This is a genomic window from Pseudoalteromonas sp. DL2-H2.2, assembly GCF_021532535.1.
GTDB classification, from domain to species: domain Bacteria; phylum Pseudomonadota; class Gammaproteobacteria; order Enterobacterales; family Alteromonadaceae; genus Pseudoalteromonas; species Pseudoalteromonas rubra_A.
This window is the reverse complement of record NZ_JAKGBD010000004.1, coordinates 1-57671: the sequence shown is the minus strand read 5'-3', so window position 1 is coordinate 57671 and position 57671 is coordinate 1. Positions and strand designations below refer to the sequence as shown.

The window sequence follows — 57671 nt, the reverse complement described above, 5'->3', positions numbered from 1 at the left end:
AGCAGACTCTGGAGCGTCTGAACCGTGTACCGCGTTCTCGTCGATGCTGTCAGCGTAGTCAGCACGTAGCGTACCCGCTAGCGCTTCAGCTGGGTTAGTTGCACCCATGATTTCACGGTTTTTACGGATTGCATCTTCGCCTTCAAGAACCTGAACCATTACTGGACCAGAAGTCATGAACTCAACCAAAGCACCGAAGAAAGGACGCTCTTTGTGCTCTGCGTAGAAACCTTCCGCTTTCTCTTGAGAAAGGTGGATCATTTTAGCTGCAACGATCTTCAGACCAGCAGACTCGAAACGGTTGTAGATTGCACCGATGTGGTTTTTAGCGACCGCATCAGGCTTAACGATTGAAAAAGTACGCTCTAAAGCCATCTTTTTTGCTCCAAAATGAAATTAATGAATTTATACGGGCGCGAATTATACGCGTTTTAGATGTAAAAACCTACTATTTCTGTCCCGCGATGATTTTGTGTGAAACCAGGCCTTATGTGGCCGCAGGTTGGGCAATTTGTCAGGGACCCCGCAAAACCTGATCCAAGTCAAAAAACACCTCGGCGGCTTGCCCTATACTGCGCCGCTTTTTGATTTAACCCAATCGTCCGGTTCACTGCAATGCAGGGCACGCAGACGATTGATTTACCCCAACAGCTGACCCGTAATCAGTTCAATGTATGAGGTTTTTGAGATGTTTGTACCTGAGCTCCTTTCACCCGCCGGTAGTTTAAAGAATATGCGTTACGCTTTTGCGTACGGTGCCGATGCCGTGTACGCCGGCCAGCCGCGCTACAGCCTGCGCGTGCGCAACAATGAATTCGATCTGGCCAACCTCGAAATTGGCATTAACGAAGCCCACCAGCAAAATAAAAAGCTGTATGTGGTCTCTAACATCGCGCCGCACAACGGCAAGGTCAAAACTTACCTGCGCGATATTGAGCCAGTCATTGCCATGCAACCGGACGCGCTGATCATGTCCGACCCGGGCCTAATCATGCTGGTACGCGAAAAGTGGCCCGATATGCCCATTCACCTGTCCGTTCAGGCCAACGCCGTCAACTATGCGGCCGTGCAATTCTGGGCAAAGCAAGGTATAGAGCGGGTGATCCTGTCACGGGAGCTGTCACTGGAAGAAATTGCCGAGATCCGCACTTTGTGCCCGGATACTGAGCTGGAAGTATTTGTGCATGGTGCGCTGTGTATGGCCTACTCTGGGCGCTGTCTGCTCTCTGGCTACATCAATAAGCGCGACCCTAACCAGGGCACCTGCACCAATGCCTGCCGCTGGAGCTACGACGTTAAGCCGGGAGAAGAAAACGCCACAGGCGATGTGGTGCACAAAATTGACCCGCAACAGGTGATCCCGACGTTAGGTGACGGACAGCCGACCGATCAGGTGTTTATGCTTGAAGAGCAAGGTCGCCCAGGTGAGTATATGCCGGCCTTTGAAGATGAGCATGGCACTTATATTATGAACTCCAAAGACTTGCGTGCCGTGCAATACGTTGATCAGCTGACCAAGATGGGCGTGCACAGCCTGAAAATTGAAGGCCGGACTAAGTCTTTTTACTATGTTGCCAGAACCGCACAGGTCTATCGCCGTGCTATTGATGATGCCGTCGCCGGTAAGCCGTTCGACCCGTCACTGATGCGGACACTGGAAAACCTGGCACACCGGGGCTACACCGAGGGCTTCCTCAAGCGTCATGCCCATCAGGAGTACCAAAATTATGACTACGGTCATTCAGTGTCGGATCAACAGCAGTTTGTTGGGGAAATTTTGGGTCGCCACGACAATGGCCTGGTGGAAATTGACGTTAAAAACAAGTTCTGTACCGGCCACAGCCTGGAACTGATGACCCCACAGGGCAATATCAGCTTCAACCTTGAGCACATGGAAAACAAGAAAGGCGAGCAGATCAGCGATGCCAAGGGCTCGGGCCATATAGTGAAAATCCCACTGCCCGAAGACATTGACCTGAGCCATGCCATTTTGATGCGTAATCTGGGTGCACAAGAAAACACCCGCAATCCGTTTAAAAAAGCCTGAACTGGCCAAAGCGGAGCGTAAACCATGGCGTTACTGATCAACAGTAAATGTATTAACTGCGATATGTGCGACCCGGAATGCCCCAACCAGGCAATCTATATGGGTGAAAAAATCTATGAGATAGATCCGGATAAATGCACTGAGTGCGTCGGCCACTACGACCAGCCAACCTGCGTCAGTGTCTGCCCGATTGACTGTATTAAACCAGACCCCGCACACCGCGAGAGCCTGGATACGCTGGCTGAGAAGTTTCTCAAACTCACAGGCCAGAGCTAATCTCTGCTAAAAGCGCCCACGGGCGCTTTTTCTTTTTATTATTATTATTATCCGCATATCATCTAAGCAAAGTAAACTTCGACTCGATTCTCCAACGTATTATTCCCTTGTAAACCTGTCACAGTTCGATTGCAAAACCTTTGGGCTATGCCAGACTTGTTAAGGCGTCTAACTTTTAAACAGGGAGTCTCTATGCCTGGCTGCAAAACTTGTCGTTGTCACACCGATTACAAAATGGACATCACTATGGCCATGCAACCAATCGTGGACCTGCGCACCCGACAAGTCTATGCCTATGAAGCTTTGGTCCGAGGCACTCAGGGTCAGTCGGCCGGACAGGTACTCGCTCAGGTCACAGAAGACAGCAAGTATTATTTCGACCAGCTGTGTCGCACCACCGCCATTGAAATGATGGCCGGACTCAGCGATACCGCTAAGCTGTCGATTAACTTTTTACCCAACGCCATTTACGACCCGCAAACCTGCTTGCGCAAAACCCTCGAAGCCGCCGATAAATTCAACCTGGCAAAAGAGAGAATTATCTTTGAGGTCTCTGAGCAAGAGCACCTCACCGACCATGAAAAGCTCATCGATATTGCCAACACCTACAACAAAAACGGCTTTAAGGTTGCACTGGACGATTTTGGCGCCGGTTACGCTGGCATAGAAGTGCTGCATCGCTTCCAGCCCGACATCATTAAGCTCGATATTTCACTGATAAACGGCATTGCAGAGGATCCGGTCAAACAGGCCATTGTCGACGGTATTTGTCTGATGGCACGCCGACTGGACATAGACTTGGTCGTTGAAGGCGTTGAAACCCTGACGGATTACCGCTGCCTGCGTGATTTAGGCGTTTATTTAATGCAGGGCTATCTGTTTGCCAAACCTGTGATTGCAACTTTGCCCAACCCCAGCTTTCCCGCACAGCCAGCCGAGCACCCCGAGTAAGGACAACCACCATGAAAGCCAACAGTTTTGAGTCATTTTTTCATGATGCCTATATGCCCCACGGGCACTGTTATTTATGGCAACCCCATTTGCAGTGGGGCAATGTTATCTCGGATTTACTCATTGCCACCGCCTATTTTTCTATCCCCATTGCCATTATGATTTTTGCCAAAAAAAGACCAGACGTCGGTGGTCACTGGTTGTTTGTGCTATTTTCAAGTTTTATTCTGCTGTGCGGATTAACTCACCTGGTAGGCATTTACACCGTCTGGCAAGGCACCTATGGTATGCATGCCCTAGCCAAAATGGCTACAGCGCTGATCTCTATTACCACCGCAGTGTACATGTTCCGCCTGATCCCCAGCGCCATTGCCATTCCCACGCCAAATCAGTTTCAGGGGGTATCGCGTAAGCTCGACAAGGTCACGCAGGAAAAACATCAGCTGGATTCAAAACTGGCTGAGCACGAGTTAACCCACTTTATTCTCAACACCCTGCCTGCCAGTATCGTGGTCCTCGACGAAAGCTTTAAAATCACTCAGTGTAATCCGCACTTTCTTAAGACCTTAGATCTGTGTGACACACAGCCCAATGGTCAGCCCCTGAGCGAACTGATTGGAGTGGAATGTGGTGACCGGCGAGGTCAGTTACTCACCGCGCCTGATGGCGATGGGCCAACTGAGCTATTAAATTGTGCGGATAAAACTATGTATGAGGCCAAAACCCAGTCACAGCCCTTTTTACTGGCAACGGCCACCCCTCACTCAGCTTAACCTTACGGCCTGATAATCTTCTCTGTCAGGCCTGCCGTTAACCTCGCTGATTCTGTATTTAAGGCTCTGCGAGTATCCTTCATCTTGCCTACACTCCCCACTGTAGCTTACTGACAGCCCTGTTTTCACTTTGAATGAAACATAAATGTAAAAATTAACAGGCTCAGCAGAGCAGCGACTTACTTTCTTCCCTTGGCAGGGCCAAACACAGTCCAGCTGGTCATTACAGCACACTTTCTTCGTCTCGTCGGTAAAAATGGAATGTTCCAATAAGTCATACTGATCCGGTCAGTTCCAAAAATTGGAAATAAGTACTAAACATCTTGTAAAAAATATGTATATTTGAGTTAACGGAACAACAAAAGGACAGTCGATAAAATGATGTATTCAGACAACCAAACGCGTAGTGCTCTGTTTGTCCTGACAGACCAAAAGACCAATACGCTGAGTCAGGATTTCCTCATGTTTGTCAAAATGCTTGAGGCTTGCGGTAACAATATCAAGGTCGATACCCGCCTGCCCGCCACTGAGCAAAGGGCGCAGTACCAGCTGTTTCTGGTCGATGTGAGTCACCGTGAATGCCGAGACTTACTCAGCGCACAGCTCAGGGCGTTGGCACAACATCACAGTGTCTTGTTATTTAATGCTTGCCCGGATACCCTGGACGAACAAACCGCCCTGCTCGCCAATGTCAAAGGCGTGCTCTATCAGGGCGCTTCGCCAGAAAGCCAGTTCAAAGGCATTCAGCGTGTACTCGGCGGTGAACTCTGGTTTGGCAGAGGTGCCATTTCACTGGCATTCAGTGCCCTGATGCAGCGTCTGCCGCAGACTCTGCCGGGCCTGTCGGACGAACAGCGTGATATTACACTGGCCTCACTGACTAAACGCGAAAAGTCCGTGATCCGATTGCTGGCTGATGGTGCGAAAAACGACGATATTGCTGATTCTCTTAATATCAGCAGCCATACCGTCAAAACCCACATCTACAGCGCTTTTAAAAAGACCAACTCGCGCAACCGGATTGAGCTAGCCAACTGGGCCCAGCAGCATATCCCCTTTGGCGGGCTGGCCAATTAACCAGCCTGCTGTGGGGCGGATTTTGCCGCCCACACCCCTTTTTCGAGGCCCTGATGAACCAGTAACGTCAGGGCCTTTTCAATCGCCTGAGTCACACAAATATGCATGGGTTCATTTTCACTGTATCCGGCCTCCGCTTCGGCCAGACGTTTATAGCTGACATAGCGGAAAAACCCTGCCCGCATTTCTTTAGACAGCACTTTTTTACTGGTGGCGACCGATAACAACACCTGTCCGGTGCGCACATCAACTGCCCGCAGATAGATGCTGATGGTGTCTTCACGATACAACTCAGACGCACCAATGCCGAAATACTCCATTCCCATACCGCCTGTTTTAATGTTGGCATCATAGCTGATGATGCCACCTTCGAAGATCAGCTTAGCGTGCGTCAGCGGCGGCAGACTGCTTGATGCCTCCTTGTCCTGCATCGCAGCGCGGGTGATCTTGCGTTCGGTCAACAGGTTTTGCAGCCCCTCTCGCTCAATGGGAATAAACCAGTCGGTTTCATGCAGCGCCTGCATCAGAATGGAATTGGCCCCCTGGGTCACCGCCGTTGAAAACGAGCTGACATTTTCCTGAGGTTTATATTGTCCGGTTTGGTCGCGAAACGAATAGACAGAAACCGGAATTGGACCTCGTGGCGCGGGCAGTGCTTTTAACTCACTAAACACCTCAGTGGCGGCCAGCGGCTCGGCCTTCGCCATGGGAGGTGGCAAAACAGGGATACTGCTACAGGCACTCAGCAGTAGCATCATCAGGGTAAAACTCAAATACTTCATTAACCAAACCTCGGTACTTCCAGCGTCGTCATATCGCCCGTCAGTGTGTTGGTGATCTGCACCGTAATGGAATCGGGTGTGCTGGTGATCACCTGAATTTCGTAATCGCCGCTCATAAAGGTCGAGTCTTTATCAAAAATGCTGTCCTCGACTTCATCGCCAAACGCTGTGGACGTAATTTCCCGCACCATGCGATTCAGATAAGTTCGCTCCAGGGATTCCTGAAAGCGGTCGCCGTAGGATTTTTCAATCACCGGCGCACGATGTTTATTTTGTGCCTGGGCCTTATTTAAAAGCATATTGGCATTGAGGGGGTTGCCGCCAAAAGACGGATTAATGGGTTTGTAGACTAATTCCGTGGCATGCAGCGACAGACTGCATAGCACGCCAAAGCAGCATATTATTGTTGTTTTCATTGTTACCACCCGCTTGTTGCTAAATCTGGAGAGTGTTGCTGATGCTGTGCGCTGGCCATGGCATCCATAATGGCAAATAATGCCGCCTCAACGCGTGCCTTAAGGGGTCCACCGCGACGCCCCATGGCAGTGGCATACACCAGCTGGTTGTTCATAAATACCTGTAACCGGGTACCCGCACGTGGCAGGACGGTTTCTTTAATGGTGATATTCACTCCTGAGGTCGCCGGTACATCGCGCCACAGCTGTGAAAAGTCAAAATAAAACTGGTAGCCGAAGCGGCTAATGCTCTGGTCGATAACCAGCCCACCCAGCTCAACTTCTTCGTCGGCTCCGTGGCTGTGCGGTATCAAGCTAAAACACAGCATAATCAGAACAAAAATCGATAACTTCATAAGGGCTTATTTGGCCACAAAACCTGACGGTTTTGTGGCCGTGATCATTACTGCTGAGTCACAGTCGCGACGTTGTAGTCACCGACCTGAGTAATGTTGATGGTCTGGCCGCTACCATTTACGCCCCCTTCAACCAGGTTACCGAAGCCGTCCTGATTGATTTGGATGTTGTTATCGCTGCCACTGACAACGAATGCACCCGAGTCAACACCGGCCACAAAGTTTGCGCCGCCGGTTTGCTCAATGGCGATATCGTTACTATTGCCTTCCAGCATCAGGTCGATGGCATTGAGTTCACCATTTTGCACCAAATCCAGCTGGTTCAGTCCGCTGTCAACCACAGACGCCAGAGTGACCGACACCCCATTGCTGTCACCGGTTTGCGCCACATTCAGCATATTATTGTTGCTGGTCAGCGTGTTATCAGGATGCGATGACTGCAACACCACCTCGTTATTGTCGCCATTTTGGATCACACCCACTTCACTGCCATTGCTGTTAAACTTCGCAATGTGCAGCTGGTTGTTGTCACCCAATTGCAAGGTGCTGTATTCATTATCGTTGCCTGCAGCACCCAGATAAGCCTGATTGTCATTACCGCGCTGCTGTGCATCGAAGTCGTTGTCATTACCAACTACGTCGAACGTTGTCTGATTGTTGTCACCCAGCTGCGCCAGCGTGACATAGTTACTGTCGCCGCTGAACAGTGTGGAAGTCATGCGGTTATCATTGCCTTCCTGTTCCAGATCCACCCGGTTGCTCTCGCCCTGCAACTGAGCCAGCTCAATCTGGTTACCGTTACCCGCGCTTTGCTCTACCTGCAGCTCATTATCGTTACCAGCGAGCACATCAATGGTGAATTTGTTGTAGTTGCCTTCCTGAGACAGGCTCAGGTCATTATTATTGCCCTGCAAAAGCGCCAGGTTTAGCTCATTGTAAGTGCCGTTTTGATCGACCTCGATACTGTTCTGGTCGCCCTGTACACGGTCAATGTTCACTTCACCCCAGGTCCCTTGCTGAGTTGCCGTTACCTGGTTGTTGTTACCCTGCATGTCGGTGTTGTAGAACCAGTGGCCACCGCTGCTTTGCTCAACATGGATACGGTTACCATCACCATTAATGGTGTTTGTCACTTCGTTATTGATGCCAATGTAACCCGCACCGCGCTGAGTGATGTTTAGGCTGTTGTCGTTACCATTTAATTCAGTCAGTGCTCCATTAGCCTCACCATCCTGGCTGTATTCCTGCGTATTACCATCGCCCGCAGCCGTCACTTTGGCCAGGTTGCCCGTGCCCGCCTGAAATACGGTGGTCGTATTGCTATCGCCTTCAATCGACAGTTCGCTGACATTGGATTCACCTTGTTGCGAGCTGGTGAGCACATTGCCTGCGCCATTGTTAGAGCGCTGTGTTACCGTCAGCGTATTGCCTGTGTTGTCTATCTGGATCAGCTGTGCCAGTTCAGACGTTGAAGCCGATTTTGCTTCTGTGTCGGCAGCCTGTGCCACGCTGACACCAGATAATGCCAGTGCAATTGCACAGCAGGTCAGTGATTTCGAAAATTTCACCTGGTTCTCCTTAGAGTTATTTATCATTTTTACCATGTCCTTCAACTTGTACGCCTGTCTGCCTGATGGTTAAAACACACCGTCTTTATGGAGGTTGCCAGCTCCTGACCTGTGCGCTCGGGCAGACACAGTACAAATAAACCCGGGTTATCTTCACCGCTTCCCTCCAGATTGCCGTTATCCATTATTAGATACCCGCACCTAAAGAGCCGCATTCATACTCGCTTAGTCGTTACAGCCTGAGTCCATTGCCCAGCTCCTGGCTGCGCAGTGTTTGCACGTTTCATTGTATGGACTCACACCACCACTGTAGAGCGCCATGTCAGTCAGGGAAATGAGAAATAATTTGGAATCTATAAAACAAATAAAATTCAATCACTTAAATTGAAAACAGTTAATTTACCGATATTGATACAGTGCAAACTCACAAAATAGTATGAGTCACAGAACGGCCAACATCGGACCATCAAACTCACAAAAAAGAATGGAAATCACTTTCAAAATCCGAGTCAAATACCAAAAAAGTCGGGTTTTTACCCACAAAACGCGCTTTAAAATTGCGCCCTCAATTCAGGCTGTTTTAGCGTGAGCTCAGTTGCCAAACCGAGTTATCGACTGCCAGCCTCTGGCCTGGCGGTTTACACATCATGCCCACTAAGTCGAGCACATACCATGACGTCATGGTCAACAACTCAACTTACAATCTAGGACAAATGATGAAACTAAAATTTTCTGCCTTAACATTGGCATTACTGCCAGTTTTCAGCGGCGCAGCACAAGCTGCAGTACAAATCACAGCAACAGAAAAAACCAATGACAACAGCGTCATGGTAGTCTTCAAAAAGGATGCGTCCAGTGCCCTGCGCGCCCAGGCTCGTAACCTGGTTAAAGCACGTATTTCCGATAACAACGCCGATGAAGTCGATGATCGTTATAAGCACGTGTTGGCGGGCCGCCTTGCCAACTTCAAACTGGACGGGCTCAGCAGCAAAGAGGCCATTGCAAAACTGGCAAAACACCCTGCGGTAGAATATGTTGAGCCGGATTATCAGGTGAAGGCACTGGGTATTCCGGATGATGCGCGCTTCGGCGAACTGTGGGGTCTGCACAACACAGGACAAACCGGTGGTGTTGAGGATGCCGATATCGATGCGCCAGAAGCCTGGGATATCAGCATAGGTTCACGCGACGTAATTGTCGGTGTTATCGATACCGGGGTTGACTACTTACACCCGGATCTGGCGGCCAACATGTGGCAAAACCCAGGTGAGATCGCAGGAGATGGCATAGATAACGATAACAACGGCTACGTCGATGACGTATACGGTGTCAATGCCATCACAGGTTCCGGTGACCCAATGGATGACCAGGGCCATGGTACTCACGTATCTGGTACTATCGGCGCCACGGGTAACGACGCCACGGGTGTGGTGGGCGTAAACCACGAAGTCTCTATCGTCGGGTGTAAATTCCTGGATTCCTCAGGCAGCGGCTCCACTTCCGATGCGATTGAGTGTATCGATTACATGGTCTCACTCAAGCAGGCGGGCCATAATGTACGCGTTCTAAACAACAGCTGGGGCGGCGGTGGTTTCAGCCAAACGCTGGCAGATGCCATCACGGCCAGTGAAAATGCGGATATCCTGTTTGTGGCGGCAGCCGGTAACGGCGCAGTCGATAACGACAGCAACCCACACTACCCGTCTAGCTATGAGCATGACAGCGTATTCTCAATTGCCTCAACCACAGACAATGACACTATGTCCTCTTTCTCGCAATGGGGTCTGACTTCAGTTGATATGGGTGCGCCAGGTAGCGCCATTCTGTCAACAGTACCGGGCGGCGGTTACAGCAGCTTCTCAGGTACATCCATGGCGACACCACATGTTGCCGGTGTCGCAGCATTGGTGCTGTCTATCGATCCGACGCTCGATACGCTTTCACTGAAAAACCTGCTGATGCAAAGCGGTGACGCCAACGCGGCACTGGAAGGTAAAACCGTGGCAGGCACGCGTCTGAATGCACATCAGGCACTGCTTGATGCCGATCCGACACCGGGCTTCAGAATGGGCGTTACGCCAGGCACACAGGAAATCACAGCGGGTGAAACGGCCAGCTATGAATTCAACTTCACCTCTGTGGCTGACTGGCAAGGCGACATCGCGCTGACACTGGACAGCGCATTGCCAGGCGCAGTACTGTCACAAAACACCGCAACACCGGGTAGCACAGTCACCCTGACCGTCCCGACCACGGCAGATACTCAGTGGGGTAACTACAGCTTCACAGTCAACGGCACATCTGGCGACCTGGCTGAAAGCAAAGCTGTTAGCCTGTCTGTGCTACCTCAAGGTCTGAGCGACTTCAGCTATGACAACACAACGGCTGTGGACATTCCTGATAACGATGCCAATGGTATCAGCTCAGTGATCACGGTTGCTGATGACATCACCATTTTCGACAGCAACACGCTGGTGGACATCACCCACACGTATATTGGCGATCTGCTGGTCACGCTGACCTCTCCGGCGGGCACCTCAGTCACCCTGCACAACCGCAGCGGCGGCAGCACAGACAACCTGGTTGACACCTTCAATTCAGCGGCCTTCAATGGTGAAGCAGCACGTGGTGACTGGACACTGAGCGTGTCAGACAACGCGGGTGTGGATACAGGGACTCTGAATAACTGGACGCTGACACTAACAGGTCTGGGTGAAGTGTCTGCACAGCCTCCGGTTGCCGGTTTCAGCTTTGAAAAGAGTGGCCTGAGCGTAACCTTTACTGACAGCAGCACCGATGCCAACAACGACATCGTCAGCTGGCAGTGGGACTTCGGTGATGGCAACAGCAGCAGCGATGCGAACCCGACCCATGTCTACACCACATCGGGCACTTACTCTGCGACACTGACTGTCACTGACAGCGAAGGCAACAGCAACAGCACCACACAGGAAGTGACCGTCAGCTCTGATGACATCGCACTGGAAGTAGTACGTACTAACAAGTCACGTCTGGGCTTCTACCGGGTATCCCTGTCATGGTCTGGTAGCAGCGCTGAGCAAGTCGACATTTATCGCGATGGCGCCCTGCTGCGTACAGTCAATAACTCAGGTCAGTTCCGTGATTTCGGTCGCGACCCTGCTGTAACGGGCTTCACCTATAAGATCTGTCAGGCAAGTGATATCTGCTCAAACGAAGTGAGTGTGAGTTTCGAGTAACCTGGTTCGAGTAATCTCGTTCCAGTAACCTGGTTTGATTAAACAAATCAAGGTTTAGTCACAAAAAGGGCCGCATGTCACTGCGGCCCTTTTTATGTGTTATTGTCGGCAAGTTTGCTTGATGAGTTTGTTTTGTCTGGCCATCTCGGCCTCGTTGTTCTTGCTCTTGGCCACAGCCAAGTCCACCTGCGCATCATTGCATTTGTCTCTGAGCTCCTTGTCCATCAGGTAAACCTGATCCCGTTGTGCCTGAGCCAGACCTTCCACGCCACTGTATTCCTGACGCGCCTCCGGTGCCTTGTCTTGCTCATAAGGTTCAGATTGAGAGACTTTGCACCCAGCCAGCACCAATAAACTCAAACCAATGATTAAACCGTTCTTTTTCATATTATTACTTCCTGATATGACGAGGCCCCGATGGTATCATAAGGAATGGAAAAAGGAACAAATCAGCACTCCCATCACTTCCCTAAACTTCATAGAGCTCCAGCGGCAAATCATCCGGATCGGCAAAAAAGCAAAAACGCTTTTGGGTGTAAGGGTCGATGCGAATGGGCTCACAACTCACCCCTTTGGCTATCAGTGCATTGCGTGCCGCGTCAATATCAGTCACGGACAGTGCAAGGTGACGCAGGCCCTGAGCTTCCGGGTAACTGGGACGCGCAGGCGCTGCAGCAAAGTGAAACAGTTCAATCTGGGTGCCATCAGGCAGCATTAGATCCAGCTTATAGCTCTGGCGTCCGCTTTGATAATTCTCGGCAATGACAGTGCACCCGATCACGTCAATATAAAAGGCTTTGGCGCGTGCATAGTCAGAACAAATAATCGCAACATGGTGAACACGGGTAATATAGTTGGCAAGCATAGGGCGTTTCTGTGACAACAAAAGCCGTACTGTGCCGCATCCGACTGCACTTGTCCACCTGTCGCGTCGTGACGAACATCCTGACTAATCCTGCCTGAGCGCCTCAGCAGGCGCGTGTTTCAGCTGACGTGAAACGGGCAGTAACGTGGCCAGCAACACCAGTATCACAATCAGCCCAGGTATCCCCAGCAGTGCCAGGATATAGCTCTGAGAATCCACCACCACGGCATTCGCCAGCTGAGCGCTTAGCCACAACGCTACAAGCACGCCTGCGACTAACCCGACTGCCAACTGCACAAGCGCCTGTCTGATAAACAAACCCACGACGTGTTTATCCGGTACGCCAAGGGCCCGCCGGGTGGCAATCTCCTGGCTGCGCAATGCAATGCTGTTTGCAGACATGGCATAGATCCCACTGGCTGCTAAAAACAAGGCAACCAGTCCACCTGCAACAAACACCTGATTGAGTGATTCTATCAATAACAATGGCTGTTTGATTAAACTCTGATAGCTCTGGATTTGGTGCACGGTCGCATCCGCATCCAAGTCAATGATAGCCTGTTGCAACGCCGCCATCGCCTGTGCTTCGTCACCACTGTAGTGCACCACGATATTCATCCACCACGAACGCAGATCCATCAAACCATATCCGGTATACGGGGTGCTGGTCGAATCCAGAGTCGGTCCATGAATACTATCAGACACCACACCCACTATGGTGCGCCATTCACTGTGCCATCCTTCTCCATCGAGGGTACGAATACGCTGTCCCACAGCTCCCCCTTGTGGAAACAACTCACGTGCCATGGCCGCATTGATGATGACCGGCGAACCACTGCCACGCAGTTCACGACTGTCGATGGCTAAATCAGCCAGGTTAAAATCCCGCCCTTCAAGCAGCTGCATACCCACCGTGTGCCACGCCCCGCGACTGACGACTTCAAAATTCCACATCGGGTTGTCACTAAACACCACAGCCGCCTGACCCTGGATCTCAAAATGTGAAGTTCCTCCACCTGTACCGGGTAGGCTACTGAAATAAGCAACACTACGCACGTTAGGCAGCTGCTCCAGCTTGTCTTTTAATCCGTAGTAAAAATCGTTGCGTTTTTTTCGCGCCTGAGGCTCGCCGCCATTCCAGCGATAACTCCCCCACGCCAGACGCACGGATGCGGTCAAACGTTGCTCGGTTTGCACACCATAATCGGCCTGTTGCGCAGCCACACTGCTGCCCAGGAGCATAACGGCAATGACCAGTACGACGCAGGACAAAGCGATTTCAGACATCACCAATGCCTGATTCACTCGCCCAGCACGCTGGCTTAGGGCACCACGTGTACCATCACGGAGAATGCCATTAAAATCCCCCTGTAAAGCGCGCCACGCCGGTATAAAACCTGTGATGAGTATCATCAGTAATACCGCGCCCAGCAACATCCAGACTGAATCCAGCGACAAACTGAATGTCCACCAAAAAGGACGGGCCCCGCTCATTGCAAAGATCTCATTTAGCGCCTGATTGGTCAGCATCATCCCCCAGTGCGCCAGGCCCAGAGCCAGTATGCCACCGACACAACAAATCAAGGTGCTTTCCCACAGCATCTGCAAAATGAGCCGCCGCTGTGGCACACCCAGCGCAACCCGGATAGCCACATCGCGGATCTGCTCATTAACCCGGGCCAGCAACAGGTTGCCCACATTAATACAAGTCAGTAGCAAAATAAGTAATACCACCAGCATCATAGCTACTAGCACTGAGTAATGCTGATACAACACGTCGACGCTGAGTTTAAACGGCACCGCCTGCAGGTAGCCACCCGCGACATCAGCGCGCCAGGCAAATTCCTGCGGCAAGGCCTGAAGCTGACGCTGCAACAAAGTCGCCAGTTCATGTTGAAACTGTGTCAGAGTAACCCCAGGCTTGAGCCGGGCAACCGCCTGCAACCCTCCGCGGTTCGACGGATTGGCAGGCTCCAGCCGGGTCTGAGTCATAATTTGCCAAACCTGCGCCTGAGTTGGAAAAGCAAATTCGGGTGGCATGACGCCTATCACTTGCACTGGAATGGCCTCAACCTGAACCACCTGACCTATGATATCCTCGTTACCTGCAAAGATCCGCTGCCAGATATCGTAGCTCAATACTACCACTGACTGGGACTCATTTTGCTGATCAGACGGGCTAAAGCTGCGACCAAGCAGCGGCTGCACACCCGCGACTTCAAAGATGTCCCATTGCACATATGTCAGATGCACTTTATGTGAACTGGCTTCATTACCCTGCTGGCCCACCGTGCGCACTGCTGACTGATACAAACTCATACTCTGCAACAGCGTACTGTGCGACTGAATTCGATTCAGATGATAAGGGTCAACACGCTGACGAACACCATGGGCGGCTTTAAACTCACCGGCAATCGCAATGAGGGGCGTATCCTGGCCCAGAGTCAAAGGCTTAAACACCAGCTGCTGCATCAGGGTAAAAGTGTATAAAGTCAGTGCCAGTCCCACCGTCACAATGGCGGTGGTGGTCAGGGTAAACAGGGGCTTTTTTAGCAGCAAGCTGGCTGCGTATCGAATATCTATCCAGGCAGACATAAGGCATTCCTCTTAACAGATAGCAATCATACGGCGACAGCAGTGCGCAACGACGCCGGGCTGTCTGACACAATCACACCGTCTTTCATGGCAATGATGCGCTCAGTACGCTGTGCCGATGACATATCATGGGTCACCATACAAATGGTCGCACCTTGTTGATGGAGCGTATCGAGCAGCGACATCACTATCCGGGCATTGTTGGAATCCAGATTCCCCGTGGGCTCATCGGCCAGAATAATCGCCGGCTGACCGGCAATGGCGCGGGCAATGGCCACTCGTTGCTGCTGCCCGCCGGAAAGCTGAGCCGGAAAGTGACTGGCTCTGTGGGTCATCTCAACCTGCTCCAGTGCCGCCAATACCCGCTCGCGTTGTTGTGTCCGGCTCAGATCCGCACGATAGCTCAGCGGCAATGCCACGTTGTCGGCCACACTCAGCGCACTTATCAGGTTAAAAGACTGAAAAATAAAGCCGATTTCTTTATTGCGGATCCGGGAACGCTCATTTTTGTCAATCTGGCTGGTATCGTGTCCTGCCAGCCGGTAAGTGCCCCCGCTCGGGGTATCCAACAGGCCCAGCTGGGCCAGTAATGTCGATTTCCCGCAACCCGACGGGCCGGTAATGGCCAGGTATTCACCTTTTGCGATCTGTACATTGATGTTGTTCAGTGCCCAGGTTTCGACATCATCACTGACAAACACTTTGTTTAACTGCGCCAGTTCAACCAGGCGGCTGTTTTGCTGTTGTGCCGACATGATCTGTACTCCTTTATGGTTACTGTAATGAAGAAAAAGACTGCCTAAAACGTACTTCGCCGTGCTGCCAGTGTGAGGTATCGGAGAGGATCACCCGCTCGCCTTCAGCGGCACCGTGCTCAATCTCAATGTACTGACTGGACATATGACCAAATGTCAGCGGACGACGATGCGCCTGCTCGCCAGAACGAGCCAACAGGTAAAGGCTCGCCTGACTGAACCCGCTGGCCTTCACCGGGCGCTTTACATACAAGGCATCCTCAATCGTTGCGATTTCAATCACGCCATCGACACTCAGCGCCGGGCGCACCTCTTTCGGCAGCTCCCCACTGAGCACCACTTCCACCAGCACGGCACTGTCGCTGACCACAGGATCAATGCGCTGCACCGTGCCGCGGATCTGACTGGCGCGGGTATCCAGCGTCACCACCTGGCCGAGCTGGACGTCTTTGACCTGACTTTCAGGAATGCGTAACTCGGCAAAGAACTGATCATTTCTGGCCAGCATGGCCAGGTTGCTGCCAGCAGAAACTTGCTGCCCCGACTCCAAAGGCATGGCCTGTACTATGCTGTCCATTGTCGCAACCACGCTCAGGCCGTTAACCTGCTGTTCTAATCGCGCTACACGCTTGCGTAAGCTGTTCATCCTCGCGTTCCCCGCGCGCAATTGTGCGGCCAGATTTTCGCGGCGTTTTTGCAGCCTTTGCTGTTCAAGCGCAAAACGTTGCTGGTACTGAGCGACATTGATTTTGACCTCCTCAAAATCAATCTTGGAGACCGCCACAATCCCCTGCGCCAGCAACTTCTCCTGCGCCGCCAAAGTCAGCTGAGCACGCTCCAGACTGAGCTTTTCATCTACCACGGCAATTTCCTGGTCCAGCACAGTGGACTCCAGCGCGACCTGTTCGGCATGAATTTGTGCTTCTAATGCCTGTAGCTCCCAGCGTGCCTGGGCCAACGCTTCTTTCAGCTCCGGATTGCTCAGTTGCAGTAACACATCGCCCTGTTTTACCTCAGCGCCGGCTTTTTTAAACACTTGCTCTACCCGGCCGTCGACCGGCGTGGTGATCCAGCGGATCTGAGCCGGTACCAGTATGCCGCTGCCACGCACAGTGACTTTTAGCTCGCCCCGGCGCACCGTATCGATCAACAGGGGGGCTTTATCTACCAAATTGGACGCGCTAGTATGATGGTTAAAAAACACTGCCAGAGCGCCCACGACAACCAATCCCAGCGCACTCATAACTTTGGCTTTGCCGCTTAACAGGGGGCGTTTATTCGTTCTCACTATGTCCATGGTGGTTCCTCTAACAAGGCTATGTGCTCTACTTTAGAGTGCGGGAGGACGTGCAAACAGGCTGGCTATGTAAAAGAAAACAGCGCAGGTTTTACAAAAGTTTACGTGCACTTTGGCATCAAGCCCGCTAGCTTTAGGCGACACAGGCCAGCGCAAAACAGGGAATAATAACAACATGAAACCGACCCTATTGATCGTAGAAGATGAGCCGGCCATCTTACGTGGCCTCACCGATCTGTTTGTTTTTCATGGCTATGATGTGGACAGTGAAACGGATGGTGCGCAAGGCCTTAAACGCGCGCAACAGGGCGACTATGCCTGTATTTTATTAGACGTCATGTTGCCCTCACTGAACGGCTTTGCGGTCTGTGAAGCACTCAGACACACTTCACCGACTCAGCCCATTATGATGCTCACCGCCAAAAGTACCGAGCAGGACATTATCAATGGCCTGAGCCTGGGTGCCGATGATTATGTGGCCAAACCCTTTTCAACTTCAGAGCTGGTGTTGCGTGTTAACGCACTGGTACGGCGCTCGGGCTGGCACCAGCAAGAAAGTGAGCTGGTTTTAAGCAAAGACGTCTGTATAAACCCACAAACCCTGACTGGTACTTCTTACCAACAGGGCGTCAAATACACGCGTCGTGAGGTCAACTTACTGAGTTACCTGCTGCGTCAGAACAAGCCTGTCAGCCGTGATGAGCTATTACATCAGGTCTGGGGCTATAAAACGGTGGGAGACATAGATACGCGCACGGTCGACATTCATATTGCCAAGCTGCGCAAAAAAATAGAGCAAGACCCAAAGTCTCCGCGTCATCTGCTCACCCATCGTGGTGAAGGCTATCAACTGTATACCTGGTAACGGCGTCACAATGTGGGTTAAAGACAAACAACTTATGACCTATGCACAGCGCAAGCAGCAACTGCGCTGGCAGGCCTGTGCTTTCTTACTGTGTCTGTTACTGCCGCTCAGTGTGTTGTTCTACTTCGGCTTTGCGCAACTTAAACAGAATCAATTGAGCGCGTATCAGGAGCAGGCCCATAACCTGATATCACAAATCGACCGCCAGATGTTTAAACGCCGTTTGCTGACCAGTTCGCTGCCTGTCGAGGCATTTGATTATTATCAGGCAGTGTACAACCCGCTGACTGAAGAAACCCTGCAAATACCTTCTGTTTTGTCACATCGGGATCCGGTCAGACCCACAGCCACCCGACCTATTCAGGGACTGGTCGGCTATTTTCAGTTTGATGCGCAAGGCCAGTTTAACAGCCCTATCTGGCCAGAGCCCCTGTCTGCCAAAAACCTCACGACATCCACAACAGAGCAACAACAAAGCTCTGTGGAGCTGCAACAGCGTTACGAACGGGCAAAGTTCATTTATCAGACGCTGCTAAAGTCCCATGCGCTACAAACCAAACTGGCAACCGGGCTGAGCAAAGAAAACGGCCTCTATCAGCTGTGGTTTGATGTCCCCGGCTACTTTATTTTCTATCGCCTGCCCAAAGTCGGCGCGCAGCGTAAATTACAAGGGTATCTGGTCAGGCGAGCGCCCTATTTACTCAACCTGGTTAGCGAGTACCTGGGCCAAAGCCAGTTTGATCAGCCAATTGTGCTGACGCTGAAGGCAAACAGTTCAGCCAGCTCCAACAAAGTGCATAACACTATGACGGCACAACCAGAGCAAGTGCATTTTTTACTTTCCCGGTCGCAAGCATCGACACAGCAACTGGCAGAGGCCGACATTGCCCCTGAGCTACGCGCACAGCCCTTGTATAGCGCCCCCCTGCGCTGGCCATTTAACAACTATACCCTGCACTTTACCACCCATACGCTGCCCATGAGTCAAACTATGTTGTATAGCAGTGTGTTTGCCCTGTTGCTGATAGTGACGATTCTGGGGGCCTGCTACGGATTTTACCGCCTCAGTGTCAAACAACTTGCACTGGCAGAGCAAAGAATGAATTTTGTCTCTTCGGTCAGCCATGAGCTCAAAACACCGCTCACCGCCATTCGCATGTATGCCGAGATGCTGCGCACAGGTACTGTGGTTTGTGCCGATGCTCAGCAGGATTATTACAGTTTTATTCACAGCGAAAGTGAGCGCCTGAGCCGCCTGATTGACAATATCCTGTTGCTTACCCGGCTAAATCAGGACGATCACAATGACCTCTCTCAGGTCAAACCGGACTATGCCCCGCTGTCCATGCTGGCTGATATCATTCGCTCCAAAACGTCCACCTTATTGGAAAACCAGGGCTTTACCCTGAATATGGTGATTGAACCGCCGCTATCATCAGCGCATGAGGTGCTCGTTGACCAGGATGCCTTTGCCCAGGTGGTGATAAACATCGTTGAAAACACCATCAAGTTCTTTGCCGCAGAAGGCATTACCGACCCGGCTCGCAAACAGCTCGACATTACCTTTCGGCGCGCCGAGCAAAGCCACAACACACTAGAGCTGGAGATCCGTGATTACGGCCCGGGCGTGTCGCAGCAGCAATGCGACAAACTGTTTGAGCTGTTTTATCGCGGTGGCAGTGAGCTGACCCGAACGACGCAGGGCACGGGGATTGGCCTGGCCTTAGTTGCTCAGCTGATGAAAGCACAGCAGGGCCAGATATCAGCGCACCGAATGTCGCCGGGGCTGGCACTGAGATTACAGCTGCAAACCCAATGCACCTAGTGACCGCCAATCAACAGTAAAGCTTTCGACACATGCAATACGCCCCATTTCTCTCGATACAGAGCTGGCACCACGGACGAATCCATCAGACTGTACTACACTCAGTAAACAATAAATTAATCTATGATTTTCAATGACAATAACGACTGCGCGGGGTGCGGGCCAGGCACTGTTACTTTTGACGTGCGCCTTGGGTGCGACGACACAGGCGGCTGAAGATGCGGATTTATTCGAGCTGAGCCTGGACGAGCTGCTCAACGTCACCCTCAGTGGCTCGGCCGTGCGCGATCTGAACCTGGAAACCACCCCTGTCAGTGCCAATCCATTTAACCTGAGTGCGCTCAACCTGCCCTTCAGTATTGATGTTATTGAACGTAAAACCATGCGTGCGCGCGGCCTGACCACAGTCACCGGCGCGGTCGAGAACCTGGTGGGCGTGATATCGGGCGAGTCACCCGCCGAGCCTTCGAGCTTTGCCATGCGTGGCTATATTCGTGATTCCGTCTCTGTGGTGCGCGACGGCATCAAGCTTGGCCCGGCTTCGATGACGATGCGCCCGCACAATACCTTTAACCTGCAACAAATCGAGGTCATCAAAGGACCTGCCACGCTGCAATTTGGCCAGGGCACCGCATCCGGAGTGATTAACATGATCACCCGCAAGCCACAGCTGGACGCCCCCGTCAGTAGCGAAGCCTTTGTATCACAGTCACGCTTTGACACCCGCGAATGGGGCGTGGGGTTGAATATGCCGGTGTCCCCAAGCACTGCTGCCCGGGTGGATGTGAATAAAACCCAATCCGATGGCTGGGTTGCGCAAACTCAGTCTCATTCCCTCAATGCGACGGCGTCACTGCTGTGGCAACCCAGAGCGGACCTCAGCTGGCTGGTGAGTTTTGATTACCTGGAAGATGACCTCCCTGCTTACTGGGGCACCCCGTTGGTCCCGGTTGATGCTGCCAGGGATCCGAACAGCGACATCGTCACCAGCACCGATGATCGGGTGCTGGATCTGCAAACTCGCTATCTCAACTACAATGTTGCCGACAGCCGCTCTGACTCCGAGCATTTGTGGTCGCGCCTGAGTGTCAACTGGCAGCTCACAGAAGCGCTGTCGCTCAGCAATACCCTGTTCCATTTTAAAGCCGATCGCGCCTGGCAAAATGCAGAAAGCTATGTGTTTAACCCGGCCAGCGGACTGGTTGACCGGGACCGTTTTTTTGTTTTTCACGACCACACCTTTTATGGCAATAAGCTTGAAATGGTGTATCACCACAAAATCGCAGACATGCCCCACCAGCTAGCCTTTGGCGCGGAATTTAAAGCCACTGATTTTAGCCGGGAAAGGGGCTTTCCCGACGGAGACAGCGTCTCCTTATTTGCCCCCGTTGCCGGTCAGTTCGGCCCGTTAGATAAACACCTCAGTCCGACCGACATTCGCCAGTGGGGCATCTATCTGAACAATGCCTTGTCGGTCACCCCGGACTGGCGCCTGTTTGGCGGGCTGCGTCGCGACCACATCCGGCTGGACCGGGACAATTATGATGTATCGGGTAATTTTCTTACCGATGAGAGCTTTGCGCGCACCTTTACCCCACTTGCCTATCAACTTGGTACCAGCTATCAGTTCAGTGAGTCGCTCAGCACATATGCCCACTGGAGCACCGGACACGACCCGGTGGGGTCAAATATTTACCTGGTCAACGCCAATGAGAACTTTGATTTCACTGATATTCGTCAGTTCGAATTTGGCATCAAAACGATGCTGAGCGCATGGCAGAGCGAGCTGACCCTTGCCTGGTTTGATATCGCGCGGCGTAATATTTTGCTGCTCACCTCCCACGATACCGTGGGCAACTCAGGCACCCATGTGGCGCACGGGCTGGAGCTGGCCATCACCAGCCAGCCAACCGAGCATTTTCGTTTAGGGGGGAATATTGCCTATACCGATGCCAGCTACAGCTCCTTTGTCGATCCGGACTTTGGTGTCAACGCCAGCGGCCATACCCCACCGAATGTGCCCGAAATTGTGGCCAACGCCTGGTTTAGCTGGGATCAGATCATGGGCTTACCGCTGGAGATTGGCGGCGGTGTGCGTCATGTCAGTGACCGCTATGGTAACTTTCAAAATTCAGTGACCTTTGCGCGCTACGAAACGGTTACCCTGTTTGCCGCCTACCAGTTCGAACACGCCAGGCTCAATCTCAATGTGCGCAACCTGCTGAACGAAACCTATGCCCCCTGGGCAGACATTTTTTACCCGGCGCAGGCGGCCATTGCCGCGCCAAGAACCGTTGAGCTAAGCCTACATATTAACTATTAACAGGAACGGGCTCAGCCAAACACACAGCGAAAGCACGCCCCCTGAGGTTTTTGTAAATAGATAAGATCGCCGCCAAGACTGACCATGATCTGCCGTGACAGACTCAACCCAATGCCCGAGCCCTGCTGTTTGGTAGTGAAAAAAGGCACAAACATCATATCCACCACATGGGGCTCCACACCCGGACCGCTATCGCGCACTTCTACATACACCTGCTGCGCGTCGTTCTGTGCCAGCGTCAGCTGGATCACTGGCTGCACAGATGTGTGCGCACCTGTTCGCTGCACCTGCTCAATGGCCTGAATGGCATTGGTCAGCAGGTTGATCAGCACCTGCTCAACCTGTCCGGGGTCCAGCATCACCAACAGTTTAGTTGACACCGTAAGCTCACTTCGGATCCCCGCCTCATCGAGCTGGTTTTTGTGCAAGGCGAGTAACCGCTCCAGCAAAGGCGCCAAATCGGTGGGCTTGAGGCTGGGGCGCGGCAAACTGCTGAGCGCTCTGAAGCGGGTAATAAATTCTCCTAAATGCTCGGTACGGGCCGCCAATGTGTTCAGCGCCAAAACCAGATCGTCTTTATCGTCCTCATCATCAAAACATAATGTATCGGGCAACAACCCACGACAGGACTGAGCAATCGAGGACAAAGGAGTAATAGAATTGGCTACTTCATGGGTTAACACCCGGGTCAGACGCTTATAGGCCTGCTGCTCTTTGTTGATCAGCGCATTGTGGATGGAGGTCAGCGTGATCACCTTGCGGATCTGGCCCTGAATTTGTGCCACGCTGATCTGCACCGACAAGGTATCCTGCTGCTCACCCCGCTGCCAGGGCGCACTGGTTTTTAACTGAGCATCACAGCGCTGAATTAATTCGCCCAGATGTTCAAGCTGCTGGACACTGCTTACTGGCTTGCCCAGCAAGCGCGCCACTGCCGGATTGGATTCAATCACTGTGCCGTCGCTGTCACAGACCAGCACCGCCAGCTCAATGTGCAAGAGTAAAGCCTGAAAAAACTGGGCCTGCTGCTCGGCTTTAAAACGCGCCGCCTGCAAGGTGTGACGGATCTCGTCATACTCCTGATGGAGCGGATGACTGGGGCCCAGCCGCAACGTGCTGTCGCCGTTTACCAGCGCCCGGATCACCGCCGTGCTTTGCCTTTGTTGCTGGCCAAACAGGGTAAACACCGCGCCCCCACACACCACTATCAGCAATAACAGTAACAACCAGGTGGCACTGAGCCCACCCTGAAGATAATGCCCCGTTGCGCCGCTGACCAGCATGCACAAAGCCCCCAATTGTAAGGCCAACACCCAGCGGGGATGGCGTTTCAGATTAAGCATAACCAGGCCCTACAAACCATATTTTTCTAAGCGCCGATACATGGCACCGCGGGTTAACCCCAGCGCTTTGGCGGCATGACTGACATTACCCTGATAATGCTTGAGCGCAGCGCGAATTGCCCGTTGCTCCAGCACCTCTAAATCGAATGTATCGTAATCGTCACCCGGGCCATTGCCCAGCGTGCTCTGAACTGCCGAATTTGCACCCAGCACTGAGCTGATATCCAGCCTGTTACCGTCAGACAGGATCACGGCGCGCTCAATGGCATGGGCCAGCTCACGCACATTGCCAGGCCAGGCGTAGCCACACAACGCGGCCATATCCTGCTCAGCTACCTGCAATATGCGTTTGTATTTGTGTGCAAAGTGCGTCAGATAATAGTTCACCAGCAACGGGATATCCTCGCTACGCTCACGCAGCGGCGGCAGACGAATTTCCACAGTGTTAATACGGTACAGCAGATCTTGCCGGAAACGCCCTTCATTGACCGCCTGTTGCAGGTTGTCGTTGGTTGCACAGATCAGCCGGATATCCACCTCAACCGCTTTAGTGCCGCCCACCGGCGTAACACAGCGATTTTGCAACGCCGCCAGCAAGGTGGCCTGCTGCTGCAAAGGCAGGTTCCCCAGCTCATCCAGAAACAGTGAGCCGCCACTGGCCAGCTCAAAGCGCCCTATTTTATCGCTTTTGGCATCGGTAAACGCGCCCTTCTTATGGCCAAACAGCTCGCTTTCGAACAGCGTATCGGAAATCGCGCCCATATCCAGGCTGATCATCGGCTGCGCCGCACGCAGACTGGCGCGATGAATGGCATGAGCAGCCAGCTCTTTACCCGTACCACTCTCCCCGGTGATCAGGATATTGGCATCTGACTGAGCCGCTTTGTCTATGGTGGCAAACACCTGCTGCATGGCCGCACTTTGGCCCAGAAAATCAAACGCCGGGCCCGTTGATGACTCGGTTAAGGCCTGATTGAGCCCCTGCGTCTGGCGGGTCAGCTTACCCAGCTGCTGCTTATCCTTGGCATGGGCAAAAGCCGCCGCTACCGCGCCGAGCAGCTGCTCATTTTGCCAGGGCTTAGCAATAAAGTCCGCCGCCCCGGCCTTAATGGCATCTACCGCCAGCTGAATGTCACCATAGGCGGTCATCAGCAAGACCACAATGCTGGGGTCCTGCGTAATGATTTTCTTCAGCCAGTAAAAGCCTTCCTGACCACTGATGGCATCACGATTAAAGTTCATATCCAGCAGGATCACTTCAATGTTGTGGGCTTTAACCAGCTGTTCAATATCAAACGGATTGTCGGTGGTTTTAACCACCTGGTAGTGTTGTTTGAGCAGCAGCCTCGCCGCGATCAGAATATCCGGGTTATCGTCCACCACTAAAATGGCCCCGGGTTGTTTTACACTCACGCGTTGTCCCTGTTTTATTTTTATTTGCCTGCAAGCTTAGCGCATTGCACATGAATGTGTCCATTTATGGGCAGTTGCACAAACGGCACTGTTCTATTAGCGGACACTTGCGCTCAGCCCCCTCTTACCACAACCCCATAACAGATTGTATTTATTAACTTTTACTTTTTGGCATGCCGTTTGATTAACTGAGTATATAAACCTGCAAAGAATCGACAACAGGAGTGCCACTATGGATAAGAAAATTGAACGCTCAGGATTACAAAAACACCTGAAAACGGGCGTGGCCGTCGGCCTGATACTGGCCACCGCCCTGGCCTATGCCTTTGTTCAGCCTGGCAGCACCGGGCGCAGTCAGACGGTGGCGCTTAACAGCCTGACCATCAGCACCGTCAAGCAAGGCCAGTTTATTGATGCGCTGAGCCTGCGCGGCCAGGTGGTACCAAAAACCACCATTTACCTCGACACCGTGGCAGGCGGGCGGGTTGAAGAGCGCCTGGTTGAGCAGGGCGAGTATGTTGAACAGGGGCAGCCATTGGTGCGCCTGAGTAACACCAACCTGCAACTGGATGTGATGAGCCGCGAAGCCCAGGTGACCGAGCAGCTTAACTTTTTGCGCAACACACAAATGAATATGGAAACCAGCCGCCTTAATCTGCGTCGCGACTTGCTGGAAATAGAGCTGCAGATCAACCATCTGAAAAGACGCTACAAGCAGTCGGTTCAGCTGGCCAAAAAAGGCGTACTGGCGCAGGACACCCTGGATGAAATAAAAGACGATTTAGCCTACTACCAGGCCCGCAAGGAGCTGACGCTGGACCGTCAGAAGCAGGAAAACACCATACGTGAGGTGCAGGTAGCGCAGCTCGAAGACAGTGCCGAGATGCTACAAAAGAACCTCAAGTTTGCCCGCCACAATCTGGACAATCTGCTGATCAAGGCGCCGGTCTCTGGCTACCTGAGTGAGCTGGACGTTGAAATTGGCGAGTCCAAAGAGCGTGGCGCACGCCTGGGTCAAATAGACATACCGAATGAATACAAGCTCACGGTCCGGCTGGATGAGTTTTATCTTAACCAGGTACACAGCGGCATGGCGGTACAAGTGTCACTGGGCAGCGAGCAAGTGAACGCGCAGGTAAGTAAAATTGACAGCCGGGTCACCAACGCGCAGTTTCAGGTTGAAGTGGCACTGCCTGCGGGGCTTGCTGACATCAAGCGCGGTCAGAATCTGGATGTCGCGCTGATGCTGGGAGACAGCAATGACAATGCCCTGCTGATCAACCGCGGCGCGTTTTATACCAGCAGTGGTGGCAACTGGGTGTATGTGGTGGCGGGTGACAGTGCGGTGCGCAAAGACATTGTACTGGGCAAGAAAAACCGCGATTACTTTGAAGTATTAGAAGGACTGGCGCCGGGCGATCAGGTGATCACCTCCAGCTACAGCCAGTTTGATAAAGCACAGACATTACAACTGAACTAAAACCAGAATAACAACAGCCTGAAGGAATTGAAGATGATTAAACTAACCAACCTGAGCCGGGTATTTCGTACCGAAGACGTAGAAACCATCGCGCTGAACGAGATTGACCTGGAGGTTAATGAAGGCGAGTTTGTGGCCATTATGGGCCCCTCGGGCTGCGGTAAATCAACCCTGCTGTCTATTTTAGGCATGCTCGACTCGCCCACTTCCGGCGCGTTTGAATTTGCCGGTACCGACATTGCCGGATACAGCGAAAAACGCCTGGCAGCGCTGCGCAAAGCGTCCATCGGCTTTGTTTTTCAGAGCTTTAACCTGATTGACGAGCTGACGGTATTCGAAAATGTTGAGCTGCCACTGCAATATCAGAGCATTTCAAAGACCGAACGTAAACAACGGGTTGAGGCGATTTTAAAACGGGTTGCCATTGATCACCGCGCAGATCACCTGCCGCAGCAGTTATCGGGCGGTCAGCAGCAGCGGGTGGCCGTTGCCAGAGCCCTGGTGATCAACCCCAAACTGATCCTGGCGGACGAGCCCACCGGTAACCTGGACTCCAGAAACGGTGAAGAAGTGATGGCCATGCTGCGGGAGTTGAACCGCGAAGGCACCACAGTGATTGTGGTCACCCACTCAGAAAAGGAAGGGGCCTATGCCGATCGCCTGGTACGGCTGCTCGATGGCCAGGTGATGCTGGACAAAGCCAACAGTGTTTGGCCAGCCGCTTAACGCCCGGAATTAGAAGGAAGACCCCGCTATGTTAGTGAATTATTTTAAAACCACACTCAGGGCGATTAAAAAAGACACCCGCCACTTTGCCCTTAATCTGGCTGGCTTTAGCATCGGCCTGGCGGCGGCCATTATGGTGGCGCTGTTTGGCGCTTATGAGCTGTCTTTTGACAAACAGCACCCCAATGCTGAGCGCGTTTATCGGGTACATACCGACTACCGCGCCTGGGGCCTGCAACTGATCGCCGCGTCCGATTCACAGCATGCCCTGAACATGCAAAGTCATGCTCAGGTGGAAGACGTGATGATGCTGGTTTCCACCGACAATCTGGCCTACTCGGCCGAGCCGATGACGCTGGATGTCAGCGTGGCCGGTGAGCAGGTGCGCCTGAGCAAGGTCTATCTGGCGACGGCTAATTTACCTGAGTTTATCAATATGACCGTGCTGCACGGCGACCTGGGCATGGCCCTCAGCCGCCCGGGCCTGCTTGCCATCAGCCGCGTCGAAGCACTGCGCCTGTTTGGCAGCGTCAATGCGGTGGGAAAAACCCTGTCGTACCAGCGCGGCCAGTACGAGATAGCCGCCGTCTTTGATGATTTACCGGACAACACCCACTTTGTGTTTGACACCCTCGCCGCGCTGCCCAAAGCGACCAAAATGCCCTTTATCGGCTATGTGTATATGCGCCTGAGCGAAGGCGCAGATGCCGCGCTGATTGCCAAACAGATGACAGAAACCATGCGCGAGCAATCAACTGGTCGGCGCAAACTCAGAGCACTGGAGCTCAGCCGCCTGTCGGAGCTGCACTTTAACAGCAGTGGCCCGTTTGAGATGAAACAAGGGGGCTCGCGCCTGGTGATGCAGGTGTGTATTGCACTGACCATCTTGCTGCTGGTCATCGCCAGTGTGAACTTTATTAACCTCAACATTGCCGGTGCAGCAAAACGTGCCAAAGAAGTGGGCGTGCGCAAGGCGTTGGGGGCCAGTAAAACGCAACTGATCACTCAGTTTTTAACGGAGTCTTTGTTTATTGTGCTAATTGCCGCTCTGGTGGCGCTGGCGCTGGTGGAAATGATGATCCCCTACGCCAATCAGTTGCTGGAGCGCAGCTTGTCATTGAGTTTTTCACCGCTGTTCTTGGTGGCCGTCATGGCCGTAGTGGTGCTGATCGGAGTGATCTCCGGTCTGTATCCAGCGCTGTTTATTGCCTCTTTCAGTGCCAAGCGGGTGCTCAGTGGCGACCTGCAACGTGGCAAAACCGCCATCTGGGTGCGCAAACTCACACTCGGACTGCAAGGCGCCTTGTCTGTGGCGCTGATTGTGGCAGCTGCCGTGGTCTACAAACAAATGGCGCTGATCAACGACCTGCCGGTGGGGTATGCAAAAAACGATAGGCTGATCATCAAAAACCTGCCCGCAGAGGCGCTGTATCAGGAAGCCGAGCCCCGGGTGCTGAGAGCTCTGAGAGAACTGCAAGGCGTTGCTCAGGTCACTCAATCGGATACTTTGCTGACGAATGACATGACCTCAGAGCTGTTTTTGGTGTTTCCTAACGGCGAGCGCCTGGAAGGCACGCAGCCGACCATAGCCACCGGCTTTCATGCGGTTGAAACTCTGGGGCTGGAGCTGGTAGCCGGACGAGATTTCTCGCCTCAGTTTGCCAGTGACTGGATCCAGACCAGCGACGATAACATTCGGTCATTTTCCGTATTGCTGTCTGAAAGTTTGGCAAAACAAGCCGGCTACGACGACCCCAGCGTGCTGATTGGTCAAACTCTCAGCTCACACTCGGGCCGCGCCCGCGCTACGGTGGTCGGTATTGTCAGAGACATTAAAATTGGCTCAGCGCGTCAGCAGCAACTCCCGGTATTACTGACCGCAGGCGATATCAATGTGGCGATTGGCACTTTGGTGATAAAGCTGCAACCCGATGTAAACAAAGCTTTGGTGATGCGCCAGGCCGGGCAAATCATTCGCGATGAACTGGCAATGCCAGAGGTGGAGATCAGCCTGATTGAAGACGACTATCAGCGCGCCCATATCAATGAGTTCCGAATGCAGCAACTGGTGCTGCTGTTCAGTACGCTGTCGATTGTGCTGACCTGCATGGGCATTTTAGGTCTGGCGTCGTTCGCCACTATTCGCCGACAAAAAGAAGTAGCCGTACGCAAGGTGCTGGGGGCTTCTCGCATCAGCATAGTGACCATTTTATCTAAGGAGTTTATTACCATAGTAGGCATTGGCAGCCTGCTGGCCATGCCTGTGAGCTACTGGCTAATGAACACCTGGCTGAACAACTTTAACGAGCGCATTGAGCAAGCCGCCTGGGTTTACGCCGCCGCCACGCTGGGCGTGCTGGCCATTACCTGGCTAACCGTGGCCTGTCTGGCTTTTAAAGCGGCCAGCACCCGCCCTTCTTTAATACTCCGCTATGAGTAACCGCCCCGATTAGCCACAACCAAGCGGCGCACTCACCTACTGGTGTGCGCCGCTTTTTCTCATTGGCCCTCAAACAAACGCTGTAACAATATCGGACGCTCTGTGCGTGGCATTGCCATGGCGCGGTCGATATCGGCCTGAGTCAACACTCTGCCATGATGGGAAGACACATACTGAGCGACTGTTATGCCCTGCTCGTTCAGCCTCTCCACCAGAGCGTCGAGACGATAATAGGTGTCGAGATCCGGCCAGCGTGCCGGTGAGTGCAGCGCCCGCTCAAAGCTGCTGCCGAATATATCCTCCGTCAGCAAAATCTGCGGATCACTCAGATACACCACCAAGTTATACGCGGCATGGCTGTTGGGCACATCCAGCAGGCGGATTTTTCCCCCGGCCAGGGTGTAGGACGCCGGGATGGATTCAATTCTGACGTGTGGGCCCAGCGCTTCCGCCACTGCGTTTTTGTCTGCCGGGTGCACCAGCAAGGTGGTGTCCTCAGCCAGGGTATCCCGCAGCCCTCTCAGGTGATCGGTATGATGGTGCGTCACAATATGGTACTTCACGGGTTTGCTGAGTGAAGTGCTGTGTCTTAAGCTGGCCAGGGCTTTTGCCCATGCTCCGGTCCCGGCGCCAGCCTGTTCGTTCATCTGCCAGGTGCCTGCCGAGATCAGATAGTCACCGGCATCCACAAATAAGCTGTAACCCCAGTCCTGACCGACAAAATAAACGCCCGTTGCCAGCTCACGTACAGTCAATTCAGAAACATCAAAAGGCGTTACCGCTGGTGCACGCTGATAATCCGCAGGAATTTGGAAAGACGTATCCACAGGCTGTGCCACCGAGACAGTGCGCGCTTTGCTGTGATACTGCGGGCCATCTGCGGTGCTGACGAGCACCTGAGATGCCCAGCGAATGGCCCCGCTGGTGCGATGGGCCATAAAGTCATAAAAGCGCTTTTTACCCTGCTGCTCGGTCATCATCCGGCTCAGTAGCCCGTTGTTTTGGTTAAGGTAAAGTGTGTGACTGGTTTGCGCTTTACCATCCAGCGGCACCGCTATCACATCGTGGGGCACGCCCGCAATATACGCCGTATCCAGCCACTGGCTGGGTTGCTTAAGCTGCACCAGTTTACGCACAATCAGGGTATCCAGCATGGCTTCATAGCCCAGTGTGGTATTGTCAAAGGTAATACGCGAGCTGGGTTGGAAGCGTTGCAGTGCATGATCTATGCTTACCCCTTTATTGCCTGCAAACAACCGATGGATCACTTCAGGGGCATCGCTACCATGGCTGCCCACCAGGCGTGAATTAGCCTGTTTAAATACCTTGCGCTGAGCGACAAAATCGATGCGATAGTCGTTTTGCAGCTCGCTTAAATAGGTGACCATAGGCCCCTGCAAAGCATGGCCGCTCAGCCACTGAGAATAGTGATACAAGGTTTCACTGACCGAGATGCCTGGCAATATCAGTAAGTGCTCACCGCCATAAGCTGCTACCGTGCGTTCAATGATCTGCGCTTCGCGCGATTGCGCATGAGCGAATGGACATACGCCGATAATGGCAATGGCGTATATCAGCAGCAAAACGAATGGCCGCCTGACTAACAGGCTCAACCCAGGCTTAAGGTGGTTAGCCACACTGGCAAAATGATTGAAGACATGCCCCAAAGGGTGAATAAAGCGTTTGTTATTATCACAGTACATAGGCTTTGCGCTCTGTTGTTATTACTCGCCTGCCATTGAACGCAAAGACACAGAGCAAAGCCACAAAGCCCCCCTAATGAAAAGCTGATGAATTGCTGAGGGCCGGTAACTGACCGACTCAAGCTCTAATAAAAACAGCTAACAAACTGAATAAAATAGATAAATTTTATATTCGTCGTTATCCCAAGCTCTTTTCTCCGAGATCCCGGTCTCTTCGCTGCGTCATTCCGACCTCTTTTCTCCGCCATCTCGGCCTCTTTTCTCCGCCATTCCGGCCTCTTGTCTCCGTCATCCCGGCCTCTTTTCTCCGCCATCTCGGCCTCTTTTCTCCGCCATCTCGGCCTCTTTTCTCCGCCATCCCGGCCTCTTGTCTCCGTCATCCCGGCCTCTTTTCTCCGCCATCCCGGCCTCTTGTCTCCGCCATCCCGGCCTCTTGTCTCCGTCATCCCGGCCTCTTGTCTCCGTCATCCCGGCCTCCGAGCCGGGATCTATCTACAGGCCACTCGCAAGCGGTAGCTTTACTCTGACACTTACATTGCTGTTACCGTCCGCAGCAGCCGAGCTGTGTTTTAGATGGCTCCCGGCTCGCTGGCCGGGACGACAAGGGGAAGCTGGTCGGTAGCGACTCAGCACGCCAGCTTTACTCAAATACATACAAGCTCACATTACTATTACCGTCCGCAGCAGCTGAGCTGTGTTTTAGATGGCTCCCGGCTCGCTGGCCGGGATGACACGGGGAAGCTGGTCGGTAGCGATTCAGCACTGCAGCTTTACTCAGACGCATACAAGCTCACATTACTGTTACCATCTGCAGCAGCCGAGCTGTGTTTTAGATGGTTCCCGGCTCGCTGGCCGGGATGACAAGGGATGCAGGCCGGGATAAAAAGGGGAAGCTGGTCGGGAGTGATTCAGCACGGCGGCTTTATTCAGGCGCCTACAACCTCATACCACTGCCCGCAGCAATACACTGTCACAATTCACCGGAGCAGATCTGCGCTTGCACACCTCGACAGACATAATATTGCGCCGTACACTCAGTACCGGATTCAGGCAGTAGCGGATTACGATGGCACAGACAAGATTCTTTATTAACGAGTTTGAAATCGATCTCTCCCGCAGTGTGGTGATCCAAAACGGCCAGCATACTCAGGTCGAGCCCAAAGTGTTGCAGGTACTGCTGCTACTGGCAAAGCGCCAGCGAGAGCATGGCGAGCAGGTGGTCACCCATGAAGAGATCATGACGCACGTCTGGCAGGGCGTTGAAGTGGTGCCCAATGCCCTGCAACGCTGTATTGCCATTTTGCGCAAGGTACTGGGAGACAATGCCAAAAACCCCAACATAATTGCAACACATCCCAAAATTGGATACCGCTTACTGGCGCCTGTGCGCTGGCCAGAGCCCAGCACCGAAAACCACCAAACCAGAACTAAAAAGTCTTACTTTAAAAAACCTTTATTGATAGTAAGCACTCTCTTACTCGGTATCTTGTTATATTTTTCCTGGCCCGCAACTCAGCCGCCCGGTTATACCCGAGTGACTCCGCTAACCCACACCGATGCCCATGAATCCCATGCTATTTTTAGCCCCGATGGCGATTATCTTGTCTTTAACCGGTATGCCGGAAGCTGCACCAGCCACTTATGGGCGCGGCACATAAATAGTGGCCAAGAGCAGCGGCTCAGCGCCACACCCGGGCAGTTCGGTGCGCCAGGCTTTACCCCGGATGGCCGCGAGCTGGTGTTTGCCGCCAAAGCCGATTGTGAGCAACCTAGCGCCCAGCCCTGCTGGGCACTGGCTACGCTTGATTTTGCCCAGGCGCTCACTAAGCCACACGCTATCGAGCCGCGTTATTTGTGCGATGCAGGGCAGCCTATGGCCCTCAAAGCGCTACCCAACCATACGTATGCCTATTTGCAAAGCGACGCAAGCCAAACTCGGCTGGTGCAGTACAACGACCTGACCAAAACCGTCGGCACCTTATATTCCGCAGCAGACGACTACCTGTACCACTTTGACTATCATCCACACCAGCAGCACTTTGCCCTGTTTAGCCGGGATCAGTCGCTGAATTACGTTCTGACAGTGCTAGATAAAAACGCGCAAACAGTGCAGCGCAATACCATTACCCTGCTGCCACACATGGACCCAACCGCCTCGCTCACTGGCCACTTTACTCCCGATGGCCATACTCTGCTGGTTGTCAGCAACGGCCAGCTTTACAGCCTTACCCTGAGTGGCAAATTAAGCCTGCTTCCTGTGCCCGCCACTGGGCTGCTTGGGGCAGACAAACATCCGACCCGCCAAACCTTGCTGGCTGTAAATGGCCAGAAGGACATTGATATTGCACACCTGAACCTCAGCCACACAGACTCGGCTGTTGCTGAACCAGTACATGATCTGAACGCCCGCGCCCTGCCCTACCCGAGCCTGTCGCGCACACAGGTACAGGAGCGGCAGGCTCAGTTTTCACCCGACGGCCAGCGGATTGCTTTTATTTCTAATCGCAACGGTGCGGATCAGCTCTGGGCTTTGCAGGGTGAACAGGCCGTTGCAATTAGCAATACCAGCGCCTCGCACACCATTCATGGCTTTGCCTGGTCGCCGGATGCCAGACACTTACTCTGGGCACAGGGCGGCAAACTGCATCGCGCTGATTTATCTGGCCAGCAGCACAGCCTGAGCACAAAATTGCCGGTTCATTCGGTACAGGCCTGGCATCAACCAGGGCAAGTGCTGGTGCTGATCAACGACCCAATGCCCGGCGGGCTGTATCTGTATAATTTAGCAAGTGGTGAGCTGAGCAAACTGGGTATTAATGGCGTGCACCGCGCATGGCTGGCAGGTGAGCAGGTGTACTACAGTGACGCACAGGGCAAGGTAAAGCGCTTTACACTGGGTGAAGGCCCCACCCACGCCAAAACACTTACCGCCCTGAATGGACGCGCTATGGTCATAAAAGATAAGCATATTTACAGCGTAGTTCAGACAAATCTGACACTAAACCGCTACGACTTAGACGGCAAGCTGCTCAACACGCTGCGCTCCCTGAAGCCCACCGCGTGGAAAATCAGCGACGTGCATCAGGCGCAGCTATTACTGGAGCAGTTTATTGGTATTGAGCAGGAGCTGGTGCTGATTGACTAGCGGTACTAGGCTCATCCTGCCAAAGCCACTTAAGAGAATCGACTAACACTTTGCCACCGTGCTCCAGCGTATGTCCGCCTTGGCCAAAAGCGAACTGATAGTGGTAACCCTTAAATTTCAGTGCTGACGCCATTGCCTGATTGCCAAGCGCCCAGTTACCATAGCGGGTGTCCAGATCCTTCTCGCCACTTTGCAGATATACCTTAATCGGCTTAATGTGCTCGTTTCGGATCAGATAGGGGTATACGCCGCCACCTCTGATATCCACAAAGCTGCCGCAGTGACTGAGCACTTTACTGAATTGATCGCTGCGATACCAGGCGACTGTCCAGGCGCAGATCCCACCCGAACTAAACCCGGCGATCGCCCTGTTTTTTGGATCCTGTGAGACATTCAGGCCGCTTAATGCGTCAGGAAGTAACTCGGTTAGCAAAAAGCGAGCATACTGATCGCTCACCGTATCGTATTCAATGCTACGCAGAGTATCGGGGTGATGGTCCGGCTTTTCCTGCACAGCTACTTCGCCCGGGTTAACAAAAACCGCTATGGTATGGGGCATGTCACCGGTTTCGATCAGCTGATCAAACACCGCTGGAATATTCATCGGCTTGTCCGGATTGATATACTGATAACCATCCTGGAAGACCATTAAGCTCGACGCGTGATCAGCGTGATACCCATTCGGAATATACACCCAGTAATCCCGAGTTGTGGCCGGGTAAATCTCACTTGAAAACCGGCGATGGATTAACTCTCCTGCCAGCGTGTCAGAGGCTAACTGCATTTTATATTTCCTTTATCCCTTTTTTAGGAAAAGTATACCACTCGCAGTCTTACTCTGAGAAGTCGAATCGCTCCCGGCTCGCTGGCCGGGATGACTAAAGACGCGATGGCCGGAATGAAGAAAGCCACCTGGTTTCAGACTTAAAACAGTAAAGTCAGGCACCAAACGGCCTCACCTGAGGGTTAATGACCAAACTTAATGCGCACACCGGCATTGACAATAAAGCCATCATTGCGCGACCAGATATCCGTTGTCCACTGACCACTGAGGGCCTGCTGTGGTAACAACAACGGATGTTCGTCGGTTTGCTTCACATCCAGCAGGTTCTCAAAGTTAATAAACCAGCTGTAACGTCCGGTGGTGATCTCGCCCATTAAACCCAGGTGCCAGTATGGATCGGACTCAGTGACAAACGGATTAGCATTCAGGCGCTGTGGCCCGGTGTAATAAGCCTCAAACCCGGCGCGGAAGTTGCCGTGTTGCTCCCACATGGCCACAAATCCGGCTGAGTGCTTAGGCGTCAGTGCAATCTCAGTGCGTGTCTGGCCATCCTCGCTTTGGGTTGCATCCAGATATAAATAGCTGGCGGTTAGTTTTACGTCGCGCCAGTAATAACGCAGCAGCACTTCTGAGCCTCGGATCTGGCTCCCGCCCAGCGCATTGGTTAGCCGTACCTGGGTCGGCGGTGTACCATCCGATGTTGGCACTACTTCCAGCTCGGTTACGTTATCCACGTTCGAGCCAAACAGGGTCAGACTGGTTTCAACCGAATCAAAAGTATAGGTAAAGTCCAGCGAAGCGGTTTCGGCCTCCTCCGCCTGCAATTCACCGATGGGCGCTAAGCGCGATAAACCCGCTGCTTCAATGTCTTCCACGAACGGCGTTGGCGCAAAGTAGCCCTGCGCATAGGAGCCGCGCACCGTCAGCTCACCCGGACGATACAACAAGGTCACTCGCGGACTAAACTGAGTACCATATTCATTATGATCATCTACTCGCGCACTCACCGAAGCGGTCAGCGTATCGCTCAGGGTGTGATCCAGCTGCGCAAACAGGCCAGGCACCTCATAGCTGTAATCAAAGGTCGGAAACGTCTCGGATTCAAACACATCCGACTGATAGGCCACGCCCAGTAGCCAGTCGGTTTTGTCGTTGTAACCACTGACACTGGTTTCAAACAAATAGCTTTCGTGCTTATCTTCTTCCAGCACCAAACCAAAGCCGTGCTCATGGTTTTGCACCATGGCCGATGAGCGCGCATGCAGCGTCAGCGTGTCGGACATCGGCTGGCTATACACCAACCCGCCGTCCAGACGTTCTGAATCCTGCGTTTGTACATACGGATTGCCATCCGCCATGGTAAACCCATCTTTTGTACCACCGTTACGCTGCTCGGTCATGGCACCCGCTGTCACGTACAAGGACTCGCCCTGCTCACCTTCCCAGAACAAGCGCGGCCGTGCGGTGTAGCGCTCATACCCGGCCAAATCGAACCAGCCGTCGTTGTCTATATCTTCGGACTTTTGATGGTGTGCGCCCAGCGTCAGCGAACCTTTCAGGTCATCGCTCAGCGGGCTTTCGATATAAGATGTCAGATCCTGGCCATCACGGGTGGTCAGATTCAGCAGCACCTCGCCCTTGAACTCGTCGCCCGGCTTGCGAGAGATCAAGTTGATCACCCCACCCAGCGCCGAGCCACCATATAAAGACGACGCCGAGCCTTTGATGATCTCCACCCGGCCTAAATCCGTGGGTGGAATTTGCAACAAACCAATCGACGCGGCCTGATTACCATACAGCGGCAGACCATCAGCCAGCAGCTGAGTGTAACGACCATACAAACCCTGCAATCGAATATTGGCACTGCCCAATGCAGGCGAGGTAGTCTGCATCCGAACCCCACCGGTTTCTGCCACCAGCATGGAGATATTGCCCGGGCGCATCGCCGCCTTTTCTTCGATTTCTTCGCGGTTGATCAGCTCCACCCGCACCGGCTGCTCATCGGCAATCCGGCCAGAGCGCGTTGCCTGAATGACGATTTTTTCCATCTCATGACCGTGATCATCGTGGTACTCACCTTCAGCGTGCGCATCATGGTCTCCGTCTCCATGCCCTTTTTCTTCCGCATGGGACTCATGTTCATGATGCTCAGGCCCTGGCGCAACCAGCGCAGCACTCACAGCAGTGGCCAGCGGACTCAGCGGTGCCGCGACACTCGCCGACATCCCCAGCGATAAACAACTTAATGACAAAACCAAACCGGCAGAACGAAACAGATCAGACATAACGAATTACTTGACCCTCAGGACAGGAATAAATGATACTGCCGATGCTAAAGGTTACAGCGACTGGAAGGTCAATATGAAAATCAGCGAACTTGCGACGAAATCCCAGATAAATGCGAAAACCATCCGCTATTATGAACAAGTTGGTTTAATCAGCGCACCACAACGCGCCAGCAACGGTTACCGCCACTACCAACCGGGCGACGTAGACACCCTGATATTTATTCGCCGCTGCCGCGAACTCAACATTCCGCTGGACGACATCAAACGCCTGGTAGAAGTACAGGCCGACCCCAACGCCTCCTGCGCCGTGGTCGATAAAATCATCGCCGAACAACTCGCTCAGGTACAACGCGCCCAACGCGAACTCGCACTGCTGGAGCAATCCCTGCAAACCCTCGCCTCATGCAGCGCCGAGCAGGTAGAAAAGTGTTCGATTTTGCATAAGTTGAATGCGCGGGAATAAGCTGAAATATACCTGAAAGTGTTATAACCTAAAGTTATACACGCCTGATAAAAATAACAAAAATCTACTGATGCCACGACTATCACTTTACCTGCTGTTCAGCCTATGCTGCCTGCTAACTACACAGCCATTGTTTGCGCAGCTCAGTATTGACCACACTGAAAATACACTTAACCTGCCGTTGGAGCACCCAGTTGGCACGCATTACATGCATTTTGAGGACTTAAATCGTCCCGGCCACAGGACACAACCCGACATGCCCAGGCTATTTGGTATCCGATTTTTTTACCCCACCAACCTAACTGCCAGCAACCAGAGATTACCGCTGTTAAGCAATCAGTTTTCGCGCTCGCACAGTCTGATTTATGATACAGACGCAGATATGACACATATCGCTCCGCTGAGCTCAATGACATGGAACATAGCAGCAGATAGCGAAATTAAGTTATCACACGACGCTTTACCCCTGATCGTTTTTTCCCACGGTTATTACCTTAATCCCGAGTTGTTTACCATCATGGCTGCACATATCGCCAGCCGGGGATACCTGGTTGCTTCTATCAATCACAGCTTTGGCTCGGATTATTATCAGCCGCCCGATTCAAAAGCATTAAAAACGATAGACCTGCCATCAGACGATCTGGGCATTGATTTACCCATGTGGTCTGCTGATCAGCGTTTTGTACTGGCTAAAGTAAAACAAATGAATCACGACCCGCAAAGCCCGTTTTTCAACGCCCTCAATGGCCAGGTAGGTATTCTGGGTCATTCTTACGGTGGCGCAGCGGCGTTTTATACTGCGGCAAAAACACCCGCAGTAACCGCTATTGTTAATATGGATGGCACTGTATTTGGCTGGCAAGATATCACCATTACACAACCTTTTATGTACGTGCAGGCAGACGAAGAATACTTCAGCGAAATCTTTCTCAACGTACACAATAAAGGCTACTTAGCGCTGTTTGAATCGCTTAATCACGTCAGTTTTTCTGACATTGTGGTACTAAAAGACTGGCTAGAAAACGGCCTAAAAGACACGCCTCAATTCAATGCTATCCTGGACGTAGCCAGACTAAATGCCGCTTTTTTTGAGCACCACTTTAATCACACCGAAGCCGCATTTGCGCCAGCTATCAAAAGCAAAACCCCATTTTCCGTAACACTCTCTGACTGCAACGCTAGGCATAACAACTCAGCAACGCCATTGCGCTGCCTGATACATCGAATTAAGCACTGGACACAACAGTTATTTTAGGTTGGATTTGCGTTGCGTCATTTCAATTTGCATTTAATCGTTTCAGCCATGTGTCTGAGCGGCTTTGCAGCAGCCCTATTATTGGCAAATAATGCACACCAAATTCTACGTCCTGGCACTGTCTGCCACTCAATTAAGCTAAGCGCCATGCTTGGGGAAAGCTGGGTCTATGAGTTCGGTTTCAAACAGCCGTTTTTGAGGGGCTTCTGCGTAGACTTTGGTTTTAATTGTGGTCTCATTTCACAATGTTTTGAGGTTTTGGCGTTGAAAAGTTGCAAAACAAGGGCAGTCAAGCTGCCTAAATCTTCAGATAAATCAGAAAATTAAGTGCTTTTCAGTGATGACAAATTATAACTTTTTTAACGTTCAATCGCGTTTTTGAAATTAAAGCACCACTTTAAACGGCGCTTTAATTTCATATAAAACTCTTAACTGTTCACTACTTTTTCAATATGCTTTTTTACTTCTTCAGAAGTTTTGACCCAATCAACCTGTCTAACACTCGGGTCATTCTGAGTGATGCTATTTACTACATATTCTACGATTGAACCATCACGATAAGGATAGAACCCAGCACTTATTACAACTTGCTCTCCAGTTGACAAAGTAAGTGTATATGTATCTTTAAATTGACGATGTGCAGCATCAGCTTGACCTGCTCTCCAGCTATGGCGAGTCATCAATCGATCAAAATTACCTTTGATGGATTCAGTGTTAAACTTTGAAGTGATGTTACCTTTAAAGGTAATTTCTTGCCTTGATAAGTAGCCATACAGCTTATCAATTGTCATTTTAGGGATCGGTTTAAATATTAAAAAACCACCTCTGGATAGCGATTTCAACTTAGGTGTAATCGTCAAAATTTTGTGGTTTTCTTTTTTAGTAACTGTTACATCCGCAAGATAACTTGCGCATGATTTATAATCAGTTCCATTTGGATACCTTTCACCATTACATGCACTAATATCTAGCTCAGAAGTTTGTGTATTAGCTGTATAATCAACGGAAAAGTAATTGTATATATTAGAGCCTTGCTCTCGGCTTCCATTTTGAAAAGGTCTGAAGTTAACATTCCAAGTTTTTGTATTGCCAACTACATCGTTAGGCAAAATTACTTCGAATGACTCCATATTACTTAGTACCTGAGGAGGAGGAAGTGGTGTCGCTTTACAGCCAACCAATGTGCTGCAAACCAAAACAGCAGGTAGGTAATTTTTTATTCTTTTTAATTTCATTCTTAATCCTTAATTTACAAATGAACAGCGCTTATGAGAAAACCAAGAAAAAACCTTTACACTATTGATTGTAATGGATTTTTATACCTAATAGCACCCCCTGAATTCAGCCGGTAAATGCAATATCATCAATCAATATCACGACCTTGCTGGTGTTTTTGTTATTGCCGTAGCAGTATCATCTCGTTATGAAAACTGGAAATACTGTGTAGCGCTGGGGTACACCGGTTACCTTGTTTCAGTAAATTAAAAGTACTTGATGGCATAACATAATATGCCATTGAACCAACTATAGAAGCATCGAAGACCCGCTCGTTGATTTTGACTTTGTTCATGCGTTTTGTTCGAAACGTGATAAAGTAATACGCAGCGCAAAGGTTTGGTATGTGGAAAGTGTGCTCAGACCTGTTTTGGATGATGGATTAAAAGAAGATCTTATCTTTGCAACTGTAGCCAATAAAACACACTCTGATTTAGTCATGATGTGCTCAAAAGTATAATGTGAACACATTATTCAATTATCCTGAGAATATTTGAAACCATCGATGCCAACCAGTCCCTAAACAGCATGCTCCTAAAGGTAATCAAGAAATAAAAGTCTTCCCAATCGACAAACTTATAACAAATAGACTGTACCGAATACGTTCACCTATCTTTGAAAATATGGCAAAGAATCACAAAGGCGAACGCGCAGGCATTGATGCTAGTGATTTTCAGGAAATCATGAAGTAATTTGGGAACCATAAAAACAGTATTGAATTGCGCAGGGTAAAACAGGACTATGCAGACGGACGCTCCCAGAAAGAGAAATACGACGTCACCAAATACAAAATTTTCTATTCAACTGTTGTAAATGAGAAATTTTTAACGCTGTTAGCGTCATATTTGCTCCTTCAAATTGAGCAGGCATTAAGTGAAATTGGTATAAATAGCTTGTCTTCGTTTTGATTAACTCACACCTCTAACACACCTGTTTGCACGCCCAGCCGCAGTTTCAGGCGTCCTGAAAGTTGTAGCCGCCGAGCCAGCCAGTGACGTCGGTAACTTCACCGATAAAGTACAGGCCGGTACTTTTTGGCTTCGAAGGTTTTGGAGCTGAACTTGTCGGTGTCAACACCGCCTAAAGTGACTTCGGCGGTGCGATAACCATCTGTGCCACTGGGTTTGATATACCAGTGGTTCGGCATATGGACCAGAGTATCAATTTCACTGTGGGTGAGCTGGTTGGCATTTTTTCTGGTACGGTTTGCTCGTTTATTACTACCTCAACAAAGCGCTTAGGTAACACAGCACTAATTAAGTGCCCTGCTCATGACGCCAGTTTTCCCCTCATATGGGCTTAAAGTAGAGGCTTGATTGGCCAAGTTTCCACAACCCCATCATTTGTTTCACTGATGACCATTTGCCTGGACTCATCCATTGCGATGCTGAGTACTGACGCCCGATCTCGGCCATCGATTTTATTCGCCATAAATTTTGCTATTAAATCCCCATCTGCAACGCGCCAGATCTGCACTTTTTGATTTGGCGAGGCGGTGAGTAACCACTGATCATTGTTAATAAATGCCGACTGATTAAACTCTATGAAGTTGCTAAATGTAGACAAGGAGGAGCTTAACTCTTGTGATTTTAAATCAATAAATTGACGAGCATTCACAGAGTCCAGTACAAACGCCATCGTCGCATCTGCGTTAAGAGAAACATGATTAACTCTGGTTGAAAATTTATAAGACTGTAACTCTTTGCCTGTTTGCACATCCCACAACTTAACGAATTTATCGCTGGAACCTGTCATCGCAGTGCGCCCATCAGCTGACAGCGCCACAGTATTCACATCTAAGTCGTGTAATGTGTGTTGTGATCGACGATTGCTTCTGACATTTATTACTTCCGTTATGCCGCTTCTGTAGCCTAACAGTAGCGTTTCACCGTCGCTGGATATCGCTATATCTCTGATAATATTTTCACCGCTAGTCCACGCGCCTAACAGCTTACCCGACGTGGCAGAAAACAGGCTAACAGACAGCCTGTTGGATATATAAAACACACTTGCGTTGTCAGCAATACCGGTCAACTCAATATTGCCCTCAGCGATACAGGGAAATACTTTTTTATCTGAGATGTTACTCCACAGGCAAACGTTATCTTGCCTTGCAATGACAGACAAAGCACCGTTTCGAGATAGGTCTGACGATTGTACTAACCCTGAGCCATGTTTCTTTTGGGCACTTGCAGGTGTTTCAAAATGAGAGTCAAACAAGCAGCCCGTCAATAGTAATGACAAGGCCATCGCGGATATTTTTTTCATTTTTATAATCCTTTCAGTATTAGGCACTCAAGCTAATAAGCTTTTTCCGTATACACGTTCACAGCTAAAGTTGTTACCCTCAGCATATTCCAGCAACTTACCTGATTGTAATGGCAGAGTAAAATGGGACACCTAATTAGAAGATTAGATGACCCGTCTTAGCAGTATACAAACTGTATTATTACACCCTACCTAACACGCCTGTCCGCACGCCCAGCCGCAGCTCCAGGCATATTGGAAGTTGTAGCCGCCGAGCCAGCCGGTGACGTCGGTAACTTCGCCGATGAAATACAGGCCCGGGGCTTTTTTGGCTTCGAAGGTTTTAGAGCTGAGCTCATCGGTGTCGACGCCGCCTAAGGTAACTTCAGCGGTGCGATAGCCCTCTGTACCATTGGGTTTGATATGCCAGTGGTGCAGTGCGTGGGCCAGCGTGTCGATTTCGCTGTGGCTGAGCTGGTTGGCATTTTTTTCCGGCAAGGTTTGCTCGTTCATTAAAACCTCAACAAAGCGCTTGGGCAATATAGTACTAAGCAGGTTTTTCAAAGACTTATTACCCTGCTCCTGGCGCCAGTCGTGCAGCTGTGCCTGCATATCGGTCTCAGGCAGCAGGTTCACAATCACGCCCTGCCCGGCGCGCCAGAAGGAGGAGATCTGCAAAATTGCCGGGCCCGAGAGGCCACGATGGGTAAACAGCAGGTTTTCTTTGAAGCGGGTGCCGTCTTCGCTTTGTGCAGTGCAAGGTAAACTGACGCCGGCCAGGCCATCAAAGCGGGCTTTATCATGGTCGTGTAAAGTAAAGGGCACCAGCGCTGCCATGGTGGGCAACACTTTCAGGCCAAACTGCTCGGCAATTTTATAGCCAATGGGGGTGGCGCCCAGTTTGGGCATAGTGAGGCCACCAGCGGCCACCACCAAAGACTCACAACTGAATACCTGCTCTGAGGTAGTAACAAGATAACCCCCGCCCTCGGTGCGCTCTACCTTAATGACTTCGTTGCGCAGGAACAGCTCAACCCCGGCCCACTCGCATTCGGTTAGCAAAATGTCGACTATGTCCTGCGCGCTGTTATCACAAAACAGCTGCCCCAGGGTTTTATGGTGATAAGCCAGGCCGTGGCGGTCCACCAGCTCAATAAAGTCGTGCTGGGTATAGCGGCTCAGGCAGGACTTCACAAAATGCGGGTTTGCGCATAAATAATTCTGTGGTGTGGCACCCTCATTGGTAAAATTGCAACGACCACCGCCGCTAATGAGTATTTTTCGGCCTGCTTTTTTGCCCATATCAACCACCGCCACATTGCGGCCCCGATACCCAGCCTGTGCCGCGCACATCAGGCCAGCCGCGCCCGCGCCGATGATCACCACATCAAAGTTCAACATTGTATATTGTGTCCTGAAAAAGTTATGCGCTTATTGTATCAACTTATGCTCTGGAGGTGGAGTAATGCGATTATTTAGCAAACAAAGGCACATAAATTTATCACAAGTAGTAATAAAATATTAACCATTTACAATCATTTACATTACTAACTAAATCATACTTCATCCTGTAACAAAGAATAATTATGCAATAAAAACAACAGATTATTGCAATAAATGAACTATCTAGCCATCCGCTTATAACTAAAACAATAGTGTAAATAACAAAACAGCACTTTAAATACTTTAACCAACTCTTTACCTTCGATAACCATCTGCTTGCACACGCAAACAGAACAACAACAAGTAAGAAACTAGGGAATTCTAAGAATGACAACACGTAACCTAAAAATCGGCGCGGTAGCGCTGGCAATGTCTGGCATGTTTGCCGCCTCTACTGCTATGGCTAATAACGTTGAAGCACTTAACAACAGCGTAAGCATGGCGCAACTAAGCCAGAAAATGCAGAGCCAAAACACAGCCGGTACGCAGTTCATCATCAAGTATAAAGACAACAGCAACCAGCTTATGTCTGTTTCTGGTGCTGATATGTCACCAGCTATGATGAACTCACGCGCTCAAAGTTTCGTGAAGAACTTCAAAAGCAAGAAAAAATCTTCACTACAAACTAAGTACGTTCGTAAGATGGCACTGAGCAACCACCACGTTATGCGTGTTGACAAAAAGCTAACTCCGGCAGAAGCGCAAAGCCTGATGCAGGAAATGGCAGCAACCGGCAACATCGAATATATCGAAGTTGACCAAATGCTACAGCCGTTCGCGACACCAAACGATCCGCGTTACTCAGATCAGTGGCACTATTTTGAAGCAGCTGGCGGTATTAACGCTCCAGCAGCATGGGACAAAGCAACGGGTGACGGTGTAGTTGTTGCGGTACTGGATACGGGTTACCGCCCTCATGCCGACCTGAGCGCGAACATCCTGCCAGGCTACGACATGATCTCTGACATTTCTGTTGCAAACGATGGCGGCGGCCGCGATAGCGATGCACGAGATCCGGGTGATGCAGTGTCTGCCAACGAGTGTGGTTACACGCACAGTGCACGCGACTCAAGCTGGCACGGTACGCACGTAGCGGGTACTGTTGCAGCGGTTTCTAACAACGGCGAAGGTGTTGCCGGGGTTGCATACGATGCGAAAGTTGTACCGGTTCGTGTACTTGGTAAGTGTGGTGGTTTGACTTCAGATATCGCAGACGCGATTGTCTGGGCATCTGGTGGCTCAGTATCTGGCGTACCTGCTAACGCAAACCCAGCTGACGTCATTAACATGAGTTTGGGTGGCAGCGGTGCATGTAGCTCTACCACTCAAAATGCAATCAACAAAGCGCGAGCAAACGGTACAACCATTGTTATTGCAGCAGGTAACGACAACGACAACTCTGCAAACTACAACCCAGGTAACTGTTCTGGCATCATCAACGTTGCGTCTGTAGGTCGTAACGGTGGCCGTGCTTACTACTCAAACTACGGTTCAAACATCGACGTTGCAGCGCCAGGTGGTGCTCAAAGCTTCGCAAATGACCCAGAGGGTATTCTGTCTACTTACAACGCAGGCAGCAACACGCCTTCGAGCGACAGCTATGCTTACTCACAAGGTACGTCAATGGCGGCACCACACGTTGCGGGTGTAGCGGCGCTTATCAAGCAAGCTAAACCTACTGCAACGCCGGACGAAGTAGAAAGCATTCTGAAGAACACAACACGTAGCTTCCCAGCGACTTGTACAAGCTGTGGTACTGGTATCATCGATGCATCAGCCGCGGTAGATGCAGCGCTGAACGGCACAGGCGGTAACGAACTGGAAGATGGCGTTGCTAAAACTGGCCTGTCTGGCGGCGCAAGCAGCGAAACATTCTACACATTTGACGTCACCAGCGGTGTTAGCAAAGTCACCTTCACTATGAGTGGCGGTACAGGTGATGCTGACTTGTACGTACGTGCAAACGCTCAGCCGACTCAGACAACTTACGACTGTCGTCCATACGAAGGTGGTAACAACGAAGTGTGTACCATTGATAACCCATCTGCTGGTACTTACCACGTAATGATGCGCGGTTACTCAGCATACAGCGGTGTTAGCCTGAAAGCTGAAACAGAGGGTGGCTCTACTGGCCCGGTTTCTTTGACTGAGTCTAACCTGTCTGCAAGCACAGGTGGCTGGGTTCAGAAGTCACTAGACGTACCTGCGGGTATGAGCAGCCTGACTGTAACCATCTCTGGTGGTACAGGCGACGCTGACCTGTTCGTTAAGCAAGGCAGTGCACCTACCAGCTCTAGCTATGACTGCCGTCCTTATAAAGGTGGCAATGCAGAGACGTGTACTTTCACTAACCCACAAGCGGGTACCTGGTACTTCGGTCTTAACGCTTACAGAACTTTCTCTGGCGTAACATTGAACGCACAGGCTCAATAAGCAACATTCCCCAGGCTTTATAATGAGGGCTAAACCTTAGGGTTTAGCCCTTTTTTATTGGCTGTGATTTGGTGTTGTTGCTTCCCGACTCGCTGCCTTGATCATACGTGCACCATCAATCTGCACTCAAACAGCCTTTCAATCAAAATATTCGATGATCTTAACTGCTCGGTCATCCATTATTCGCCATTTCAATCGAATATCTAGCGACGACTCAAAATTTGTTTTGAATATAGTGGTCAACTAAGCCCGCACCTCAACCTATAAAGTGGCGTGATTTTTGCCTTTAAATTTAGGTCAAAACGAAAGGAGATCTCACATGAATATATCAAATACTCACGCTGTTTATGGTCACTACAATCCTATTGAAGTATCTAAAAAACAAAATGCTGCCAGTCAGGAGTTACCGTCTTTAGATTCTGAAAACAAGGAGTCGAGTACAAAAGGCCTTGATATGCGGAACGTGTCTCAGGAAGACATAAAAACCTTAGCGAAAGTGACCGGAGATGATCGCGTGTGGCAATATATCCCATTTGAAGAATTTGAATTTCAAGGAGATACACTTGTCGGCGTAGAAAACAAAGACTATCTGGGTGCTTTGGAACGTCGGATTGAGTACAACCGTAGTATCGGCCAACCTACTCAAGGCTATGAAGAAACCTTAGCGGCTCTCAAAAGCTATCAGGGTTATGTTTTACCGAAGGGGCTCAGTGTGACCGCTTAAACGCGAACACGACCTGTCAAAGCTTTAGCAGACGCATCTATCAGTTATCATGATTAACTCCTGGCTAAATGATTTTACAGGGATACAGTGTATTGGTTTGGCTCGTCGGCTACCAATTTTCTGCTCAGGAACCGGGGTGAAAGAGTTTGAGCACCTCAAAGCAATGCGCTGCGTATAGAGCAAAGTATTGTCTATATATATGGAGCGCCATTGTAAAACGCGCACTGAGAATAGTCAGGCTCAGCTTTTTTCTCGCAACGCCTTGATGTGATGGCAGATAAAGTAATAACAGAGAGCGGGAGTGTGTTGGAAAGATGCGTGAGTCACTCAAACAACGGAATGACTCTACGAGTATGTTTCTGGCAGCGCTAGACTAATTCAGCTAATAAAATGAGACGATAAAAACATGCGCTGCACCTTTGCTTACATTTGTTCAAACAAGCTGTCGGTACTTAACCCCTCGTGTTGCAGAATGTCTTTTAAGCGACGCAGTGCCTCTACCTGAATTTGACGCACACGCTCACGTGTTAAGCCAATTTCACGACCTACATCTTCCAGCGTTGATGGCTCGTAACCCAATAAGCCAAAGCGACGTGCCAGGACTTCTCTTTGTTTCGGGTTTAACTCACCTAACCAGTCAACAATGTGTCGGTTAATGTCTTTGTTCTGAACTTCGCTTTCCGGCTCATAGCCCCGTTCGTCTGCAATAATGTCAAGCAATGCCTTGTCATTATCGCCACCTATCGGCGTATCCACTGAAGTGATTTTTTCGTTCAGACGCAACATCTTACTAACGTCTTCAACCGGTCTGTCGAGCGATTCTGCAATTTCTTCGGCAGTTGGCTCGTGGTCCAGTTTTTGCGTCAGCTCACGTGCTGTACGAAGGTACACATTAAGCTCTTTAACCACATGGATAGGTAAACGAATGGTGCGCGTCTGGTTCATAATGGCCCGCTCAATGGTCTGACGGATCCACCAGGTTGCATAAGTAGAAAAGCGGAAACCCCGTTCCGGATCGAACTTCTCAACGGCCCGGATCAGGCCTAAGTTTCCTTCTTCAATCAGGTCAAGTAATGCCAGTCCCCGATTGTTATAACGCCGCGCAATTTTTACCACCAAACGCAGGTTACTTTCGATCATGCGCTTTCGTGAAGCCTCGCAGCCTCTAAGCGCTTTACGTGCGAAATACACTTCTTCTTCCGCACTGAGCAGTGGCGAAAAGCCAATTTCTCCCAGATACAACTGAGTTGCATCTAAATTCTTAACGCTGTCGTCCTTGGCGAAAAGCTCTTCATCATTTTCAATGTCTTCGAGTAGCTCCGATTTAGGCTCCTCGACTGAAACATCATCGAACTTCTCGTCCAACTCTGGATTTACTTTACTATTCAATTTTGCTGTTTGAGCCATAAGCATCCCCCCAAGCGAATAAGTGACAGTCTTCCATCATTACGTCGATAGGCTATTATTTAGGCAAATACCTACTAGGATTTACGGCCTGTCCGCGGTAACGGATCTCGAACCGCAACGCAACAGATGATGCGTCTGTATCTCCCATTTCGGCAATTTTTTGCCCGGCTTTAACTTGCTGCTGCTCTCTTACTAGCAATTTGGAATTGTGAGCGTACGCGCTAAGATAATCATCGGTGTGTTTCAGAATGATTAAATTGCCGTAACCCCGTAATGCGCTCCCTGCGTATACAACAACGCCATTTGCCGCAGCCTTAACAGATGTTCCCTTTTTATTTGTAATCTGAATTCCCTTATAGCCGTTTTCTTTGACAGAAAAACGTCGGGTCACCTTACCAACTGCGGGCCAGCGCCATCGTACCTTATTATTTGACAACTGTTTGGTATGACTGGATTTTTCGCTGGCTTGCTTTTGAACATACTCTCGTTGCTTAGGTCGATCAAGCTCTTTTTTCGGTGTTATGTTATTTTTTTGTTTTTTATTGGTTAATTTTGCGGTTTTATTCGGCTGCTTTTTGGACGATTTATACTTCTTTTTCGGATATTCTAATAAGATGAGTTGACCGGGGAAAATGGTGTAAGGAGGCTTAATTTTATTGATTTTGGCAACAGTTCTGACATCCTTATTTGCACTAAAAGCAATAGCAAATAATGTGTCACCTTTTTTAACCTTATATTGATTATTTTTTATTTGAATTTTTTGTTTATAACTGGTCTTACCTTTGGAGAGGTTAACAACTGGGGCTGGGGAATGTGGCGTCGTACACGCGGCCAGAAAATAGCACAATAGCAATAGAGTATTGATGCGCGTCCGATTCATGCCTTGATTACTTTCCGCTTGTTAATTCGACCATCCACTTTAGCATACTCAACTGGATTTTCTCGCCTTTTTTGTCACTTCTAGCTAAGTGCGCCCGGCACCAGGGGCACAAAACGCACCTCGGCCAGTTTATTTTCAATGAACTGCTGGCCTTGTCGCTGGTACAGAGTGAGTACCTGATATTGTTCACCGACCGGGATCACCATCACGCCGCCATCCGCCAGCTGCTCCAGTAACGCTTGCGGCACCTGCGCTGCCGCCGCTGTCACTATGATGCCATCATACGGGCCTTTAGACGCCCAGCCCTGCCAGCCATCACCATGCTTCATGGCAACATTGTATAAATCCAGCATATGCAAACGGCGCTTGGCCTGCCACTGCAAGGCTTTGATCCGCTCTATGCTGTACACTTCGTCGAACAGCTGGGCCAGCACTGCGGTTTGATAGCCTGAGCCTGTACCAACCTCCAGGATTTTCTTGCGCACCCCGGCCTGGCGCAACAGCTCGGTCATTCTCGCCACCACCAGCGGCTGAGAAATGGTCTGCCCCTGGCCAATCGGCAGCGCTGTGTTCTCGTAGGATTTATGCTGCAATACCGTATCAACAAACAGGTGCCGGGGCGTGATCTCCAGGCAGTTTAATACCTCAGGGTCGCTGATCCCATGGCGACCTAAGGTCGCAACCAGGGCCTCAGCGCTGCGTTTGTAGTTTTTGAGCAACGTGCTTACTCCTGCGCGGCTATCCAGCTTGACAATGAATCCAGGCTTTCATGTGCTGTCATGTCTACTTTCAGAGGCGTAATGGCGGCATACCCCTGCTTCACCGCATAGAAGTCTGTGCCTTCGCCAGCATCCAGCTCCTGGCCCAATGAGCCATACCAGTATACATCCCGATTCCAGGGGTCCAGTTGCCGGGTCATGGTTTCGGCTTTGTGTCTGGCACCCAGGCGAGTGACCTGCATGCCTTTGAGATCAGACAGCGGAATATCCGGCACATTGATATTAATGATCTGATCTTTGGGCAGCGGATGACTTTTCAGTGCTTTGATCAGTTTAACCGTGACTGCGGCGGCGGTTTCGTAATGGGCTTCGCGTTTTGAACACAATGATACGGCAATGGCGGGCAAGCCAAGGTGACGTCCTTCTGTGGCCGCCGCCACGGTGCCGGAATAAAGGGTATCGTCGCCCAGGTTAGCGCCATTATTAATGCCAGCCACGACCAGATCCGGCGCTTCGTCCAGCAGCTGGTTCACGCCCAGGTGGACACAGTCGGTAGGTGTTCCATTGACGCTTATAAAGCCGTTTTCCAGCGGGGTTGCCCGCAATGGGTTCAGCAATGTCAGTGAGTTACTCGCGCCGCTGCAATTGCGATCAGGTGCTATCACCACGACTTCTGCAATTTCGCACAAAGCTTGGTAGAGTACTTCAATGCCTTTTGCATGGACTCCGTCATCGTTACTGAGCAGGATCTTCATCTTGATTGCTTCCTTTTTTATCATAATTGCGATGGCTGACATCTTCATGATGCACCAGCTCACGCAGTATCGCGGTGGCATAACACCCTTTTGGTAAATCAAAACTAAGCTGAACTGTGGTCGCGTCGAGTGTTTTCACCGCCAGGTTTTCGGGGATCACTCTGAGCGCTCGGCGCTCGTTTTTAAGCCCCAACGCACCCAACCCCTGCCACCAGTCGGCAAAGGGTTTGAGCCACTCTATCTCAAGCGCAGTGAGACCTTTTTCGCCTTTGCCAAGCAGCGGGGCCGATAACACAATGTCAGCCTCGAGCAGCCGGACTATCAGCTCGTCACTGATGTCTTCTTCAAAAAACGCGTTGCTGCCACTGAGCATAAAGACTTCGCGATGCCAGGTTTTTGCCAGGCCGTGTTCAGCAACCCGCCTTGAAACCAGCTGATTAAAAATGTGCGAGCGCGCAGCCGAAATAACCAGGCCTCGTAGTTTTTTATCACGGATCCGCTCTCCATCAAACAGCCTTTGCGCCATTTCCAGGTTATAGCCATCATGACCAAAGCGTTGCTCACCAAAGTAGTTGGGCACGCCCTGACGCACAGCATTCACTCGTGACAACAGATCCAGCAGTTCACTGACATTACGTAATGTAATGGTAAAACGATTACCCTTATGACACCCGGTGCGTAATTTTCGGTTGTGACGAACCTGCTTTAACACAAACAGGCTATCGCAGTTGAGCGTGCTGAAATCAAGCTCCTGCTTGATTGGTACCGGAACACTAAACCACTGAGTACACACACCGTGACGGTCTTTCAGTCCGCCGTAGCTGACATCCCTGGGGGCGACGCCGGCAAACGCAGCCAGCTTACGGGCGATAAAAGCGGTGTTTTCGCCTTTTTTAACTATCTGCAGGCAAACGTGTTCGCCTTCGCCGGTAAAGTCAATGTCGAGGATCTCGTCGACCATAAAGTCTTCCGGCTGAGACTTAAACTCAGCCCGCGCTAATGGCTCACCGTAGAGATAATTCAAATCAGATACAGAGGTTTTCACACTAGGCCACCTTCGTCAGCAACACCACGGCATGGCTGGATATGCCTTCTTTGCGCCCTTCAAAGCCCAGCTTTTCGGTGGTGGTGGCTTTAACATTGACCTGGCCGATATCGGCGTTGCAGTCTGCCGCCAGGTTGGCGCGCATAGCATCTATGTGCGGGCGCATTTTTGGTGCCTGTGCCACAATCGTAACGTCCAGATTACCAAGCTGATAACCCAGTTCGCTGACCTGCTCCATCACTGAGCGCAGCAGGATCCGACTGTCGATGTTTTCAAACTCTGCGGCGGTATCAGGAAAGTGCTTGCCAATGTCGCCCAGTGCCAGTGCCCCGAGTAAGGCATCGCACACGGCATGAATGGCCACGTCACCGTCGGAATGTGCAATAAACCCCTGACTATAGGGGATCTTTTCGCCACAAATGGTTAGCGGGCCTTCACCACCGAACTTATGAACATCAAACCCGTGACCTATGCGTATCATAGTGACCTCGCTTTGCTTTGTTGTGACATCAGAAAACTGGCCAGTGCGTAGTCTTCTGGTGTGGTAATTTTAATATTGTCTGAGCGGCCGCTGACTAACCGTACGGGTTGCCCGGCCTGCTCGATGGCAGATGCCTCATCGGTCACCTGTAACTTGTTTTGCCGTGCCTGCAGCAATGCTGTGAGAAGTTGCTGATAAGGGAAGAACTGCGGTGTTAACGCTTGCCATAAGGTTTCTCTTGGCACCGTCTCTTCGCTGTGGCTGGTGCCGCGCTTAATGGTATCTTTGACTTTACTCGCCAGGATCCCCCCTTCCTGATGTGTTAAGCATTTCTCAATCAGGTTGGTGATATCGCTAACCTCTACCAGCGGACGCGCAGCATCATGGACCAGCACCCAATCAGGTGGGGTATTTTGCATGGCCAGTAAAGCGTTTAGCACGGAGTCGGCGCGTTCCTGCCCGCCCGTCACCCGGGTAACAGACAGCGCACTTAAATCAAGCGCTGCAAAATAGCCATCGGTTTCACTCACCGCGACATAGATTTTATCCAGCTTGGGCACATTCGCCAGTTTGCTGAGCGTATGCTCAAGCACAGTCTTATCGCCAATTTTCAGGTATTGCTTGGGGTGGTTCAGCCCCATTCTGGCCCCTACGCCGGCAGCAGGTACAACCGCTGCAATGGTTATGTTATTCATCATGCTTCTTTGGTAATACACGGATAAAAGTTTCGTTGGGTTTGATCATCCCCAGCTCATGGCGAGCGCGCTCTTCGACCCCTTCAAGGCCGAGCTTAAGATCTTCGATATCAGCTTTTAGTAATTTATTTCGTTTTGCCAGGTCGGCATTGGCGGCTTGATGTTTATCGACCGCCGCTTTGATGCGTCTGAAATCTTCCAGGCCATTGTGCCCGAACCACAGATTGTATTGGGTGTATGCACACAGACATAGCAATGCAAGTTGGAAATATCGCATCAGGGCTACCTTAATTGCTTTACAGGATCATGCATTGCCCCAGGCAATGTGCACTACTTGCGTTGTTGTTTTTTCCTGACGTTTGGCCAGTTTATACTGCTCGCCAGTAACATTTCACGTAATCCCAGTGTTCTGGGTGGCAACATTTTATGATATTGCCAGCGGTGACCACAACAGGCAGCCGTCATTAATGCTTTACTGGGTTTGAGTAAATAGCGTGTTGCTGGCAATGGGGCATACTCATCATCACCGTGCGCTTTGCCTGAGTTATCAAACCAGCCAAACTGGTTGCAATGCCAAAAGTCATCACGGCTCTGGTCGAGCGTGTCTAAATACAGGCAGGTAATCCCGCCATCAACAACCAGCACCGGCACCACTAACCCAACCGTGGCCTGGTTAGCGTAATAAGCCTGGGTTTGCTCAGCTTGCCACTGAGGGCATTTGCCTTGCTTAGCCAGCCAGCAGCCATTGTGGCTGTCAAGCTCAAGGGGCACCTCGCCAAGCACAATGTGCGTAGCGGCTCGCTCTACGTAATAAGGCAGGCTGTTTAAGCGCCTTTGCAACCGCGCCGGGTCGGGCTCTGCCGATAAGCCGGGTATTTCGCGCGCGTAAAAGACATTCGCCAGCTCAGCATACGCTAACCGGGTTGCTTCATCCTGCCATATCGTGCTTTGTTGCTTAGTGTGACCTGGACCGTTCAAAATGCCTCCTTTACACAGAGGTTATATCACGACCACACGGTTAAATATAGCGCACTAACATGAAAGCCATCGATATCAGGCTGACAAGCACAATTACGGGTTTTTAGGTCGCTTGCCGAGTCTGGCTTCTCCGGATTCACTGAACATCACCGCCGTATCACGCTTTTTACCCAGCAGCAGGCTGCCATCGGCCAGAAACATAAAGTTCTGCCAGGTGCGCTTAAATACATCAAACTGGGTTTCAATGATCAGTTCACGCGACATACAAAAGTACACTGTGGTGTTGTCTTCCCAGTTAAGGAAATCACAAATGGTGTCTGGCAGGGTCGCTTCACCCGCTTCCCATGGACCTTCCCAATCCAGGCTTTCATGCCAGTTTTCTTCTTTACCTGGCCAGTCATGGGGCGTAAAAAAGTCGGGGTGATCCTGCTCACGACTGACCATAGTGGTCCACAGCACCGCAGCACGTTGCTCTGTCATCGGCTTGATCCGAGCCAGATCGGCCTCCTCAATGGGCAAGTCCTGATGACGAAACACCCAGGCTTTCTTGAACGCATCGAGCGCAATATAATTCATGTCAGATACCTATTAATTAAAACCCCGACATTATACCCAATTGGAGCAACGACCGTGAGCAAAGAACTTAAACCTGGCATTTACCAGCATTACAAAGGTCCTAAATATCAGGTGCTGTTTGTCGCCACCCATAGTGAAACCGAAGAAGCTATGGTGGTATACCAGGCCTTGTATGGCAACTTTGATCATTGGGTGAGGCCGCTCAGCATGTTCTGTGAAACGATTGAAGTAGATGGCCAGCAGCGCCCACGTTTTGCATATCTGGGGGCCGCCGAATGACGCATATTTGCACTGCCCGACTGCGCTGTGGCACACTGAGCCTCTATTACTCATCAGACCAGAGTTAAGAAGTTTATGTTTAAAGGTACCGAGTCTTATATTGCCAGCACAGCGCTGCAACAGGCTGTGAATGCAGCCGTGATCCTGGAAAAGCCACTTTTGATCAAAGGGGAGCCTGGCACGGGCAAAACCCTGCTGGCCGAAGAGCTGGCCAAAAGCCTGGATACAGAGCTCATTCAGTGGCACATCAAATCGACCACTAAAGCGCAGCAAGGCCTGTATGAATACGATGCGGTATCGCGTCTGCGCGACAGCCAGCTGGGCGATGCCCGGGTGCACGATATTGGCAACTACATCATTAAGGGCAAGCTGTGGCAGGCCTTTACTCAGGCAAAACGCCCCGTCCTGCTGATCGACGAAATCGATAAGGCAGACATTGAATTCCCCAACGATCTGCTGCTTGAGTTAGACCGCATGGAGTTTCACGTGTACGAAACCGGTGAGCAGGTTAAAGCACAGGTTCGCCCTATTGTGATCATCACCTCCAACAACGAAAAAGAGCTCCCCGATGCATTTTTACGTCGTTGCTTCTTCCACTATATCGACTTTCCGGACAAAGAAGAGATGCAGGCGATCATCGATGTGCACTTCCAGGCAATTAAGCCCCGCCTGGTAAAACAAGCGCTGGAAGTGTTTTTTGAATTACGCAGCGTGGCCGGGTTGAAGAAAAAGCCCAGCACCAGTGAGCTGCTCGACTGGCTTAAACTGCTACTGGCAGAAGACATTGACCCCGAAACACTGCAAGACCGCAGCCACAAAGGTGGATTAATGCCCATGTTTGGCGCACTGCTGAAGAATGAGCAAGATGTGACCTTGCTTGAGAAGCTGGCTTTTTTAGGTAAGCGCTGATCATGTTGATCGACTTTTTATTCACGCTCAGGCGCTACGGGGTCAAAGCCAGCCTGCGGGAGCTGCTGGACTGTCTGAATGCGCTCGATAAAGGCGTGTGTTTCGCTGACATCGACGGGTTTTATCATCTGGCCAAAACCATCTTTGTCAAAGATGAAACCCAGTTCGATAAGTTTGACCGCGCCTTTGCCGATTACTTTGAAGGGGTGGAGTCTCTGGATCTGTTCAGCCAGTTGCAGCAAAATGCCCTGCCACAGGACTGGTTACGCAAAGAGTTTGAAAAGCATCTGAGTGAAGAAGAAAAAGCTAAGCTGAAAGCGCTCGGTGGACTCGATAAGTTACTGGACACCCTGAAGCAACGGCTCGCCGAGCAGCAAAAGCGCCATGCCGGTGGCAACAAATGGGTAGGCACCGGTGGTACCTCGCCTTTTGGGGCGTACGGTTATAACCCGGAAGGTGTGCGAATTGGCCAGGACGGCAGTCGTCACCGTCGTGCGGTCAAAGTCTGGGATAAACGCCAATACCGTAACTTAGATGCCGACAGCGACATCAACAACCGTACCATCAAGCTGGCGCTTAAGCAGTTGCGTAAATTTGCCCGCAGTGGCGCCAGCGATCAACTCGATTTGAACGAAACCATCCGCGCTACGGCTAAACAAGGCGGTATGCTGGATGTGAAAATGGCCCCTGAGCGGCACAATGCTGTCAACGTCATTATGCTGTTTGATATCGGCGGATCTATGGATGATCATATTCAGATCTGTGAACAGCTATTCAGCGCCGCACACAGTGAGTTTAAACACCTGGAGTTTTTCTACTTCCATAACTGTGTGTACGAGCATGTCTGGCAGGATAACGACAGGCTGGATAACACCTTGCTCGATACCCATCAGCTGATCAACCGCTTTGGCCGGGATTATCGACTGATCTTTGTCGGCGATGCCACCATGGGCCCCTATGAAATAGCCTACCCCGGCGGCAGCATTGAACACTGGAATCAGGAGGCTGGTTCAGTGTGGTTGCAAAGACTCACTCAGCATTTTGATAAAGTCGCCTGGCTCAACCCCCAGCCAAAAACACACTGGCCCTACTACCAGTCTATTGGCCTGATCGATGAGCTGATGGCAGGTCGCATGTTTCCGTTAACTTTAGATGGGCTTAGCGAAGCAATTAAAGAACTCAGCTAATGAAAGTACAAAGTGCAAATTACAATGACAGCGAGCAACGCGAGTACATTTACTTTGCGCAAGGTGAAATAAGCCATTTTAGAGAACGCAGACCTATTCCACCATCCAACCCAGCTTCAAGGATGAATAGACAACACCATTCTTTCTACAACTTTTTTAAATTGCACATAGCAAAAAACCCGCTGCATTGCTGCAACGGGTTTGACGTACATGGAAGTACGAATGTCGATGATATTCATGGATGAATTAAGTGCAAAGTACAATGACAGCGAGCAACGCGAGCACATTTACTTTGCGCAAGGTGAAATAAGCCATTTTAGAGCACGCAGACCTACTCCACCATCCAACCCAGCTTCATGGATGAATAAACAACACCGCTCTTTCTACAACTTTTTTAAATCGTACATAGCAAAAAACCCGCTGCATTGCTGCAACGGGTTTTTCTTATAAGGCCCTGGCGATGTCCTACTTTCACATGGGAAACCCCACACTATCATCGGCGCTATTTCGTTTCACTACTGAGTTCGGCATGGGGTCAGGTGGTTCCAAAATGCTATTTTCACCAGGAAA

Annotated in this window: 49 protein-coding genes, 1 rRNA gene and 1 pseudogene (1 of these 51 running past the window's edge); 20 read left to right on the top strand and 31 right to left on the bottom strand. The window is 51.0% G+C overall.

The window, feature by feature from the left end; translation table 11 throughout:
* A protein-coding gene (ndk, locus tag L1285_RS08435; RefSeq protein ID WP_010383936.1) for a nucleoside-diphosphate kinase crosses the window boundary here: on the bottom strand, positions 1-375 show its 5' portion. 57 nt of this gene lie to the left of the window's left edge; 375 of the gene's 432 nt are visible here — the first part of the coding sequence; its start codon is at positions 373-375; its stop codon lies beyond the left edge, outside the window.
* A gap of 313 nt (positions 376-688) precedes the next feature.
* On the opposite strand from ndk, the gene trhP reads away from it, so the two are divergent.
* The 5 genes from trhP to L1285_RS08410 all read left to right on the top strand — a co-directional run bounded on the left by trhP (position 689) and on the right by L1285_RS08410 (position 5124).
* Entirely contained in the window at positions 689-2047 is a 1359-nt protein-coding gene (trhP, locus tag L1285_RS08430; protein WP_235411924.1) for a prephenate-dependent tRNA uridine(34) hydroxylase TrhP, read from the top strand.
* A gap of 24 nt (positions 2048-2071) precedes the next feature.
* Complete coding sequence (locus L1285_RS08425; protein ID WP_046005076.1) at positions 2072-2323, top strand: YfhL family 4Fe-4S dicluster ferredoxin; 252 nt, start codon at positions 2072-2074, stop codon at positions 2321-2323.
* A 192-nt stretch (positions 2324-2515) separates the two neighbouring features.
* Entirely contained in the window at positions 2516-3274 is a 759-nt protein-coding gene (locus L1285_RS08420) for an EAL domain-containing protein (RefSeq protein WP_235411922.1), read from the top strand.
* A gap of 11 nt (positions 3275-3285) precedes the next feature.
* Positions 3286-4047: a PAS domain-containing protein gene (locus L1285_RS08415; RefSeq protein WP_235411920.1), complete on the top strand. Its 762-nt coding sequence runs from the start codon at positions 3286-3288 to the stop codon at positions 4045-4047.
* A gap of 378 nt (positions 4048-4425) precedes the next feature.
* Positions 4426-5124, top strand: coding sequence for a helix-turn-helix transcriptional regulator (locus tag L1285_RS08410; RefSeq protein WP_235411918.1), 699 nt, complete (start codon positions 4426-4428; stop codon positions 5122-5124).
* Here L1285_RS08410 and L1285_RS08405 read toward each other — a convergent pair.
* From L1285_RS08405 to L1285_RS08385, 5 genes are read right to left on the bottom strand one after another with little or no spacing between them, the layout of a single operon-like run.
* The gene (locus L1285_RS08405; RefSeq protein WP_235411916.1) at positions 5121-5906 is read right to left on the bottom strand and encodes a CsgG/HfaB family protein; all 786 of its coding nucleotides are present in this window, start codon (positions 5904-5906) and stop codon (positions 5121-5123) included. The genes L1285_RS08410 and L1285_RS08405 overlap by 4 nt on opposite strands.
* Complete coding sequence (locus tag L1285_RS08400) at positions 5906-6322, bottom strand: curli assembly protein CsgF (protein ID WP_235411914.1); 417 nt, start codon at positions 6320-6322, stop codon at positions 5906-5908. The genes L1285_RS08405 and L1285_RS08400 overlap by 1 nt, the downstream gene beginning before the upstream one ends.
* 2 nt (positions 6323-6324) lie before the next feature.
* Positions 6325-6717, bottom strand: coding sequence for a CsgE family curli-type amyloid fiber assembly protein (locus tag L1285_RS08395; protein WP_268836007.1), 393 nt, complete (start codon positions 6715-6717; stop codon positions 6325-6327).
* Between the two features lie 47 nt (positions 6718-6764).
* Positions 6765-8285 (bottom strand): curlin, encoded by a 1521-nt coding sequence (locus L1285_RS08390; RefSeq protein ID WP_235411912.1) that lies wholly within the window; start codon positions 8283-8285, stop codon positions 6765-6767.
* A 41-nt stretch (positions 8286-8326) separates the two neighbouring features.
* Entirely contained in the window at positions 8327-8470 is a 144-nt protein-coding gene (locus tag L1285_RS08385) for a hypothetical protein (protein WP_156158653.1), read from the bottom strand.
* Between the two features lie 531 nt (positions 8471-9001).
* Here L1285_RS08385 and L1285_RS08380 point away from each other — a divergent pair.
* Positions 9002-11503 carry a S8 family serine peptidase gene (locus tag L1285_RS08380; RefSeq protein ID WP_235411910.1) on the top strand — a complete coding sequence of 834 codons (2502 nt, stop codon included), beginning with the start codon at positions 9002-9004 and terminating at the stop codon, positions 11501-11503.
* A 99-nt stretch (positions 11504-11602) separates the two neighbouring features.
* On the opposite strand, the gene L1285_RS08375 is transcribed toward L1285_RS08380, so the two are convergent.
* From L1285_RS08375 to L1285_RS08355, 5 genes are all read right to left on the bottom strand, one after another.
* On the bottom strand, positions 11603-11890 hold the full coding sequence (locus L1285_RS08375) for a hypothetical protein (RefSeq protein WP_235411908.1): 288 nt from the start codon (positions 11888-11890) through the stop codon (positions 11603-11605).
* Positions 11891-11972: 82 nt separating this feature from the next.
* On the bottom strand, positions 11973-12368 hold the full coding sequence (gloA2, locus tag L1285_RS08370) for an SMU1112c/YaeR family gloxylase I-like metalloprotein (protein WP_046005087.1): 396 nt from the start codon (positions 12366-12368) through the stop codon (positions 11973-11975).
* Positions 12369-12452: 84 nt separating this feature from the next.
* The gene (locus L1285_RS08365) at positions 12453-14963 is read right to left on the bottom strand and encodes an ABC transporter permease (RefSeq protein WP_235411906.1); all 2511 of its coding nucleotides are present in this window, start codon (positions 14961-14963) and stop codon (positions 12453-12455) included.
* Positions 14964-14989: 26 nt separating this feature from the next.
* Positions 14990-15718 (bottom strand): ABC transporter ATP-binding protein, encoded by a 729-nt coding sequence (locus tag L1285_RS08360; protein ID WP_125779457.1) that lies wholly within the window; start codon positions 15716-15718, stop codon positions 14990-14992.
* 19 nt (positions 15719-15737) lie between these two features.
* Positions 15738-17015, bottom strand: a complete 1278-nt coding sequence (locus L1285_RS08355) for an HlyD family secretion protein (RefSeq protein ID WP_235411904.1) — start codon at positions 17013-17015, stop codon at positions 15738-15740.
* A gap of 175 nt (positions 17016-17190) precedes the next feature.
* On the opposite strand from L1285_RS08355, the gene L1285_RS08350 reads away from it, so the two are divergent.
* From L1285_RS08350 to L1285_RS08340, 3 genes are all read left to right on the top strand, one after another.
* A complete protein-coding gene (locus L1285_RS08350; protein ID WP_235411903.1) occupies positions 17191-17880 on the top strand; it encodes a response regulator transcription factor in 690 nt (229 codons plus the stop codon).
* 10 nt (positions 17881-17890) lie between these two features.
* Entirely contained in the window at positions 17891-19705 is a 1815-nt protein-coding gene (locus L1285_RS08345; RefSeq protein WP_235411901.1) for a sensor histidine kinase, read from the top strand.
* Positions 19706-19838: 133 nt separating this feature from the next.
* Complete coding sequence (locus L1285_RS08340; protein WP_235411900.1) at positions 19839-22028, top strand: TonB-dependent receptor; 2190 nt, start codon at positions 19839-19841, stop codon at positions 22026-22028.
* A gap of 11 nt (positions 22029-22039) precedes the next feature.
* On the opposite strand, the gene L1285_RS08335 is transcribed toward L1285_RS08340, so the two are convergent.
* On the bottom strand, positions 22040-23371 hold the full coding sequence (locus L1285_RS08335; protein ID WP_235411898.1) for a sensor histidine kinase: 1332 nt from the start codon (positions 23369-23371) through the stop codon (positions 22040-22042).
* A gap of 9 nt (positions 23372-23380) precedes the next feature.
* Positions 23381-24784, bottom strand: coding sequence for a sigma-54-dependent transcriptional regulator (locus L1285_RS08330; RefSeq protein WP_235411896.1), 1404 nt, complete (start codon positions 24782-24784; stop codon positions 23381-23383).
* Between the two features lie 232 nt (positions 24785-25016).
* Between L1285_RS08330 and L1285_RS08325 the strand changes: the two genes are divergently transcribed.
* From L1285_RS08325 to L1285_RS08315, 3 genes are read left to right on the top strand one after another with little or no spacing between them, the layout of a single operon-like run.
* Positions 25017-26264, top strand: coding sequence for an efflux RND transporter periplasmic adaptor subunit (locus L1285_RS08325; RefSeq protein WP_235411894.1), 1248 nt, complete (start codon positions 25017-25019; stop codon positions 26262-26264).
* Between the two features lie 33 nt (positions 26265-26297).
* Entirely contained in the window at positions 26298-26990 is a 693-nt protein-coding gene (locus tag L1285_RS08320) for an ABC transporter ATP-binding protein (RefSeq protein WP_235411892.1), read from the top strand.
* Positions 26991-27018: 28 nt separating this feature from the next.
* A complete protein-coding gene (locus L1285_RS08315; RefSeq protein WP_235411890.1) occupies positions 27019-29430 on the top strand; it encodes an ABC transporter permease in 2412 nt (803 codons plus the stop codon).
* Between the two features lie 59 nt (positions 29431-29489).
* Here L1285_RS08315 and L1285_RS08310 read toward each other — a convergent pair whose 3' ends face one another.
* On the bottom strand, positions 29490-31133 hold the full coding sequence (locus tag L1285_RS08310; protein WP_235411888.1) for a hypothetical protein: 1644 nt from the start codon (positions 31131-31133) through the stop codon (positions 29490-29492).
* A 1066-nt stretch (positions 31134-32199) separates the two neighbouring features.
* Here L1285_RS08310 and L1285_RS08305 point away from each other — a divergent pair.
* Positions 32200-34278: a winged helix-turn-helix domain-containing protein gene (locus L1285_RS08305; RefSeq protein WP_235411886.1), complete on the top strand. Its 2079-nt coding sequence runs from the start codon at positions 32200-32202 to the stop codon at positions 34276-34278.
* Here L1285_RS08305 and L1285_RS08300 read toward each other — a convergent pair.
* Both L1285_RS08300 and L1285_RS08295 read right to left on the bottom strand, forming a co-directional pair.
* Positions 34241-35062, bottom strand: a complete 822-nt coding sequence (locus L1285_RS08300; RefSeq protein ID WP_235411884.1) for an alpha/beta hydrolase — start codon at positions 35060-35062, stop codon at positions 34241-34243. The two genes, L1285_RS08305 and L1285_RS08300, sit on opposite strands and share 38 nt — an antisense overlap.
* Before the next feature lie 182 nt (positions 35063-35244).
* Positions 35245-37347: a TonB-dependent receptor plug domain-containing protein gene (locus L1285_RS08295; protein WP_235411882.1), complete on the bottom strand. Its 2103-nt coding sequence runs from the start codon at positions 37345-37347 to the stop codon at positions 35245-35247.
* A gap of 76 nt (positions 37348-37423) precedes the next feature.
* Between L1285_RS08295 and L1285_RS08290 the strand changes: the two genes are divergently transcribed.
* Both L1285_RS08290 and L1285_RS08285 read left to right on the top strand, forming a co-directional pair.
* On the top strand, positions 37424-37813 hold the full coding sequence (locus L1285_RS08290) for a MerR family transcriptional regulator (protein ID WP_235412201.1): 390 nt from the start codon (positions 37424-37426) through the stop codon (positions 37811-37813).
* A 70-nt stretch (positions 37814-37883) separates the two neighbouring features.
* Complete coding sequence (locus L1285_RS08285; RefSeq protein WP_235411880.1) at positions 37884-39068, top strand: alpha/beta hydrolase family protein; 1185 nt, start codon at positions 37884-37886, stop codon at positions 39066-39068.
* A 428-nt stretch (positions 39069-39496) separates the two neighbouring features.
* On the opposite strand, the gene L1285_RS08280 is transcribed toward L1285_RS08285, so the two are convergent.
* From L1285_RS08280 to L1285_RS08265, 4 genes and pseudogenes are all read right to left on the bottom strand, one after another.
* Positions 39497-40303 carry a hypothetical protein gene (locus L1285_RS08280; RefSeq protein ID WP_235411878.1) on the bottom strand — a complete coding sequence of 269 codons (807 nt, stop codon included), beginning with the start codon at positions 40301-40303 and terminating at the stop codon, positions 39497-39499.
* Between the two features lie 994 nt (positions 40304-41297).
* Positions 41298-41600, bottom strand: a pseudogene (locus tag L1285_RS08275) (NAD(P)/FAD-dependent oxidoreductase); the annotation flags it as partial.
* Between the two features lie 42 nt (positions 41601-41642).
* Entirely contained in the window at positions 41643-42611 is a 969-nt protein-coding gene (locus tag L1285_RS08270) for a WD40 repeat domain-containing protein (protein ID WP_235411877.1), read from the bottom strand.
* 192 nt (positions 42612-42803) lie between these two features.
* A complete protein-coding gene (locus L1285_RS08265; protein WP_235411876.1) occupies positions 42804-43991 on the bottom strand; it encodes an NAD(P)/FAD-dependent oxidoreductase in 1188 nt (395 codons plus the stop codon).
* A 369-nt stretch (positions 43992-44360) separates the two neighbouring features.
* Here L1285_RS08265 and L1285_RS08260 point away from each other — a divergent pair, with 369 nt between their 5' ends.
* The gene (locus tag L1285_RS08260; protein WP_235411874.1) at positions 44361-46466 is read left to right on the top strand and encodes a S8 family peptidase; all 2106 of its coding nucleotides are present in this window, start codon (positions 44361-44363) and stop codon (positions 46464-46466) included.
* Positions 46467-46785: 319 nt separating this feature from the next.
* Positions 46786-47190, top strand: a complete 405-nt coding sequence (locus tag L1285_RS08255; protein ID WP_235411872.1) for a hypothetical protein — start codon at positions 46786-46788, stop codon at positions 47188-47190.
* A gap of 423 nt (positions 47191-47613) precedes the next feature.
* Here the strand turns inward: L1285_RS08255 and rpoS are convergent, their stop codons facing one another.
* The 10 genes from rpoS to L1285_RS08205 form a co-directional block, all read right to left on the bottom strand.
* Positions 47614-48597 carry an RNA polymerase sigma factor RpoS gene (rpoS, locus tag L1285_RS08250; RefSeq protein ID WP_046007307.1) on the bottom strand — a complete coding sequence of 328 codons (984 nt, stop codon included), beginning with the start codon at positions 48595-48597 and terminating at the stop codon, positions 47614-47616.
* A 55-nt stretch (positions 48598-48652) separates the two neighbouring features.
* Positions 48653-49477 (bottom strand): peptidoglycan DD-metalloendopeptidase family protein, encoded by an 825-nt coding sequence (locus tag L1285_RS08245; protein WP_235411870.1) that lies wholly within the window; start codon positions 49475-49477, stop codon positions 48653-48655.
* Between the two features lie 80 nt (positions 49478-49557).
* Positions 49558-50196 carry a protein-L-isoaspartate(D-aspartate) O-methyltransferase gene (locus L1285_RS08240; protein WP_235411868.1) on the bottom strand — a complete coding sequence of 213 codons (639 nt, stop codon included), beginning with the start codon at positions 50194-50196 and terminating at the stop codon, positions 49558-49560.
* A 5-nt stretch (positions 50197-50201) separates the two neighbouring features.
* On the bottom strand, positions 50202-50951 hold the full coding sequence (gene surE, locus L1285_RS08235) for a 5'/3'-nucleotidase SurE (protein ID WP_046007297.1): 750 nt from the start codon (positions 50949-50951) through the stop codon (positions 50202-50204).
* Positions 50932-51996, bottom strand: a complete 1065-nt coding sequence (gene truD / locus L1285_RS08230; protein ID WP_235411866.1) for a tRNA pseudouridine(13) synthase TruD — start codon at positions 51994-51996, stop codon at positions 50932-50934. The genes surE and truD overlap by 20 nt, the downstream gene beginning before the upstream one ends.
* 1 nt (position 51997) lies before the next feature.
* Positions 51998-52477, bottom strand: coding sequence for a 2-C-methyl-D-erythritol 2,4-cyclodiphosphate synthase (ispF, locus tag L1285_RS08225; RefSeq protein ID WP_046007299.1), 480 nt, complete (start codon positions 52475-52477; stop codon positions 51998-52000).
* Positions 52474-53175 carry a 2-C-methyl-D-erythritol 4-phosphate cytidylyltransferase gene (gene ispD / locus L1285_RS08220; RefSeq protein ID WP_235411864.1) on the bottom strand — a complete coding sequence of 234 codons (702 nt, stop codon included), beginning with the start codon at positions 53173-53175 and terminating at the stop codon, positions 52474-52476. Before ispD ends, ispF begins: the two co-directional genes overlap by 4 nt.
* Positions 53165-53449 (bottom strand): cell division protein FtsB, encoded by a 285-nt coding sequence (ftsB, locus tag L1285_RS08215; protein WP_046007301.1) that lies wholly within the window; start codon positions 53447-53449, stop codon positions 53165-53167. The genes ispD and ftsB overlap by 11 nt, the downstream gene beginning before the upstream one ends.
* 53 nt (positions 53450-53502) lie before the next feature.
* Positions 53503-54150: a hypothetical protein gene (locus L1285_RS08210; protein WP_235411862.1), complete on the bottom strand. Its 648-nt coding sequence runs from the start codon at positions 54148-54150 to the stop codon at positions 53503-53505.
* Positions 54151-54243: 93 nt separating this feature from the next.
* Positions 54244-54726, bottom strand: coding sequence for a DUF2947 domain-containing protein (locus L1285_RS08205; RefSeq protein WP_046007303.1), 483 nt, complete (start codon positions 54724-54726; stop codon positions 54244-54246).
* A gap of 54 nt (positions 54727-54780) precedes the next feature.
* On the opposite strand from L1285_RS08205, the gene L1285_RS08200 reads away from it, so the two are divergent.
* The 3 genes from L1285_RS08200 (at position 54781) to L1285_RS08190 (ending at position 57101) form a co-directional block, all read left to right on the top strand.
* Positions 54781-55005: a DUF1653 domain-containing protein gene (locus L1285_RS08200; protein WP_235411859.1), complete on the top strand. Its 225-nt coding sequence runs from the start codon at positions 54781-54783 to the stop codon at positions 55003-55005.
* A 75-nt stretch (positions 55006-55080) separates the two neighbouring features.
* Positions 55081-55914, top strand: a complete 834-nt coding sequence (locus tag L1285_RS08195) for an AAA family ATPase (protein WP_235411857.1) — start codon at positions 55081-55083, stop codon at positions 55912-55914.
* 2 nt (positions 55915-55916) lie between these two features.
* Entirely contained in the window at positions 55917-57101 is a 1185-nt protein-coding gene (locus tag L1285_RS08190; RefSeq protein ID WP_235411855.1) for a vWA domain-containing protein, read from the top strand.
* Positions 57102-57553: 452 nt separating this feature from the next.
* On the opposite strand, the gene rrf is transcribed toward L1285_RS08190, so the two are convergent.
* A 5S ribosomal RNA gene (gene rrf, locus L1285_RS08185) occupies positions 57554-57668 on the bottom strand.
* Positions 57669-57671: the final 3 nt, after the last annotated feature.

Coding starts and splice junctions, on each gene's coding strand:
- trhP (WP_235411924.1), top strand. CDS start 689: ATGTTTGTACCTGAGCTCCTTTCACCCGCCGGTAGTTTAAAGAATATG.
- L1285_RS08425 (WP_046005076.1), top strand. CDS start 2,072: ATGGCGTTACTGATCAACAGTAAATGTATTAACTGCGATATGTGCGAC.
- L1285_RS08420 (WP_235411922.1), top strand. CDS start 2,516: ATGCCTGGCTGCAAAACTTGTCGTTGTCACACCGATTACAAAATGGAC.
- L1285_RS08415 (WP_235411920.1), top strand. CDS start 3,286: ATGAAAGCCAACAGTTTTGAGTCATTTTTTCATGATGCCTATATGCCC.
- L1285_RS08410 (WP_235411918.1), top strand. CDS start 4,426: ATGATGTATTCAGACAACCAAACGCGTAGTGCTCTGTTTGTCCTGACA.
- L1285_RS08405 (WP_235411916.1), bottom strand. CDS start 5,906: ATGAAGTATTTGAGTTTTACCCTGATGATGCTACTGCTGAGTGCCTGT.
- L1285_RS08400 (WP_235411914.1), bottom strand. CDS start 6,322: ATGAAAACAACAATAATATGCTGCTTTGGCGTGCTATGCAGTCTGTCG.
- L1285_RS08395 (WP_268836007.1), bottom strand. CDS start 6,717: ATGAAGTTATCGATTTTTGTTCTGATTATGCTGTGTTTTAGCTTGATA.
- L1285_RS08385 (WP_156158653.1), bottom strand. CDS start 8,470: ATGGATAACGGCAATCTGGAGGGAAGCGGTGAAGATAACCCGGGTTTA.
- L1285_RS08380 (WP_235411910.1), top strand. CDS start 9,002: ATGAAACTAAAATTTTCTGCCTTAACATTGGCATTACTGCCAGTTTTC.
- L1285_RS08375 (WP_235411908.1), bottom strand. CDS start 11,890: ATGAAAAAGAACGGTTTAATCATTGGTTTGAGTTTATTGGTGCTGGCT.
- gloA2 (WP_046005087.1), bottom strand. CDS start 12,368: ATGCTTGCCAACTATATTACCCGTGTTCACCATGTTGCGATTATTTGT.
- L1285_RS08365 (WP_235411906.1), bottom strand. CDS start 14,963: ATGTCTGCCTGGATAGATATTCGATACGCAGCCAGCTTGCTGCTAAAA.
- L1285_RS08360 (WP_125779457.1), bottom strand. CDS start 15,718: ATGTCGGCACAACAGCAAAACAGCCGCCTGGTTGAACTGGCGCAGTTA.
- L1285_RS08355 (WP_235411904.1), bottom strand. CDS start 17,015: ATGGACATAGTGAGAACGAATAAACGCCCCCTGTTAAGCGGCAAAGCC.
- L1285_RS08350 (WP_235411903.1), top strand. CDS start 17,191: ATGAAACCGACCCTATTGATCGTAGAAGATGAGCCGGCCATCTTACGT.
- L1285_RS08345 (WP_235411901.1), top strand. CDS start 17,891: ATGTGGGTTAAAGACAAACAACTTATGACCTATGCACAGCGCAAGCAG.
- L1285_RS08340 (WP_235411900.1), top strand. CDS start 19,839: ATGACAATAACGACTGCGCGGGGTGCGGGCCAGGCACTGTTACTTTTG.
- L1285_RS08335 (WP_235411898.1), bottom strand. CDS start 23,371: ATGCTTAATCTGAAACGCCATCCCCGCTGGGTGTTGGCCTTACAATTG.
- L1285_RS08325 (WP_235411894.1), top strand. CDS start 25,017: ATGGATAAGAAAATTGAACGCTCAGGATTACAAAAACACCTGAAAACG.
- L1285_RS08320 (WP_235411892.1), top strand. CDS start 26,298: ATGATTAAACTAACCAACCTGAGCCGGGTATTTCGTACCGAAGACGTA.
- L1285_RS08315 (WP_235411890.1), top strand. CDS start 27,019: ATGTTAGTGAATTATTTTAAAACCACACTCAGGGCGATTAAAAAAGAC.
- L1285_RS08310 (WP_235411888.1), bottom strand. CDS start 31,133: ATGTACTGTGATAATAACAAACGCTTTATTCACCCTTTGGGGCATGTC.
- L1285_RS08305 (WP_235411886.1), top strand. CDS start 32,200: ATGGCACAGACAAGATTCTTTATTAACGAGTTTGAAATCGATCTCTCC.
- L1285_RS08300 (WP_235411884.1), bottom strand. CDS start 35,062: ATGCAGTTAGCCTCTGACACGCTGGCAGGAGAGTTAATCCATCGCCGG.
- L1285_RS08295 (WP_235411882.1), bottom strand. CDS start 37,347: ATGTCTGATCTGTTTCGTTCTGCCGGTTTGGTTTTGTCATTAAGTTGT.
- L1285_RS08290 (WP_235412201.1), top strand. CDS start 37,424: ATGAAAATCAGCGAACTTGCGACGAAATCCCAGATAAATGCGAAAACC.
- L1285_RS08285 (WP_235411880.1), top strand. CDS start 37,884: ATGCCACGACTATCACTTTACCTGCTGTTCAGCCTATGCTGCCTGCTA.
- L1285_RS08280 (WP_235411878.1), bottom strand. CDS start 40,303: ATGAAATTAAAAAGAATAAAAAATTACCTACCTGCTGTTTTGGTTTGC.
- L1285_RS08270 (WP_235411877.1), bottom strand. CDS start 42,611: ATGAAAAAAATATCCGCGATGGCCTTGTCATTACTATTGACGGGCTGC.
- L1285_RS08265 (WP_235411876.1), bottom strand. CDS start 43,991: ATGTTGAACTTTGATGTGGTGATCATCGGCGCGGGCGCGGCTGGCCTG.
- L1285_RS08260 (WP_235411874.1), top strand. CDS start 44,361: ATGACAACACGTAACCTAAAAATCGGCGCGGTAGCGCTGGCAATGTCT.
- L1285_RS08255 (WP_235411872.1), top strand. CDS start 46,786: ATGAATATATCAAATACTCACGCTGTTTATGGTCACTACAATCCTATT.
- rpoS (WP_046007307.1), bottom strand. CDS start 48,597: ATGGCTCAAACAGCAAAATTGAATAGTAAAGTAAATCCAGAGTTGGAC.
- L1285_RS08245 (WP_235411870.1), bottom strand. CDS start 49,477: ATGAATCGGACGCGCATCAATACTCTATTGCTATTGTGCTATTTTCTG.
- surE (WP_046007297.1), bottom strand. CDS start 50,951: ATGAAGATCCTGCTCAGTAACGATGACGGAGTCCATGCAAAAGGCATT.
- ispF (WP_046007299.1), bottom strand. CDS start 52,477: ATGATACGCATAGGTCACGGGTTTGATGTTCATAAGTTCGGTGGTGAA.
- ispD (WP_235411864.1), bottom strand. CDS start 53,175: ATGATGAATAACATAACCATTGCAGCGGTTGTACCTGCTGCCGGCGTA.
- ftsB (WP_046007301.1), bottom strand. CDS start 53,449: ATGCGATATTTCCAACTTGCATTGCTATGTCTGTGTGCATACACCCAA.
- L1285_RS08205 (WP_046007303.1), bottom strand. CDS start 54,726: ATGAATTATATTGCGCTCGATGCGTTCAAGAAAGCCTGGGTGTTTCGT.
- L1285_RS08195 (WP_235411857.1), top strand. CDS start 55,081: ATGTTTAAAGGTACCGAGTCTTATATTGCCAGCACAGCGCTGCAACAG.
- L1285_RS08190 (WP_235411855.1), top strand. CDS start 55,917: ATGTTGATCGACTTTTTATTCACGCTCAGGCGCTACGGGGTCAAAGCC.